General features: G+C 41.7%; 54 protein-coding genes and 1 riboswitch. Of the genes, 38 read left to right on the top strand and 16 right to left on the bottom strand.

Annotation, left to right across the window (positions count from 1 at the left end; genetic code table 11):
• Window positions 1-308 (top strand): hypothetical protein (locus ACFPRA_RS13695; RefSeq protein ID WP_381435664.1); only part of this gene is annotated, 308 nt, incomplete at its 5' end.
• A gap of 35 nt (window positions 309-343) precedes the next feature.
• On the opposite strand, the gene ACFPRA_RS13700 is transcribed toward ACFPRA_RS13695, so the two are convergent.
• The 7 genes from ACFPRA_RS13700 to dnaA form a co-directional block, all read right to left on the bottom strand.
• Entirely contained in the window at window positions 344-1,444 is a 1,101-nt protein-coding gene (locus ACFPRA_RS13700) for an HD-GYP domain-containing protein (protein WP_381435667.1), read from the bottom strand.
• A 166-nt stretch (window positions 1,445-1,610) separates the two neighbouring features.
• Window positions 1,611-4,115, bottom strand: a complete 2,505-nt coding sequence (gene gyrA, locus ACFPRA_RS13705) for a DNA gyrase subunit A (protein WP_381435669.1) — start codon at window positions 4,113-4,115, stop codon at window positions 1,611-1,613.
• Between the two features lie 113 nt (window positions 4,116-4,228).
• Window positions 4,229-6,151: a DNA topoisomerase (ATP-hydrolyzing) subunit B gene (gene gyrB, locus ACFPRA_RS13710; protein WP_381436426.1), complete on the bottom strand. Its 1,923-nt coding sequence runs from the start codon at window positions 6,149-6,151 to the stop codon at window positions 4,229-4,231.
• A gap of 94 nt (window positions 6,152-6,245) precedes the next feature.
• On the bottom strand, window positions 6,246-7,367 hold the full coding sequence (gene recF, locus ACFPRA_RS13715; RefSeq protein WP_239389980.1) for a DNA replication/repair protein RecF: 1,122 nt from the start codon (window positions 7,365-7,367) through the stop codon (window positions 6,246-6,248).
• A complete protein-coding gene (yaaA, locus tag ACFPRA_RS13720) occupies window positions 7,357-7,596 on the bottom strand; it encodes a S4 domain-containing protein YaaA (protein ID WP_239389981.1) in 240 nt (79 codons plus the stop codon). Before yaaA ends, recF begins: the two co-directional genes overlap by 11 nt.
• A 232-nt stretch (window positions 7,597-7,828) precedes the next feature.
• The gene (dnaN, locus tag ACFPRA_RS13725; protein ID WP_381435674.1) at window positions 7,829-8,965 is read right to left on the bottom strand and encodes a DNA polymerase III subunit beta; all 1,137 of its coding nucleotides are present in this window, start codon (window positions 8,963-8,965) and stop codon (window positions 7,829-7,831) included.
• Between the two features lie 168 nt (window positions 8,966-9,133).
• On the bottom strand, window positions 9,134-10,483 hold the full coding sequence (gene dnaA, locus ACFPRA_RS13730) for a chromosomal replication initiator protein DnaA (RefSeq protein WP_239389983.1): 1,350 nt from the start codon (window positions 10,481-10,483) through the stop codon (window positions 9,134-9,136).
• 563 nt (window positions 10,484-11,046) lie between these two features.
• Here dnaA and rpmH point away from each other — a divergent pair.
• The 11 genes from rpmH to ACFPRA_RS13785 all read left to right on the top strand — a co-directional run bounded on the left by rpmH (window position 11,047) and on the right by ACFPRA_RS13785 (window position 21,977).
• Entirely contained in the window at window positions 11,047-11,181 is a 135-nt protein-coding gene (rpmH, locus tag ACFPRA_RS13735; RefSeq protein ID WP_239389984.1) for a 50S ribosomal protein L34, read from the top strand.
• 146 nt (window positions 11,182-11,327) lie between these two features.
• The gene (gene rnpA, locus ACFPRA_RS13740) at window positions 11,328-11,669 is read left to right on the top strand and encodes a ribonuclease P protein component (RefSeq protein WP_381435678.1); all 342 of its coding nucleotides are present in this window, start codon (window positions 11,328-11,330) and stop codon (window positions 11,667-11,669) included.
• Window positions 11,670-11,844: 175 nt separating this feature from the next.
• The gene (yidC, locus tag ACFPRA_RS13745; protein WP_381435681.1) at window positions 11,845-12,609 is read left to right on the top strand and encodes a membrane protein insertase YidC; all 765 of its coding nucleotides are present in this window, start codon (window positions 11,845-11,847) and stop codon (window positions 12,607-12,609) included.
• The gene (gene jag, locus ACFPRA_RS13750; protein WP_381435684.1) at window positions 12,606-13,376 is read left to right on the top strand and encodes an RNA-binding cell elongation regulator Jag/EloR; all 771 of its coding nucleotides are present in this window, start codon (window positions 12,606-12,608) and stop codon (window positions 13,374-13,376) included. The genes yidC and jag overlap by 4 nt, the downstream gene beginning before the upstream one ends.
• A gap of 445 nt (window positions 13,377-13,821) precedes the next feature.
• The gene (gene mnmE, locus ACFPRA_RS13755) at window positions 13,822-15,207 is read left to right on the top strand and encodes a tRNA uridine-5-carboxymethylaminomethyl(34) synthesis GTPase MnmE (RefSeq protein ID WP_381435688.1); all 1,386 of its coding nucleotides are present in this window, start codon (window positions 13,822-13,824) and stop codon (window positions 15,205-15,207) included.
• A 45-nt stretch (window positions 15,208-15,252) separates the two neighbouring features.
• On the top strand, window positions 15,253-17,142 hold the full coding sequence (gene mnmG / locus ACFPRA_RS13760) for a tRNA uridine-5-carboxymethylaminomethyl(34) synthesis enzyme MnmG (protein ID WP_381435691.1): 1,890 nt from the start codon (window positions 15,253-15,255) through the stop codon (window positions 17,140-17,142).
• Between the two features lie 202 nt (window positions 17,143-17,344).
• Window positions 17,345-18,058: a 16S rRNA (guanine(527)-N(7))-methyltransferase RsmG gene (rsmG, locus tag ACFPRA_RS13765; protein ID WP_381435694.1), complete on the top strand. Its 714-nt coding sequence runs from the start codon at window positions 17,345-17,347 to the stop codon at window positions 18,056-18,058.
• Between the two features lie 191 nt (window positions 18,059-18,249).
• On the top strand, window positions 18,250-19,116 hold the full coding sequence (gene noc / locus ACFPRA_RS13770; RefSeq protein ID WP_381435697.1) for a nucleoid occlusion protein: 867 nt from the start codon (window positions 18,250-18,252) through the stop codon (window positions 19,114-19,116).
• A 497-nt stretch (window positions 19,117-19,613) separates the two neighbouring features.
• Window positions 19,614-20,372: a ParA family protein gene (locus tag ACFPRA_RS13775; protein WP_381435699.1), complete on the top strand. Its 759-nt coding sequence runs from the start codon at window positions 19,614-19,616 to the stop codon at window positions 20,370-20,372.
• Window positions 20,369-21,208, top strand: a complete 840-nt coding sequence (locus ACFPRA_RS13780) for a ParB/RepB/Spo0J family partition protein (RefSeq protein WP_381435702.1) — start codon at window positions 20,369-20,371, stop codon at window positions 21,206-21,208. Before ACFPRA_RS13775 ends, ACFPRA_RS13780 begins: the two co-directional genes overlap by 4 nt.
• Window positions 21,209-21,272: 64 nt before the next feature.
• The gene (locus ACFPRA_RS13785) at window positions 21,273-21,977 is read left to right on the top strand and encodes a DUF554 domain-containing protein (protein ID WP_381435704.1); all 705 of its coding nucleotides are present in this window, start codon (window positions 21,273-21,275) and stop codon (window positions 21,975-21,977) included.
• Here ACFPRA_RS13785 and yyaC read toward each other — a convergent pair.
• On the bottom strand, window positions 21,936-22,529 hold the full coding sequence (gene yyaC, locus ACFPRA_RS13790) for a spore protease YyaC (RefSeq protein WP_381435706.1): 594 nt from the start codon (window positions 22,527-22,529) through the stop codon (window positions 21,936-21,938). The genes ACFPRA_RS13785 and yyaC overlap by 42 nt on opposite strands.
• An 81-nt stretch (window positions 22,530-22,610) precedes the next feature.
• Here yyaC and ACFPRA_RS13795 point away from each other — a divergent pair, with 81 nt between their 5' ends.
• The 3 genes from ACFPRA_RS13795 (at window position 22,611) to ychF (ending at window position 24,918) form a co-directional block, all read left to right on the top strand.
• Window positions 22,611-23,495, top strand: coding sequence for a mechanosensitive ion channel family protein (locus ACFPRA_RS13795; protein WP_381435709.1), 885 nt, complete (start codon window positions 22,611-22,613; stop codon window positions 23,493-23,495).
• A 31-nt stretch (window positions 23,496-23,526) separates the two neighbouring features.
• Window positions 23,527-23,724, top strand: coding sequence for a DUF951 domain-containing protein (locus ACFPRA_RS13800; RefSeq protein WP_381435712.1), 198 nt, complete (start codon window positions 23,527-23,529; stop codon window positions 23,722-23,724).
• 93 nt (window positions 23,725-23,817) lie between these two features.
• Complete coding sequence (gene ychF / locus ACFPRA_RS13805) at window positions 23,818-24,918, top strand: redox-regulated ATPase YchF (RefSeq protein WP_381435714.1); 1,101 nt, start codon at window positions 23,818-23,820, stop codon at window positions 24,916-24,918.
• 49 nt (window positions 24,919-24,967) lie between these two features.
• Here ychF and ACFPRA_RS13810 read toward each other — a convergent pair whose 3' ends face one another.
• A complete protein-coding gene (locus tag ACFPRA_RS13810; protein ID WP_381435717.1) occupies window positions 24,968-25,528 on the bottom strand; it encodes a DUF3267 domain-containing protein in 561 nt (186 codons plus the stop codon).
• Between the two features lie 148 nt (window positions 25,529-25,676).
• Here ACFPRA_RS13810 and rpsF point away from each other — a divergent pair, with 148 nt between their 5' ends.
• The 16 genes from rpsF to rlmH all read left to right on the top strand — a co-directional run bounded on the left by rpsF (window position 25,677) and on the right by rlmH (window position 42,015).
• Window positions 25,677-25,964 carry a 30S ribosomal protein S6 gene (rpsF, locus tag ACFPRA_RS13815; RefSeq protein WP_239390000.1) on the top strand — a complete coding sequence of 96 codons (288 nt, stop codon included), beginning with the start codon at window positions 25,677-25,679 and terminating at the stop codon, window positions 25,962-25,964.
• A 64-nt stretch (window positions 25,965-26,028) separates the two neighbouring features.
• A complete protein-coding gene (ssb, locus tag ACFPRA_RS13820; RefSeq protein WP_381435719.1) occupies window positions 26,029-26,556 on the top strand; it encodes a single-stranded DNA-binding protein in 528 nt (175 codons plus the stop codon).
• Between the two features lie 94 nt (window positions 26,557-26,650).
• Window positions 26,651-26,887 carry a 30S ribosomal protein S18 gene (rpsR, locus tag ACFPRA_RS13825; protein ID WP_239390002.1) on the top strand — a complete coding sequence of 79 codons (237 nt, stop codon included), beginning with the start codon at window positions 26,651-26,653 and terminating at the stop codon, window positions 26,885-26,887.
• 380 nt (window positions 26,888-27,267) lie between these two features.
• Window positions 27,268-28,209 (top strand): YybS family protein, encoded by a 942-nt coding sequence (locus ACFPRA_RS13830; protein ID WP_381435722.1) that lies wholly within the window; start codon window positions 27,268-27,270, stop codon window positions 28,207-28,209.
• 12 nt (window positions 28,210-28,221) lie between these two features.
• Window positions 28,222-30,198, top strand: coding sequence for a DHH family phosphoesterase (locus ACFPRA_RS13835; RefSeq protein ID WP_381435725.1), 1,977 nt, complete (start codon window positions 28,222-28,224; stop codon window positions 30,196-30,198).
• Window positions 30,195-30,644, top strand: coding sequence for a 50S ribosomal protein L9 (rplI, locus tag ACFPRA_RS13840; RefSeq protein WP_381435728.1), 450 nt, complete (start codon window positions 30,195-30,197; stop codon window positions 30,642-30,644). The genes ACFPRA_RS13835 and rplI overlap by 4 nt, the downstream gene beginning before the upstream one ends.
• Before the next feature lie 12 nt (window positions 30,645-30,656).
• Window positions 30,657-32,012: a replicative DNA helicase gene (gene dnaB, locus ACFPRA_RS13845; RefSeq protein ID WP_381435730.1), complete on the top strand. Its 1,356-nt coding sequence runs from the start codon at window positions 30,657-30,659 to the stop codon at window positions 32,010-32,012.
• 277 nt (window positions 32,013-32,289) lie between these two features.
• Window positions 32,290-33,765, top strand: coding sequence for a peptidoglycan DD-metalloendopeptidase family protein (locus tag ACFPRA_RS13850; RefSeq protein WP_381435733.1), 1,476 nt, complete (start codon window positions 32,290-32,292; stop codon window positions 33,763-33,765).
• Window positions 33,766-34,013: 248 nt separating this feature from the next.
• Window positions 34,014-34,724 carry a response regulator YycF gene (gene yycF / locus ACFPRA_RS13855; protein ID WP_381435736.1) on the top strand — a complete coding sequence of 237 codons (711 nt, stop codon included), beginning with the start codon at window positions 34,014-34,016 and terminating at the stop codon, window positions 34,722-34,724.
• A gap of 5 nt (window positions 34,725-34,729) precedes the next feature.
• Window positions 34,730-36,547: a cell wall metabolism sensor histidine kinase WalK gene (gene walK, locus ACFPRA_RS13860; protein WP_381435738.1), complete on the top strand. Its 1,818-nt coding sequence runs from the start codon at window positions 34,730-34,732 to the stop codon at window positions 36,545-36,547.
• Window positions 36,538-37,872 carry a YycH family regulatory protein gene (locus ACFPRA_RS13865; RefSeq protein ID WP_381435741.1) on the top strand — a complete coding sequence of 445 codons (1,335 nt, stop codon included), beginning with the start codon at window positions 36,538-36,540 and terminating at the stop codon, window positions 37,870-37,872. The genes walK and ACFPRA_RS13865 overlap by 10 nt, the downstream gene beginning before the upstream one ends.
• Window positions 37,859-38,677 carry a two-component system regulatory protein YycI gene (locus ACFPRA_RS13870; protein WP_381435743.1) on the top strand — a complete coding sequence of 273 codons (819 nt, stop codon included), beginning with the start codon at window positions 37,859-37,861 and terminating at the stop codon, window positions 38,675-38,677. Before ACFPRA_RS13865 ends, ACFPRA_RS13870 begins: the two co-directional genes overlap by 14 nt.
• Before the next feature lie 12 nt (window positions 38,678-38,689).
• The gene (locus ACFPRA_RS13875) at window positions 38,690-39,478 is read left to right on the top strand and encodes an MBL fold metallo-hydrolase (RefSeq protein WP_381435746.1); all 789 of its coding nucleotides are present in this window, start codon (window positions 38,690-38,692) and stop codon (window positions 39,476-39,478) included.
• A gap of 354 nt (window positions 39,479-39,832) precedes the next feature.
• On the top strand, window positions 39,833-41,125 hold the full coding sequence (locus ACFPRA_RS13880; RefSeq protein WP_381435747.1) for a S1C family serine protease: 1,293 nt from the start codon (window positions 39,833-39,835) through the stop codon (window positions 41,123-41,125).
• Window positions 41,126-41,281: 156 nt separating this feature from the next.
• Window positions 41,282-41,446: a CxxH/CxxC protein gene (locus ACFPRA_RS13885; RefSeq protein ID WP_381435750.1), complete on the top strand. Its 165-nt coding sequence runs from the start codon at window positions 41,282-41,284 to the stop codon at window positions 41,444-41,446.
• An 89-nt stretch (window positions 41,447-41,535) separates the two neighbouring features.
• Window positions 41,536-42,015: a 23S rRNA (pseudouridine(1915)-N(3))-methyltransferase RlmH gene (gene rlmH / locus ACFPRA_RS13890; RefSeq protein ID WP_381435753.1), complete on the top strand. Its 480-nt coding sequence runs from the start codon at window positions 41,536-41,538 to the stop codon at window positions 42,013-42,015.
• A gap of 346 nt (window positions 42,016-42,361) precedes the next feature.
• Here rlmH and ACFPRA_RS13895 read toward each other — a convergent pair whose 3' ends face one another.
• Complete coding sequence (locus ACFPRA_RS13895) at window positions 42,362-42,562, bottom strand: NAD(P)-binding protein (RefSeq protein ID WP_381435755.1); 201 nt, start codon at window positions 42,560-42,562, stop codon at window positions 42,362-42,364.
• 1 nt (window position 42,563) lies between these two features.
• A complete protein-coding gene (locus ACFPRA_RS13900; protein WP_381435758.1) occupies window positions 42,564-43,007 on the bottom strand; it encodes a GNAT family N-acetyltransferase in 444 nt (147 codons plus the stop codon).
• 313 nt (window positions 43,008-43,320) lie between these two features.
• Window positions 43,321-43,431, top strand: a riboswitch (cyclic di-GMP riboswitch).
• Window positions 43,432-43,551: 120 nt separating this feature from the next.
• Between ACFPRA_RS13900 and ACFPRA_RS13905 the strand changes: the two genes are divergently transcribed.
• Complete coding sequence (locus ACFPRA_RS13905; protein WP_381435761.1) at window positions 43,552-45,603, top strand: methyl-accepting chemotaxis protein; 2,052 nt, start codon at window positions 43,552-43,554, stop codon at window positions 45,601-45,603.
• A gap of 187 nt (window positions 45,604-45,790) precedes the next feature.
• Window positions 45,791-47,971: an amidase family protein gene (locus tag ACFPRA_RS13910; protein ID WP_381435763.1), complete on the top strand. Its 2,181-nt coding sequence runs from the start codon at window positions 45,791-45,793 to the stop codon at window positions 47,969-47,971.
• A gap of 223 nt (window positions 47,972-48,194) precedes the next feature.
• Here the strand turns inward: ACFPRA_RS13910 and ACFPRA_RS13915 are convergent, their stop codons facing one another.
• On the bottom strand, window positions 48,195-48,950 hold the full coding sequence (locus ACFPRA_RS13915) for an SDR family NAD(P)-dependent oxidoreductase (RefSeq protein ID WP_381435766.1): 756 nt from the start codon (window positions 48,948-48,950) through the stop codon (window positions 48,195-48,197).
• Window positions 48,951-49,094: 144 nt separating this feature from the next.
• Window positions 49,095-49,829 carry a glucose 1-dehydrogenase gene (locus ACFPRA_RS13920; RefSeq protein ID WP_381435769.1) on the bottom strand — a complete coding sequence of 245 codons (735 nt, stop codon included), beginning with the start codon at window positions 49,827-49,829 and terminating at the stop codon, window positions 49,095-49,097.
• Between the two features lie 220 nt (window positions 49,830-50,049).
• On the opposite strand from ACFPRA_RS13920, the gene ACFPRA_RS13925 reads away from it, so the two are divergent.
• Genes ACFPRA_RS13925 through ACFPRA_RS13935 form a run of 3 tightly spaced genes read left to right on the top strand, consistent with a single transcriptional unit; the run spans window position 50,050 to window position 51,537 of the window.
• Window positions 50,050-50,568, top strand: a complete 519-nt coding sequence (locus ACFPRA_RS13925; protein WP_381435771.1) for a TetR/AcrR family transcriptional regulator — start codon at window positions 50,050-50,052, stop codon at window positions 50,566-50,568.
• Window positions 50,569-50,619: 51 nt separating this feature from the next.
• The gene (locus ACFPRA_RS13930) at window positions 50,620-51,102 is read left to right on the top strand and encodes a nucleoside deaminase (RefSeq protein ID WP_381435774.1); all 483 of its coding nucleotides are present in this window, start codon (window positions 50,620-50,622) and stop codon (window positions 51,100-51,102) included.
• Window positions 51,103-51,120: 18 nt separating this feature from the next.
• Window positions 51,121-51,537, top strand: coding sequence for a carboxymuconolactone decarboxylase family protein (locus tag ACFPRA_RS13935; protein ID WP_381435776.1), 417 nt, complete (start codon window positions 51,121-51,123; stop codon window positions 51,535-51,537).
• Between the two features lie 100 nt (window positions 51,538-51,637).
• Here ACFPRA_RS13935 and ACFPRA_RS13940 read toward each other — a convergent pair whose 3' ends face one another.
• The gene (locus ACFPRA_RS13940) at window positions 51,638-52,621 is read right to left on the bottom strand and encodes a lactate/malate family dehydrogenase (RefSeq protein WP_381435779.1); all 984 of its coding nucleotides are present in this window, start codon (window positions 52,619-52,621) and stop codon (window positions 51,638-51,640) included.
• A gap of 213 nt (window positions 52,622-52,834) precedes the next feature.
• On the opposite strand from ACFPRA_RS13940, the gene ACFPRA_RS13945 reads away from it, so the two are divergent.
• The gene (locus ACFPRA_RS13945; protein WP_381435781.1) at window positions 52,835-54,124 is read left to right on the top strand and encodes a 2-hydroxycarboxylate transporter family protein; all 1,290 of its coding nucleotides are present in this window, start codon (window positions 52,835-52,837) and stop codon (window positions 54,122-54,124) included.
• A 148-nt stretch (window positions 54,125-54,272) separates the two neighbouring features.
• Here ACFPRA_RS13945 and ACFPRA_RS13950 read toward each other — a convergent pair whose 3' ends face one another.
• Together ACFPRA_RS13950 and ACFPRA_RS13955 are read right to left on the bottom strand one after the other, a co-directional pair.
• Entirely contained in the window at window positions 54,273-55,235 is a 963-nt protein-coding gene (locus tag ACFPRA_RS13950; protein WP_381435784.1) for an aromatic acid exporter family protein, read from the bottom strand.
• A gap of 116 nt (window positions 55,236-55,351) precedes the next feature.
• Window positions 55,352-55,978, bottom strand: a complete 627-nt coding sequence (locus tag ACFPRA_RS13955) for a hypothetical protein (RefSeq protein ID WP_381436429.1) — start codon at window positions 55,976-55,978, stop codon at window positions 55,352-55,354.
• A 387-nt stretch (window positions 55,979-56,365) separates the two neighbouring features.
• On the opposite strand from ACFPRA_RS13955, the gene ACFPRA_RS13960 reads away from it, so the two are divergent.
• Complete coding sequence (locus tag ACFPRA_RS13960; RefSeq protein ID WP_381435786.1) at window positions 56,366-57,631, top strand: OFA family MFS transporter; 1,266 nt, start codon at window positions 56,366-56,368, stop codon at window positions 57,629-57,631.
• Window positions 57,632-57,671: the final 40 nt, after the last annotated feature.

The raw sequence follows: 57,671 nt of genomic DNA on the forward strand, positions 1-57,671 counted from the left end.
ATAGCTCATTTCTTGCTGACTTTGAATCCGAAGATTCGTTTGTGTTTGTGTCCTCGACAGAGTCGGTTCAACAAACTGTATTTGTTAACGTTTTGCTGTTCAGTTTTCAAGGTTCATATCGTTACTGCGTTTCAGCAGCAACTCTTATATCTTATCAAGTTACACTGTTTATGTCAACAAGTTTTTTTGACATTTTTCTCAGCAGCTTTTCGCTATCAGAAGTGCAACGTTTATTACTATACCAGCTGCTCTTTTTAAATGCAACACTTATTTTCATTTCCTTTTTAAAAATCGTGCGAAGCGTTTAGCGCACTCCGCACAGTACATTATGAAGCGAATGTAATTAGTCCAAAACTTTTTCCACGGCAATGCGACGATTTATTGTGAGATCTAGGATAGTTCCATCTTCTTTTTTTATCATCGGACGTAATCTTGCATCACGGTGGATAAAAACGATTTCGCCTGTTTCACCATTTGTCAAATGTACTTTCATTCCAATAGATAAGTTTCCGACTAAATCATGTAATGCTTGGACAACTTTTAAATCAAATTTGCCAAACTCCTCTTCCTTAATCATTTCAATTACTTTAAAAGGAGATTCCTTCGACCTGTATAACCGCTCGGAAGTCATTGCATGGAAGACGTCGGCCACCGCCAAGATCTGTGCAAAGACCGTAATCTGATCCATTCTGCTCCCTCTTGGATAACCGCTGCCGTCAAGACGTTCATGATGTTGAAAAATGGCCAATTTCATTTCCTGACGTAATAAAGGTGTATCTTGCACCATTTTAAAACTGTAAATGGTGTGCTTTTTCACTTCATTGAATTCTTCTTTTGTAAGAAATGCTGCTTTATCAGTAATCGTGGCATCAATTTTGGCCATCCCACAATCTGCAAGTACCCCGGCAAGCCCTAGTTGCAGTGATTGGCCTTTCGGATGCCCCATTTGCATACTGATCGCCGAAGCTAATACACCGACTGCAATTGAATGGTGATATAAATAATCTTTTGGATTTGCAATATTGTTTAATAAGTTTAACATTCTTTTTTGTTTGATGAAATTTTCCAATACAGGGAGAAGAATTACTCGGACTTTTGCAATATCCGGTTTCGTTCCTGCTTGCCATCCAATAAATTCCCTTTTGTACTTCTCGACAGCTTGCCTATACTCTGTTTTTAAATCGGTTTGCTTTAACGGTATGCTGGTGAGAACCTGGTCAGGATTAACCTCGCCGTCTTTCACCTCTAAATCTTCTTCCCTTTTTACGACACTTTGCTCTTCTATTTTCACTTCTCTTACACCGAAGGCATTCAATACTTCTAGATGCTCTGGTAAAAGGACCGTGTTTTTTCTAATGATTGCATGGTTCGTATTTACGAATACATTTTCACTAAGAACAATTCCCGGGCGTAGATCACTTGTTTTAATATAGACATCAGTCATCAAAGTCCCCCACTTTCACCTTCGTGTTCCTTCTATCATACTCTAAAACACCGTCCAATTGAGAACATTTAAAGAAAATAGATTGGATTCAAAAGTTCATTATTTCCCGAGGAATAAAAAAAGACTATTGAACGACAACTTGTCGTTCAATAGTCTTTTACATTTTTTAATCGTCTTCGGAAGTGATTTCTTCTCCATCGATAGATGGGTCGCCAATTTCATTTTCTTCGTCATCTTCCTCAACTTCTTTTTCCACTTTTGCCACTGTTGCCACCGTTTCGTCTTCTCCGAGTCGGATTAGACGGACACCTTGTGTGCTACGCCCGATGACCGAAATATCTTCGATTGCCATACGGATTAAGATGCCGTGGATCGTGATCAGCATTAGATCTTCAGTGCCGTCAACTGTCTTCATTGCCACGAGTAAACCGTTCCGGTCCGTTACATGCAATGTTTTCAAACCATAACCACCACGTGATTGAATACGGTATTCCTCTTCAGGGGTACGTTTACCAAACCCTTTTTCCGTAACGACGAGGATTTCGTCCCCTTCATTGACTGTATCCATCCCTACGGCAATGTCTCCTTCGCGGAGTCGGATACCTCTCACACCTCCGGCTATACGTCCCATGGAACGAATGTCGGTTTCGTTGAACTTGATCAACATACCATCTCTCGTACCGATAGCGATATTTTGGTCGCCAGTTGTCATTTTGACGCCAATAAGCTCATCATCGCCACGGAGTGTCAAAGCAATCAGTCCATTTGATCTGATATTCCCGAATTCGGCAACCGGTGTACGTTTGACGATTCCGTCGCGTGTTGCGAAGAATAAATATTTCTCTGCTTCAAACTCTCCAACTGGAATCATCGCGGTCACTTTTTCGTCTTTTTCGACGCCTAATAGGTTAACAATTGGTAAACCTTTGGCAGTCCGATTGAATTCAGGCACTTGATAGCCTTTTGTTTTAAATACTCTACCGCGGCTTGTAAAGAATAAAATCGTATCATGTGTCGACGTATTCAAGAGATGCTCGACGAAATCATCCTCATTCGTCCCCATTCCTTGTATCCCCCGACCGCCACGGCGTTGGCTACGATAGGTGCTTGCGGGCAAGCGTTTAATATAACCATTATGCGTAAGCGTCAATACCGAATTCTCGACCGGAATGAGGTCTTCATCTTCGATCATTTCCGCCCCACCCGTAGTGATCTCCGTTCTGCGATCGTCCGCGAAACGTTCTTTCACTTCTAGCAATTCTTCACGGATGATTTGGACCAATTTCTCTTCATCGGCAAGAATTGCACGCAGTTCTGCGATAATCGCTTGTAGCTCGTTATATTCTTCCTCGATTTTCTCTCGCTCTAATCCCGTCAAACGTTGTAAACGCATGTCAAGGATCGCCTGTGCTTGACGTTCGGATAAGTTAAAGCGGTCAATCAAGCCCGTTTTTGCTTCGTCCGTCGTTTTTGAAGCACGGATCAACGCAATAATTTCATCGATATGATCAAGTGCAATCCGAAGTCCTTCTAAAATATGTGCCCGGTCTTCGGCTTTTTTCAAATCATATTGTGTCCGTCTACGAATGACGACTTTTTGGTGTTCAAGATAATGATATAAAATCTCTTTCAATGCGAGAATCTTCGGTTGGCCGTCTACGAGTGCAAGCATATTGATACCGAAGCTCGATTGTAAGGCCGTTTGTTTATACAAATTATTTAAGAGGACATTGGCATTCGCATCGCGGCGTACTTCGATGACAATTCGCATTCCGTTACGATCCGATTCATCTGCTAAGTGCGTAATGCCTTCGATTTTCTTATCACGCACAAGCTCCGCAATTTTCTCGACCAAACGGGCTTTGTTCACTTGGTAAGGTAGTTCAGTGACAATAATCGTCTCTTTGCCGTTCGACTGTTGTTCAATTTCAACTTTACCACGAACGATGACAGAGCCACGGCCTGTCTCATACGCTCTTCGAATACCGCTTCGGCCAAGGATGATTCCACCAGTCGGGAAATCCGGCCCCGGAATGATCTCCATAAGCTCTTCTGTTGTAATGGCTGAATTATCGGCAAGTGCAAGGACAGCGTCTATTGTTTCACCAAGATGATGAGGGGGTATATTAGTAGCCATTCCGACTGCAATGCCGGATGTTCCGTTAACGAGCAAGTTTGGATAACGGCTTGGGAGAACGATTGGCTCTCTTTCTTGTCCGTCATAGTTATCTTGATAGTCGATTGTATCTTTGTTGATATCGCGTAAAAGTTCCATTGCAATCCGTGACATACGTGATTCCGTATAACGCATCGCAGCAGCGCCGTCACCGTCAACGGAACCGAAATTCCCATGACCGTCGACAAGCATGTAGCGGTAGTTAAAATCCTGTGCCATCCGTACCATCGTATCGTAAACAGCACTATCCCCATGCGGGTGATACTTACCAATTACGTCTCCGACAATACGTGCGGATTTTTTATGTGGTTTATCTGCGGTATTTCCGAGATCCTGCATTGCATACAGAATTCGGCGGTGTACCGGTTTCAAACCATCTCTTACATCGGGAAGAGCACGGGAAACGATGACACTCATCGCATAGTCGAGGAATGAAGTTCTCATTTCCGTACTAATGTTGATCCCTTGGACACCGCGTTTCGGCATATCAGCCATGTTGTTTACTCCTTTCAGCTTAACAATCATGAAGAAAGAAATTCAAAAAAGTCGCGAAAAACGTGGTCTTGCCAATCAGTCGGACCTTTATGAATTTCTAAAATGAATCTATATCAAGTATCTATATTTTTTACGTACATTGCGTTTTCTTCGATGAACTTTCGACGTGGTTCCACTTCGTCACCCATCAACTGTTCAAATGTAGCATCTGCGTCAAATGCATCTTCGAGATTGACTTGCAACAAAGTCCGCTGTTCCGGATCCATTGTCGTCTCCCAAAGTTGCTCGGCATTCATTTCCCCGAGCCCTTTATATCGGGTAATGACCGGTTTTGGTACAGCCGACATCCGATTCATAATTTCTTCTAGCTCTTCCTCTTTGTAGCAGTACTCTTCGCGTTTACCCTGTTTCACACGGTAAAGCGGCGGTTGAGCGATATATACATAACCCGCTTCAATGAGCGGTCTCATGAAACGGAAGAAAAACGTCAATAGTAGTGTTCGGATATGTGCTCCGTCGACATCGGCATCGGTCATAATAACCAGTTTATGATAACGTGCTTTTTCAAGCGTAAATTCTTCTCCGATACCTGTGCCAAGAGCGGTGATCATTGCACGGATCTCAGCGTTAGATAAAATCCGGTCAAGTCGTGCTTTTTCGACATTCAATATTTTCCCGCGAAGCGGAAGAATTGCTTGGAAATGACGATCCCGTCCGCTTTTTGCTGATCCGCCCGCCGAGTCACCTTCAACGATATACAATTCACTGATGGATGGATCCCGAGATGAGCAGTCCGCTAATTTACCAGGAAGGCTGGACACTTCGAGCGCGGATTTCCTACGCGTAAATTCCCGGGCATTTTTTGCCGCAAGTCGTGCACGTGCCGCCATCAAACTCTTATCGATTATCTGTTTTGCCGTCGTTGGATTTTCTAGCAAGAAACGTTGAAAGCCTTCGGAGAACAATGAATTCGTAATTGTACTCACTTCAGAGTTCCCGAGTTTCGTTTTCGTTTGTCCCTCAAACTGTGGATCTGGATGCTTGATCGAGATGATTGCTGTCAATCCTTCTCGGACGTCATCGCCAGTCAAATTAGGATCTGATTCTTTCAAAGTACCGTTTTTTCGCGCATAGTCGTTGATAACGCGTGTCAACGCGGTTTTAAAGCCGGATTCATGCGTTCCACCTTCATATGTGTTGATATTATTGGCAAATGAAAATAAGTTTTCCGCGTAGCCGCCATTATATTGCATCGCGATTTCAATTGAGATCCCGTCCTTTTCACCTTCGATGAAAATAGGTTCCTCGTGAATCGGTTCTTTGTTTTGATTCAAATGCTCGACATATGATTTAATGCCGCCTTCGTAATAAAAGGTATCCGTACGTTGTTCTTCGTCTCGCTCATCCTTGATGGAAATCCGGAGCCCCCGGTTCAAGTAAGCCAGTTCACGTAAACGATGTGCTAATATGTCATATTCGTAGACCGTCGTTTCCGTAAAAATTTCCGGATCCGCTTTAAAACGGATACTCGTTCCCGTTTCATCGGTTTCACCAATGACAGTCAGTTCTTTCACTACATCGCCCCGTTGGAACTCGATAAAGTGAATAGCACCATCCCGTTTAACGAATACTTCCGTCGCTTCAGATAATGCATTGACAACGGATGCACCTACTCCGTGTAAACCGCCCGATACTTTATAACCACCGCCGCCGAATTTCCCGCCGGCATGCAGGACGGTCATGATAACTTCAACGGCAGGGCGACCTGTCGCTTCTTGGATGCCGACAGGGATTCCCCGACCGTTATCATCGACACGGATCCAGTTATCTTTCTCAATGATCACTTCGATGTGATCGCAATGGCCAGCGAGCGCTTCGTCGATACTATTGTCGACGATTTCCCATACAAGATGGTGAAGCCCTCTTGAACTTGTCGTCCCGATATACATGCCGGGACGTTTGCGGACAGCCTCCAATCCTTCTAACACCTGGATCTGACTTGCATCATAGGCCGTCTGCATATCTTTCTCTTCCATTGCCAAACTGTTCACCTTTCCTTTCTGAACGTCCAACATCTAACTTCCACACTTCTGCCATTTTGCGAAGAAGGAATGTAATTTGACAACTTTCTCAAAGTTCTTTTTGAACTACTTTTCCTGCCGTCACTTCGTATATTGATGCCTGCCGGATTGTTTCATGGTCGATACCGGCAATATTCGTCGTCGTCACAAACGTCTGCACTTGGCCTTGGATTGTGTTTAGGAGATGGGATTGCCGGTAGTCGTCCAATTCGGATAAGACATCATCCAAAAGAAGAATAGGCGTCTCCCCGACTTCTTGCTTTACAAGTTCGATTTCAGCAAGTTTAAGGGACAGAGCCGTCGTCCGCTGCTGTCCCTGCGAACCGTAAGTCTGGATATCATAACCGTTCACAAAAAAGTGGAGGTCATCGCGATGCGGGCCGAGTAAAGTCATGCCACGTTCAAGTTCGCGGCGCCGCACTTCCCGTAATCGTTGACCGAGGATCGACTCCATCTGTTCCACAGTCTGCCCGGATTCCAGTTCTTTTAAAGTTCCATAAGATACTTTCAGCTCTTCAATTCCTCTGGAAATACCTTTATGGATCGGTTCTGCCCATTTTTGTAAAAGCTCCATGAAGTAGAAACGTTTACGAATAATTTGCACTGCCACTTGAATATACTGCTCTGTATATACGTCAAACATGACATCATTCAGATCTAATTTGCCACGATTATCTTTTAAAATTGCATTGCGCTGTTTTAATATCTTCTGAAATGTTAAAAGATCATGTAAATAAGTCGGCGAAATTTGACCGATTTCCATGTCTAAGAAACGTCTGCGTACTTGTGGACTTCCTTTTACAAGATTTAAATCTTCCGGAGCGAACATAACAACGTTTAATTGACCGATGTAAAGGCTTAAGCGGTTTTGCTCCAGATGATTGACACGCGCTTTTTTACCTTTTTTCGATATGACCAATTCTAACGGCAGCCGTCCGTATTTTCGTTGGATGTCCCCTTCTATTTTACCATAATCTTTTTCCCAGCGTATCAATTCACGATCATTTGATGTTCGATGCGATTTCGCCATGGAAAGGACATAGATCGATTCCATGACATTGGTCTTGCCTTGTGCATTTTCGCCAATGAACACGTTAATTTCAGGGGAAAATGTTAAATCCAGCGTTTCGTAATTACGGTAATCCGTTAATGCAAGCCGCTCAATATACATCCGATTGACCGTCTTGTATTGCGTTTATTTTAAACTCGCCAATATCTGGAATATGAATAATATCCCCGTGGCGAAGTTTTTTTCCTCGACGTTGTTCTGCTTCACCATTGACAGTGACGGTATGTTCTTCAAGGAACCACTTCGCCATGCCGCCGGAACTGATGACATTGGTCATTTTCAACAGTTGCCCAAGCGTAATGAATTCCGTGTCGATTGCCAGAGTTTCCATTTGTCTTCAACCCTTCACAAGTTAGTGTATCCCTCTATTTTAGCTGAATTTCGACAGTAAGTAAAAAGGATAGCCATTTAACATGACTAGCTTAGCCTGTAGACAAGCATTTTCAATCAGGCTGAGGGAATTCCTATTTTACAGCAGATACTTCAAAAAAGAGTGTAGACAAAGTAACAAAAATAACTTTGTCTACACTCTGAGTATAACCGTTTAACATGACAATCCTTATTCAATAGGTTCTGACGGGTAGGATCAGTTGTAAAATTGTGTCGTCTCCGACGGCTTGTAAAATGAATGGGCGCATGGCCCCTGTGAAGTGGATGGAGACGTCCTGTCCGTCGATTGCTTTCAATGCATCCATCATATACTTTGCACTGAAGGAGATTTTCAGGTCCTCACCTGATAGATCAGTGGCTTCTAACAGCTCTTCAACCTTACCCACTTCAGGGGAGTTGGAAGAGATTTCAATGACATTGCTGTCGTCTGCGGAAAAACGAACGATGTTGTTGCGCTCTTCACGTGCAAGAAGAGAAGCCCGATCGATCGCTTGCAATAAATGTTTCCCATTCACCACAATGGACGTTTTGTATTCGGATGGAATGAGGCGGGAAGTATCCGGGTAATTTCCCTCTAATAAGCGAGAATAGAACAGAACATTGCGTGTTTTGAATAGAACTTGCTGATCTGCAATGACAATATCCACAGATTCACTATTATCCGGCAAAATCTTATTTAGTTCTTGTAAGCTTTTTCCGGGAATGACGATGCTGAATGGCATATCGGGCATATCTTCAGGAACCGTCAATCTTCGCGCTAACCGGTGGCTATCTGTCGCGACACAAGAAAGGCCGCCATCTTTTGCTTCCCAATGGACACCTGTCAAAATCGGTCTTGTCTCTTGTTGGGAAACCGCAAAGACAGTTTCACGGATAATTGATTTCATCAGATCGGATGGCAATGAAAATAAATAATCATCTTTTACATCTGGGAGGACTGGGTAGTCTTCTGCATCGGAACCGATAAGATGGAATTCGGATTTTCCGGATTGGATATGGGTTTGTAACCCGTTCACGACTTCAATCGTCACTTCGTTCGTCGGCAATTTTCGAGCAATTTCGCTAAATACTTTTGCTTGTAGAACGATGTTTCCTTTTTCCGCTACTTTTATAATTTGTTCTCCATTGTCTTCCGCTGGGATGAATGTACAGATTGTTATATCCGAGTCACTTCCGGTCATCGTGAGTCCTTTTTCATTCACCTCAATTTTTATCCCTGTCAAAATGGGGATCGCCACTTTTTGACTAATTGCTTTCATCACGTCATTTATTCCGTCCAGCAATCTGTCTCTCATAATTTCAAATTTCATGCTATACCCTCGCTTATATATATATTAATGTTTTTAAAAATATAGTAGTAATAGTAATAGGGGCTGTGGAAAAGTGGATAACTAGATTTTTCTCAGGTTTTAGTAGATTCTCCACATGTGTATAACTTGTTTACGAGTGTGCACCACTTATTCTAAGTTATACACAGGTCATCCTCTGCCAAGTGCAGTTTTTATATCTTGCACATCTTGTTGAAGGGCTTGATCGTCTTTCAACATTTTTGTGATTTTTTCATGCGCATGGATAACGGTTGAGTGATCTCGACCGCCAAATTCCGATCCGATTTTAGGTAATGAGGAATCTGTCAGTTCTCTGGACAAGTACATGGCAATTTGGCGAGGAAATGCGATGGAACGTGTCCTTTTCTTCGCCGCAAAGTCTTCTAATCGAACATTGAAATGTTCACCAACCGCTTTTTGAATGTCTAAAATTGTTACAGTGCGCGGTCTGGAATTCGGGATGATATCTTTCAGTGCTTCAGCAGCCAGATCCGTATTGATGTCCATATTGACAAGTGAAGAATACGCAACGACACGGATCAATGCTCCCTCGAGTTCACGTATATTGGAGTCGATTTGGTTCGCAATGTATAGCATGACCTCGTTCGGGATATCAATAAGCCCATCTGCCTTTGCTTTTTTACGCAAAATGGCAATGCGTGTTTCCAAGTCGGGAGGGGCGATATCTGTAATAAGACCCCATTCGAAACGGGATCTGAGCCTGTCTTCAAGAGTAGGAATCTCTTTTGGCGGACGGTCACTTGAAATGACAATTTGCTTGGATTCCTCATGAAGCGTATTGAAAGTATGGAAAAATTCTTCTTGTGTTTGTTCTTTCCCAGCAAGGAATTGAATATCATCTATTAAGAGCACGTCTACGTTCCGATAGCGATTGCGGAACTCCACGGCTTTATTATCACGAATTGAGTTGATGAATTCGTTCGTAAATTTTTCCGACGAAAGATAGACGACTTTCGCTGTCGGATTCTGTTCAGTGACATAGTGGCCAATCGCATGCATCAAGTGGGTTTTTCCAAGCCCGACGCCTCCATAGATGAACAATGGATTATAGGCTTGAGCCGGTGCTTCAGCGACGGCAAGCGATGCAGCATGGGCAAATCGATTACCAGATCCGATGACAAATGTATCGAATGTATATTTAGGATTGAGCATTCCGGATGTTGATGTTGCAGGTGTGTTTTCTACAGGTTTGACTGCTGGTTTCGGCAACGTAAAATCATTCTCTTCCATATCCTTTGGGACGATGAATTGGATGATCCGATCTTCGCCGGTCAGTTCAGATAAAATGCCCGTAATGAGATGTACATAATGATTTTCAAGCCAATCTTTTGCAAATGAATTGGGCGCGGCGATCGTTACATTTTCATCGCCATAGGATATGAGCTTTGTCGATTTGAGCCAAGTTTCAAAGCTGGGTTTGGAAATCTTCTGTTCAACTTTCGACAATACTTCTCCCCATAATTCTTCTAAGTGTTCCAAACGTGTGCCTCCTTTTCCACCAAAATAAAAAGTCCGAGGATATGTATTATACACAGTTTCCACTCGTGTGGATAACAATTATACAAAAATGTTGAAAAAATTATCCACAACCTATCAACAATTGTGGATAACGGATTTAATATGAAATTGTGTGCACAAACAAAATCTAATCTATTGTATCAGGAAATGATATGGATTACAAGGCTTCTTGAAGTTTATCCACAGAGCCACAAACTGTGGATGAATGGCTTATCCACAGGCTTTGGTATGTGAAAAACATGTAGATAAGGGATGTGTATAATTTAAAATCCGAAATTGGACATGCACAGCAACCGTGGATGGAAAATGAAAAAAATGTGGATAACCGAAAAATAGAATTTGAAGGGGGGAATTGTCGAAGAATAGGGAACGGGTATCCATACGATCTAAACAGGAAAACAAAACTGCATTTCTCTCGACGACTAAATGAAGATAAAAGGGTTGACATTTACTAGGTAAGCCCGATATACTATTCAAGACTGTCATGTAGTAAACAGACAATCATGCAGGAGGTGTCTTCAACGATGAAACGTACATTCCAACCAAATAAACGTAAACGTAGTAAAGTTCACGGCTTCCGTGCAAGAATGAGCACGAAAAGCGGACGTAGAGTTCTTGCAGCTCGTCGACGCAAAGGAAGAAAAGTGCTTTCAGCATAAGGCCACTGACACCTCAGTGGTCTTTTTTTATTTTCATTCTATGAATAGTTGATGAATGAAAATAAAACCTACGGATGCCATTACGCTGAGATGTATTGGATGCTTGTAGATAGGTAAAAATCAAAGTGATGGAGCAGGTGCATGGAATGAATAAACGCCAGCGAATCAAGAAAAATGATGAATTCCAGTTGGTTTTTAAAAAGGGAAAATCGGTAGCAAATCGGCAATTCGTCGTGTATACCTATCGGAAAGAAGCGCAAACGGAATTCCGTATCGGCTTATCGGTCAGCAAGAAAATAGGGAATGCAGTCACCCGAAATCGCATTAAACGATACTTGCGGCAATCTTTCTTGGAAATGAAGGAAGAATTGCGCAATGATATGGATTATGTCATCATCGCCAGACATCAGGCGGCCAGTCTTGATTTTCATGAAACAAAAAAAAGCTTGCAACATGTCTTGCGCATCGCGCGGGTCATGAAGAAGTAGAAGGTTACAAAGTAAAATGATAAACTGTAACCACTGATAGAAAAAGTCCTTACTATAATATGGAGCGAAGCGATGGAAAAGCCGGGACAAATATCCAAGATTTTGAACCGGTGTTAGGTGTTCATTTTCGCTATCTATTATAGTAGGAAGAAGCTAATGATTTGGGGGAACCAATTTGAAAAAGAAATGGGCATTATTGCTGATGCTGACGGTAGTATCGGTCATTCTTGCTGGCTGCTCAGAATTTAATGAGCCGATCTATGAAACCAGTGAAGGATTTTGGAATCGTTTTATCGTCTGGCCATTAGTATCTTTAATCACAGCATTCAAAGATGTACTCGGCACGTATGGATGGGGGATTGTCGCGGTGACGATCATCATCCGACTTGTATTGCTTCCATTGATGATTCAACAAACGAAAAGTTCAAAGCGGATGCAGGAAATCCAACCTGAGCTCCAAGCATTGAAAGAGAAATATAAATCGAAAGACGCAGTGACGCAGCAAAAGTACCGTGAAGAAATGCAGAGAATCATGTCTGAGAGAAAGATCAACCCGGCGGCAGGTTGTTTACCTGTCTTAATCCAGATGCCGATCCTATTTGGTTTCTATCATGCCATCAGTCGGATGAATGTCACTTATGATATCGGTTCTTTCCTTTGGTTTGAACTTGCCGCGCCAAGTATTACACTTGCGGTACTTGCAGGTCTGATGCAATTCATCGTACTTCGGACAGGCCCGGCGATGGATAATCCACAAATGAAAGTCATGATGTATATCATGCCGTTTATGATTATGATCTTCGGTTCATTCTTACCGGCAGCACTTGCATTGTACTGGGTAATCGGAAATATCATTTCAATCATCCAAAATATCTTCATTTACAAACCATTCAAGAAAAAAGAAGAGGTACCTGTAAAAGTAGGAGGGAAAAGAAAATGACAAGGATGACGAGAAGGGGAGCCACAGTTGAACTGGCGATCGCATCAGCATTGGAAGCACTCGGCGTAACGCGTGAAGAAGTGGAAGTCGAAGTAATCGATCAAGGGAAAAAAGGATTTCTCGGTTTTGGTGCAAAAGAAGCTGAAGTGACCGTAACCGTCTTATCTGTGGAGCAACCTTCCGTCCCTGACTCGCTGAACGAAAAAATTGAAATTGGCGAGGAACCGGAATCGACGTTGAAAACCGAAATAGAAAACGTCCCGGAAGAGACAGTTGTGGAGCGAGAGGAACTTCAGGTGGAAGGTTTGTCTGATGAAGCAGCGATCCATGAAACAGCAAATTATTTACAAGCAATTGCAACCGAAATGGGAATTGACGATCTCCAACTCCAACATACAATGGATGGAAAATACGTTCATTTTCAATTGGAAAGTTCTAAAGCCGCATTGTTGATTGGGAAAAGAGGACAGACGTTGAACGCCCTTCAGCAGTTGGCACAGCTTATCGCCAACAAATCGACAGCGCAATTTAAAGTGGTACGGATTGATGTAGGAGATTATCGGGAAAGACGCGAACAATCGTTGGAACAACTAGCCGAACGGATGGCGGATAAAGCGGTCCGCACTGGCCGGAAAGTACAACTCGAACCGATGCCGGCCTATGAAAGAAAGGTTATTCACCATGCATTATCCAATCGCTTGGATATTGAAACGTATTCGGAAGGATCCGATCCATTTAGATATCTTATTATCGAAGCTATTCGGTAAGTGTAACTTGATTCAGCAGAAGTCCCCTACTTCCATAAGTGGCGGGATGAATACTAGAATGCATTTCAATCAGAGGGAGTCCAAACTCCCTGCTGATTCAAGTTAAGCCTCCGGCGGATGTCACAGATTTTGAAAGGAGTTAATTGCGCAAGCGCAATTCAAAATCTGGACGTAATTACGCCGAGGCGTAATTGATTCAAGTTAAAACCGCAAAGATGAAATCGTCTTTGCGGTTTTTTGTCGTTTCAGTTCCCACTTGAAAATTTCATGCTCCTCTATGGAGGCTTGTCTTCCATCTTCTCACAAAACAGTACAAAACTTATCCACAAATTCAAGATTCCGACACTAGGATGATTTGCCGTTTTGTGTTACTATATTATGTTAGATAGTCATGTCTGAAATGGGTTATCCACATGTGAGTAACTAAGTCAGGAAGGTGAAGAACGTGCATGTTGATACAATAGCTGCAATTTCTACTCCAATGGGAGAAGGTGCAATCGCTATCGTCAGGCTCAGCGGGGATGAAGCAATCCAAATTGCGGATCGCATTTTTCGTTCGCCGTCGGGAAAAAAGCTGGCTAAAGAACCATCGCATACGATCCATTACGGACATTTAGCAGATCCCGCCACTGGGGAAATCGTTGAAGAGGTCATGGTATCGCTGATGAAAGCGCCGAAGACATTCACGCGTGAAGATGTTGTCGAAGTGAATTGTCACGGAGGCCTTGTCGCTGTCAATCGTGTGCTCCAACTTGTATTGAAAGAAGGGGCCCGCCTCGCGGAACCGGGCGAATTTACCAAACGTGCCTTTTTGAATGGGCGGGTCGATTTATCGCAAGCAGAGGCAGTTATGGATCTGATACGTGCTAAAACGGACCGGGCGATGAATGTCGCACTGAACCAAATGGAAGGAAAGCTATCAAGGCTCATTGGAGAATTGAGACAGGCACTTCTTGAAACGTTGGCACAAGTCGAAGTAAACATCGATTACCCAGAATATGATGATGTCGAGGAAGTGACCATTCCACTCATGATCGAAAAAAGCACATGGGTACGGGATGAAATCGACAAGTTATTACAGACTTCCTCGCAAGGGAAAATATTGCGGGAAGGGCTATCTACCGTTATTATTGGAAGACCGAACGTAGGTAAATCTTCCTTATTGAATAGCCTCGTGCAGGAAAATAAAGCAATCGTTACAGACATTGCAGGGACGACACGTGATATTATTGAGGAGTACGTCAATGTACGTGGTGTACCACTTCGTCTTGTCGATACGGCTGGAATCCGGGAAACAGAGGACATCGTGGAACGAATAGGTGTCGAGAGGTCCAGACAAGTATTGAAGGAAGCTGATTTGATTTTACTCGTGCTTAATGGCTCCGAAGCACTTACAATAGAAGATGAAAGACTTTTTGAAGCGGTTTCGGGAATGGATACGATTATCGTGATCAATAAAACCGATCTTCCGCAAAAAATAGATATGCCAAAAGTGAAGGAACTTGCTGGAAACGGTAGGGTCGTCACGACATCTCTTTTGAAAGACGAAGGGGTGGATGAATTGGAAGAAGCGATCGCCGGACTCTTTTTCGAAGGAAATCTCGAAGCAGGCGATTTCACATATGTTTCAAACGCAAGACATATTGCCTTGTTGCATCATGCACGGGCAGCGATCGAAGACGCGATTGGCGCAGCCGAAACGGGCGTCCCGGTCGATATGATTCAGATCGATGTCACACGGACATGGGAAATCCTCGGTGAAATTATTGGGGATACTGTCCAAGAAAGCTTGATCAACCAGTTGTTCGCACAATTTTGCCTCGGAAAATAAATGATGTGCCTTGGAAAATTTATAATAGAAGGAAGGAAATAGAACATGCCCAAATATGAAGCAGGCACGTTCGATGTAATTGTCATTGGTGCCGGACATGCCGGCGTAGAGGCGGCTTTGGCGGCAGCCAAGATGGGAGCATCGACACTTGTCCTAACGATGAATCTTGACATGATTGCTTTCATGCCTTGTAATCCATCGCTCGGTGGCCCAGCCAAAGGAATTGTCGTGCGGGAAATTGACGCACTGGGCGGTGCGATGGGGAAAGTAATTGATAAAACACATATCCAAATGCGGATGTTGAATACAGGAAAAGGACCGGCAGTACGTGCGCTTCGTGCGCAAGCCGATAAAGTCCTTTATCAGCAAGAAATGAAACGGCTTCTGGAAGAGCAGGAAAACTTGACACTCCATCAAGGCGTCGTGGAAGAATTGATTGTTGAAAATGATGAAGTGACCGGATTGATTACTCAAGTAGGTGCCATATACCGTGCAAAAACAGTCATCGTGACGACAGGTACGTTCCTACGCGGTGAAATCATCATCGGTGATTTGAAATATTCTAGTGGACCGAATAACCAAATGCCGTCCATACGATTGGCGGATAGTATTCGTGAACTTGGTTTTGAAATGGTCCGTTTTAAAACGGGTACACCTCCACGTATTAATAGTAATACGATCGATTACAGCAAGACGGAAATCCAACCAGGAGATGATGTTCCACGGGCGTTCAGTTATGAAACAACGGAATTCATCATGGATCAATTGCCTTGTTGGTTAACTTATACTTCTCCGAAAACACATGAAATTATCAATGAAAACCTTCATTTGTCACCGATGTACTCCGGTATGATTAAAGGGAAAGGACCGCGTTATTGTCCGTCCATTGAAGATAAGATTGTTCGCTTTGCCGATAAATCACGCCATCAAATATTCCTGGAACCGGAAGGGCGAAATACGAAAGAAGTCTATGTCCAAGGGCTTTCGACAAGTTTGCCGGAATATGTACAGAAACAATTGATCGAAAGTGTACCGGGACTTGAAAAAGCGGAAATGATGCGTGCAGGTTATGCAATTGAGTATGATGCCATCGTTCCAACACAATTATGGCCAACACTTGAAACAAAAAAAATTCGCAATTTGTACACGGCAGGTCAACTGAACGGCACATCCGGTTACGAAGAGGCAGCGGCACAAGGCATTATGGCCGGTATTAACGCAGCATCACGTGTTCTCGGAAAAGAAGAATGCATTCTAGGACGTGCGGATGCCTATATTGGTGTCCTGATTGATGATCTTGTGACGAAAGGAACGAGTGAGCCATACAGATTGCTGACATCACGTGCGGAGTATCGTTTGTTATTGCGCCATGATAATGCAGATCTCCGTTTAACGGAAACCGGCCATGCACTTGGGCTCATCAACGAAGAACGTTATCAGGCTTATTTGGTCAAAAAACAGCAGATCGAAGAAGAAGTCGACAGATTGCGCCAAGTAACGATCAAGCCTAGCGAGCAAGTCCAAGAAATCATTCGTGAAACCGACGGTACGGAAATAAGAGAACCGATGAAAGCGGCTGATCTTCTCAAACGTCCGGAAATGAAATACGATCAAATTGAACGGATTGTCCCACCGGTGGAGAAACTATCCGCAGAAGTGGAAGAACAAGTAGAGATTTTCATCAAATATGAAGGTTATATCGAAAAATCCATGCAACAAGTCGAAAAGATGAAGAAGATGGAAAACAAAAAGATACCGGAAGACATTGATTATCATGCCATTTCAGGTATTGCAACAGAGGCGAAAATGATGCTGAGCGAAGTAAGACCATTGTCCATCGCACAGGCATCTCGTATATCAGGCGTTAATCCAGCTGATATTTCCATTCTCCTTGTTTATATCGAGCAAGGTAGAATTGCAAAAATATCAGGCTAAGGCGGTTTAAGCTGATGCGGATTTCGTGTCCGCATCAGTTTTTTAACTATACGCTTTTCTATTGTCTAGGCTTAAGTGGCCAGATGCTCGGGTCGTAAGCCATTCCGGCCATACGACAAAGAGCGCCGTATTTTCGGTCTGTCTTACGCCTATCGAATCTAACCGGCCACTTACGCTTTTCTAAATATGGAGGAGATATTGATTGAATGAGGAGCAGTTTATCCTAGGATTGAAAGAACATGGAATTGAATTGAGTGACAAACAACAAGAACAATTCAGACAGTATTTTGAACTTCTGGTAGAATGGAATGAAAAGATGAATCTGACGGCGATCACAGATGCACCGTCCGTCTATTTAAAACATTTCTACGATTCGATTACTGCTGCTTTTTACGTTGACTTAAACGGTCTCAAAACTATTTGTGATGTAGGGGCAGGAGCAGGGTTTCCAAGTATTCCATTGAAAATCTGTTTTCCAGAACTACACGTGACAATTGTAGACTCATTGAATAAACGAATCGGTTTTCTCGAACATCTTGCGTCTATGTTACAGTTGGAAAACGTGCATTTTGTCCATGCACGGGCTGAAGATTTCGGTCAAAATCCAAAGTATCGTGAAAAGTTCGATATTGTTACTGCACGAGCAGTGGCACGTCTTTCTGTGCTTGCAGAATTATGTGTTCCACTTGTCAAAAAAGGTGGAATTTTCATTTCTATGAAAGGAGCAGCTGCCGGAGACGAACTGGCAGATGCGAAAAAAGCGCTTTCCGTTCTCGGTGCCGTCATTAAAGAAGAGCATTCATTCACGCTACCGATTGAAAATAGTGAACGGAGTATCTTTGTTTTTGATAAGGAAAAAAATACACCTAAAAAGTATCCTAGAAAACCTGGTGTTCCGAATAAGTCACCAATTTAATTACTTATGCTCTAGCATAAGCGCGTCCAGATTTTGAATTGAACAATGCTCGCGTCTAATCCTCGGGCGACAGGCGCCCTGCGCTTTTGGGTAATTAACTCCTTTCAAAAACTGTTCCACGTGGAACAATGGATCTAGCGGATACATGATGAATGAAATTAGGAAGCAGTCTTGAAAAGGTGGTGCCGGGAATGAAAAGTCCTTTTTCACGTTTTTTTGGAGGTGGAGAGAAAGAAGTTGATCCACTAGCAAGTGAAGCTAATCATCACGAAAAAATTGTACAAGTTAAATTAGAACAAATTAGACCAAATAAATATCAACCGCGTACAGTATTCTCGGAAGAAAAAATTGAGGAACTTGCAAGGACCATTCATACACATGGTGTCATCCAACCAATCGTGATTCGGAGTGTTGACACGGATTCCTATGAAATCATCGCTGGGGAACGCCGATACCGTGCGATGAAAAAATTGGGTTGGTCAGAAGTGCCCGCAATTATTCGAGAACTTGATGATAAAGAAACCGCGTCCATTGCATTGATTGAAAACTTACAGCGAGAAGAGTTGACGGCGATAGAAGAAGCCTATGCTTATGAAAAATTGTTAGAGCTTCACGGATTGACACAAGAAGCATTGGCACAAAGGCTTGGAAAGGGTCAGTCGACTGTAGCAAATAAGCTGCGCTTACTCAAACTTCCTGAAACGATAAAAGATGCAATCTTACGCAAAGAAATTTCTGAAAGACATGCAAGAGCACTTATTCCTATTAAAGATGATGAATTGCAGCAAAAACTGCATCAGGAAATCATTGAGGAACAGTTAAATGTCAAGCAGCTTGAAGCAAGAATCGAACAATTACTGAATCCGGATGAAGAGGTCGTAAAAGAGAAAAAGAGGGCACCCAAAAGGAAGTCAGTCAGTAAAGATGTCCGTATTGCGCTCAATACGATCCGACAATCACTCGTTCTTGTCACTAAAAGCGGAATCGATGTAAAAACAGAAGAAGAAGACGCTGAAGATTTTTATACAATTACGGTTAAAATACCGAAAAAGAAATAAGATCAATTACGCCTCGGCGTAATTGCGTCCAGATTTTGAATTGCGAATCGAACAGCGAAGAGTTCGATTTGCCTTAATTTCTGGGCTTTTTGCAGAAATTAAGGCAATTTCAGGACGCGACGATCTTAGTCTGAGCTCCTCTAATCAGCAGGGAGTTTGAACTCCCTCTAATTGAGATGCATTCTGGTATTCATCCCACAACTTATGGAAGTAGGGGACTTCTGTAGCTGACGCTTTGCTTTCAGTGCAAAAAGATTTGCTGAATCAAATTAAAACTCTTGCCTTGGAGCAGGAGTTTTTTTGCATACGCATAAAAATAATGAATCTGTTGCGAGGAGATGGAAGAGTTGTTTCCTATACATATATCTCCACAATGTCCGTATTTTTTGATAAACTAGAAGTTGTCCGGTGAAGATCAATGGAAATTATGAATATCAGAATTTAACGATAGTTTATGATTTTATCTTTTTTAGAAGACGTGAAAGCGGGTGGAAGTTTTGAGTAGAATAATAGCGGTCGCTAACCAAAAGGGAGGCGTCGGTAAAACAACAACATCCGTCAATCTAAGTGCTTGCCTTGCCCATATAGGCAAAAAAGTCCTTTTAATTGATACAGATCCACAGGGGAATGCAACAAGTGGAGTCGGCGTGAACAAAGGTGATGTTCAAAAATGCATCTATGATATTTTGATTGATGACGCTGATGTCCATGAGGTGATCCGGAAGACGAAAATGGAGAACTTGGACATTATACCAGCCACGATTTCGTTAGCCGGTGCTGAAATTGAGCTTGTTTCAACGATTTCAAGAGAAGTAAGGATGAAACATGCTATCCAGGAAGTCAAGGATCGGTATGATTATATCATTATCGATTGTCCGCCATCGCTTGGCTTATTGACGATTAATGCATTGACGGCATCCGATTCGATTCTTATTCCAGTGCAGTGCGAATATTATGCGTTGGAAGGATTGAGTCAGTTGCTTAGTACGATTCGACTCGTACAAAAGCATTTAAATGAATCTTTGACGATTGATGGCGTTTTACTCACAATGTTCGATGCTAGGACGAATTTAGGAATTCAAGTAATTGATGAAGTGAAGAAATATTTTCAAGATAAAGTGTACAGAACGATTATTCCACGAAATGTACGGCTGAGTGAGGCTCCGAGTCATGGAGAACCGATCATTATATATGATGCAAGGTCTCGGGGGGCGGAAGTCTATTTAGAGTTGGCAAAGGAAGTGGTGCACAAATGAGTAGAGGTCTCGGAAAAGGTTTGAATGCCTTATTTCCTGGGGAGTCACTGTCCAAAGCAGAGTCTGTTGAAAAAATTCATGTGAAAAGTATTAAAGCAAATCCATACCAACCTCGAAAAATCTTTGATGAAATAGCCATTCAAGAATTGAGTGCTTCCATAAAAGAACATGGCATTTTGCAACCAATTATATTACGAAAGAAAGGTACGACTTACGAAATTGTCGTTGGCGAAAGACGTTTCAGGGCAGCACAACTGGCGGGCCTAGATGAAATTCCTGCAGTTGTGCGTAATTTGACGGATGAAGAGACAATGGAGCTAGCGATTCTTGAAAACTTACAGCGCGAAGATTTGACACCGATTGAAGAAGCGGAAGCGTATCATGGCTTGATGGAAAATTTGAAATTGACGCAAGAACAACTTGCCTTCAGGTTAGGAAAAAGCCGTCCACATATTGCAAATCATGTCCGTTTACTAACACTACCGGGTAAAGTTAGAGACTATATTTCCGAAGGTAAGCTGTCAATGGGACATGGCAGAACGTTGCTAGGATTGCGTAAAAAAGAAAAAATTGCTTTACTGGCAGAACAGGTTTTAAAGGATGGGTTAAATGTCCGTCAGCTTGAAAAATTAGTGCAAAAGCTGAATGAAGATGTTCCACGTGAAACAAAAAAAGAGAAGAAGCCCGATTTGTTTTTAGCAGAAAGGGAAGCGAGCTTGCGAGATTATTTTGGAACAAATGTGACAATTAAAAAAGCAAAGAATAAAGGGAAGATCGAAATCGAATTTTTCTCAGAGGATGATCTTGAACGTATTCTGGAGTTACTGAATGAATAAGTAAATACCTATTTTGCTGTAACAGCAAAATAGGTATTATTTTTAACTAAATCGAGGTGATGGCATGGTATTATTCGGAACGATTGTAAATGCCATCTTAATTATCATAGGGGCGTTTATTGGACGTTTTTTACATAATATACCTGAGCGGATGAAAGAAACGGTTATGTATGGAATCGGGCTTGCCGTGGCCGTTATTGGTATTCAAATGACATTCGAGAGTACGCAGGTGTTGATTGTCATTATTAGTATCGTGTTTGGTGCAATTATTGGCGAATGGATGGATTTGGATCAGAAAGTGAATGCTCTCGGACAATGGATTGAAAAGAAAATGCCGGTCAATCGGAAAGGGCCTGGTATTGCGCCAGGATTTGTAACGGCAACACTTATCTTCGTCGTCGGTTCAATGGCAATAATCGGAGCAATCGACAGTGGACTTAGAAATGATCATGACGTCCTTGTTATGAAAGGGATTATTGACGGATTTACAGCAATCATTTTAAGTTCGACACTTGGAATTGGCGTCGCTTTTGCGGCCCTACCTGTATTTTTATATCAAGGAATCATTACACTACTGTCTACACAAATCAGTAGCTTCGTTCCAGATGAATTATTGAATTTCTTCATCACAGAAATGACAGCGACTGGTGGATTGATGATATTAGCCATTGGACTGAATTTGATCGGGCTGACTAAAATACGGGTTGCCAATTTAATACCGGGCATTTTAGTTGTGGGACTTGTGGTGACGATCGTTCATCTTATTTGATTGAGTTCGACTGTAAGCAAGTTGCAGTGCACGGGCAACAATACGACTCATCTCAAATGGAAGATGCAGGCGCGTACTTTGAAGGACAGCATGTTCCATGAAGCCGGCAATATTGACAATTCCTTTAATGGACACATCACCAACAGGAGGCAATTTTTTGCCGACTGCTTTCCCGGGATGAATCGGTCCACTATGGAACAGCAATTGGCCCACAGAGCTCCCTTGCCCTAGGCATGCATCGATAGCTACGATGAAAGCCGTTGGGGAAGAAAGTCGTGTTTCTTCAATTTGTTGCTGTAAATTAAGGGCGTGTAATGGGTTTTCCAATGTCCCGAAAACGGGAAAAGGGAATAGAGGAGATTCGGTAAGGTGAGAGCCGGTTAAAGGCCCAAGTGCGTCTCCAGTAGAACGGTCGGTTCCTATGCAGTAAAAAATGAGTTCATGCGATGCAAATGGAATGTGTTGAAGGAATAGTGAACTTAATTTCCAAACGACACCGGTTTCTTTATAATGGATTCGGTAATCATAAGTGGTAGGAAGCGCAGCTCGCATGAGAAAAACTCCATTTCATTAGTATGATGTATTACTCAATATACGCATGAATCGTCGTAATTATACGAAAGGTGGACAAAAGTGGATTTAGCAAAAAATGAAGATACAAGTTTGAAAGAACAGGCTGAAAAGGTGGAGAAATTCTTATTCAGTCAAGAGACATGGGAAACTCTCGGAACAATAGCCATCCGAGTTCTAGTTATTGTAGTACTGGCAGCTATCGTTGTCAGAGTGGGCAAATTGGTCATCCGCCGTGTGTTTAAAGTGAAAATGAAAGTGCCATTGCGCCAGTCTGAACGTCGGGAACAAACGTTAATGAAGCTATTGGAGAATACATTGGCTTATGTCGTCTATTTTTCAGCGATCATGGCGGTTCTGGCTGAGTTTAAAATTGATGTAAGAGGATTGCTGGCTGGGGCGGGTGTGCTCGGCCTTGCAGTCGGTTTCGGTGCGCAAAGCCTTGTCAAGGATGTCATCACCGGTTTTTTCATTATCTTTGAAAATCAGTTTTCTGTCGGAGATTATGTGAAAATCGATACGGCGGAAGGAATCGTTGAAGAAATTGGTTTACGTACGACGAAAATTAAAAGTTTTACGGGCGAAGTTTCCATTCTGCCGAATGGCACCATTAGTCGAGTTGTCAATTATTCCAAGGAAAATTCGTTGGCGATTGTCGATGTCACGATTCCTTTTGAAGTAGGCGTGGAGAAGACAGAAAAGCTCATTGAAAACTATTTAATTTCATTAGGGAAGAAAAATGATGATTTTATCAATAACCCGAAGTTAATCGGAGCTCAGAATTTTACGGAAACGGAAGCTGTTGTACGCATAATTGCTGAAACGAAACCGATGCGTCATTTTGATAGTGCAAGGACAATTGGTATCGGTTTGAAAAAGTATTTGGAACAGGAAGGTATCGAGATTCCATACCCGACCTTGGTCACGAAATCGTTCAGCAATGTCTAAATAGAATAGATAAGAAAGGATGTGCGTGAAAATGGAAGGAAAAGTGTTTGGATTGAATGACGTTGTCGAGATGAAAAAGCAGCATCCATGTGGAACAAATGCTTGGAAAATCATTCGCATGGGGGCGGATATCCGCATTAAATGTGAAGGATGCGGACATAGTGTCATGATCCCGCGCAACGAATTTACGAAAAAGATGAAGAAAGTGATCGTCAAAGCGGAATCTTGAGCACGAATGGACATCTGGGACTGATGTCCTTATAATGGAAGAGTTGTATACGGAATAAATGAGTGGACATATAAATGAGAGGTTGTGGAATGAATGGCGTTAACAGCTGGAATTGTCGGTCTTCCGAACGTAGGGAAATCGACGCTATTCAATGCAATTACCAAAGCGGGGGCCGAGGCAGCGAACTATCCGTTCTGTACGATTGATCCGAATGTCGGCATCGTAGAAGTACCGGATGAAAGACTTGAAAAATTGACGGAACTTGTAACACCGAAGAAAACGGTGCCCACTGCATTTGAATTTACAGACATTGCAGGGATCGTTGAAGGGGCAAGCAAAGGGGAAGGGCTCGGGAATAAATTCTTATCACATATTCGTGAAGTGGATGCTATCTGTCAAGTAGTTCGTTGTTTTGCCGATGAAAATATTACGCACGTTTCCGGGAAAGTGAATCCGATTGATGATATTGAAGTCATCAATCTTGAACTGATCCTTGCCGACATGGAAAGCGTGGAAAAACGGTTGACGCGCGTTTCCAAAATGGCTAAACAGAAAGACAAGGATGCAATGGCGGAAGAACCAATACTCCTGAAACTGAAAGAAGCATTTGAAAACGAACAACCAGCACGTTCTATCGAGTTTGCGGAAGAAGAATACAACCTCATTAAAGGGATGCATCTTTTGACGATTAAACCGATGCTCTATGTAGCGAATGTTTCAGAAGATGAAATTGCGGATGCGGACAACAATGAGTATGTCCAAGCTGTCCGTGAATTCGCGGAAAAAGATAATGCGCAAGTCATCGTCGTTTGTGCCAAAATCGAAGAAGAGATGGCTGAGCTTGAAGACGAGGAAAAAGCGATGTTCCTCGAAGAGCTTGGCATCCAAGAATCAGGTCTTGACCAACTGATCAAGGCGGCTTATAACTTGCTTGGACTTGCTACCTACTTCACGGCAGGCGTGCAGGAAGTAAGAGCTTGGACATTCCGGAAAGGGATGAAAGCACCGCAATGTGCAGGTATCATCCATACCGATTTCGAGCGTGGGTTCATCCGTGCAGAAACCGTCGCGTATGATGCACTTGTTGAATCGGGCTCAATGGCCGCAGCAAAAGAGGCGGGGAAAGTCCGTTTGGAAGGTAAAGAATATGTCGTAAAAGACGGAGACGTCATGCTGTTCCGTTTTAACGTTTGATCAACGAAAGCGTCGCATCGGTTTTTAAGTACCGGTACGACGCTTTTTATTAATGTTTTAACTTTTGTGGTGCATAGACATAAAGCTTAGGCAACTCGGGGTCATCTTTGACAAGCCAGTCATCGGGCAATTTACGCAATTCCTTGTACATCGCAAAGTCGCCGGCGGCACCGCCAATTAACAATGCAGCCAAACTGATGAGCAAACCACTTCCGATGTACAATCCGATCAAGGCAGGGACGATTCCTGTCGTCCAAAAAGGGAGAAGCAATGCTTTCCGGATGGCACGATTCGTCATCAGCTGATCAGTTGTCGCATAAGCAATACCCATTTTCAAATTGACACCGACAACCATCCGTTTCCAAGGAACTCCACCGAAGATGCGAAAGCCAATCAAATGAAAAAACTCATGTAAAATAATAAGAACAACATATCCGACAATGGAAAAGACGACTGTCCATAACGAAAATGTGAACATGACAGCTTTTTCAATGACCACCTTCAAGATCAATAAAAGAAGGCCGGATAGGATAGTCAAGATGAGACTTCTCTTTGCTACTGCGGGCAAATCGATTTCAATCACTTTGTCGGGCTCAGGAAATTCATTCAACAAAATCACCTCTATCCATATAGTATACAAGAAAATGGTTGAAAGTTTAATGCAGATATGCTAATATTTACTGATGTGAGTAATACAATTACTTACTCCTTGCCCGCTGCAATCAGCAGGGCCAAAGTCCATAAGGAGGTGACTGAAGATGAGAAAGTACGAAATCATGTACATCATCCGCCCAACGGTAGAAGATGAAGCTAAAAAAGCGTTGATCCAACGTTTTGATGAGGTCCTTACTTCTAAAGGTGCGGAAATCATCGAGTCGAAAGAGTGGGGCAAGCGCCGTCTTGCTTACGAAATCGACGACTTGCGTGAAGGTTTCTACCAGCTTGTAAAAGTGAACGCTGGTGCTGAAGCGATCGATGAATTTACACGTCTTGCGAACATCAACGAAGATATCCTTCGTCATATGGCTGTTCGTCTTGATGCTTAATCTTAATGCATATAAATATGTCAACAGATGACACTTACAAAATGATGAGGGAGGTTGAATTCTGATGATTAACCGAGTTGTTTTAGTAGGGCGATTGACAAAAGATCCAGAGCTGAAATATACACAAACCGGGATTGCTGTCACACGTTTCACGTTAGCGGTGAACCGGGCTTTCCAAAGCGCATCAGGCGAAAGGGAAGCTGATTTCATCAGTTGTGTAGCTTGGAGAAAACAGGCTGAAAATATCGCGAACTTCTTGAGAAAAGGAAGTCTTGTCGGAGTGGATGGCCGTATCCAGACGGGCAGCTTCGAAGGACAAGACGGAAAGCGCGTCTATACAACTGAAGTTGTAGCGGATAGCACACAGTTTCTCGAGCCGCGTAATGCGAATGCCGACAATAGGTCCGGATCTTCTTACGGTGCGCCGTCGTACGGTGCTCAGCAAGGGGGACAACCAGGCTATCAGAATCAGCAGCCTAGTCAACAACAATATCAACAACCGAATCAGCAAAACTATACACGTACTGACGATGATCCATTTTCGATGGGCGGAGGTCCGATTGAAGTATCGGACGACGACCTGCCGTTCTAAGATCTCGTGTGTATAGTCGATCAAAGAAAATAAGGGTTTTTGATAGGCGAGCAATGCGCCGCTTATCGGAAGCCGAGAGAAGGAGGAGAATAGTATGGCACCACGTCGTGGAGGTAAAAGACGTCGTAAAGTTTGTTATTTCACATCCAACAACATTACGCATATCGATTATAAAGATACAGACCTACTTAAGAAATTTATTTCTGAGCGCGGAAAAATCTTGCCTCGCCGTGTAACGGGCACAAGCGCGAAGTATCAGCGTAAACTGACACTTGCGATCAAACGCTCACGCATCATGGCACTTCTTCCGTTCAGCGCGGAAGAAAGATAATTTGATTGACAGATCGCCTTCTTGTATTGGGACAACCCGTACAAGGAGGCGATTTTTTTGTTGGTAAAATTAGTTGGTGAGAGGAATAATTGATGTATGATCAATTGCAAGCTTTAGGTGATGTTAAGCGCTCAAGAGTGTTTTGTAGTGATCAAAGCAAGTACCAGGCGCTCAAAACCCCATCAAAAATTCCCTAATTCAATCATAAAAAGGTTAAAAAGGAAACTGACTTCTATAACCTCCGACCATAACAGTACATGCGTTCTTTTTTGTTAAATACATAAATCGTGATACAATTATAGAAGCGCTCTCTTTTGAATCGTTAGTTGTGAAATCGATGGATACATCAAATTGTCCAGCGAAAGACCGGAGGAATCTAGATGATGAAAGACGATCCGAGAAAAATTACTTATGGGGCAATGATGATTGCATTATTCGCTATTTTGCTGGCGATTATTTTGTATGTGCCGCCTATAGGTTCGATTACGATGTTCCTTATTCCATTGCCTATCATATTATATGGATTAAGGTATGATCGTGCGTCGACCATTCTTGTGACAGGGGCAGGTATTGTTGTGTCTCTTTTAATTGGGGGCATCGCTCTTCTTCCTTTTGCCTTTGTATTTGGATTGGCAGGATGGATGATTGGGGAGATGATCAAAGCAGGGAAGTCGAAATTGTATCTGTTCATGGGGCTGTCCCTCATGTATATCATGACTTCTATTATTGTGTATGTAGGGGCAGTCTTATTATTCAACATCAATTTTGTGGATCAACTGTTCACGATGATGCGGGAATCGCAACAACAATTCGCCTCTTTCATGGGGACGTATGGGACGCTTCCAGCGAATTATAATGAGATGACGGAAGCGATGTTCACGTTTTATGAACATACGATTCCGGCTGCTTTTATCTTGACTTGTTTTTTATTTGCTTTTATTACGTTAATCCCGAATTTGTTTCTTGCTAAACGGTTGGGGCATCAAGTGCCAAAGTTTCCGCCGTTTAGAAATATGAAGTTGCCTGTCATTACTGTTTTTGCATATGGAGTGGTCCTTCTCCTGAATATGACAGTTGCAATGGAGCCGGGAACCGATTTGTATCTGATCTGTGTAAATGCATTGATTATTTTAAGGACGCTCTTCCTGTTGCAAGGGATTGCACTGATTCATTTCTATTTGCATAAAACGAAGTTACCGAAAGCAGTCACGATTGTTGGAACATTGTTTGCATTATTTCTCCATCCAGTGACGACATTACTTGGGGTATTGGACGCAGGTGTTAATATCCGTTCCTGGATTCGCAAAGACAAGAGCAGGTAGGAGGGTGGAACAATGACATCATTTTTTCGGAAAAGGACAATTCGTTATCCATTACTTCTATTGTCGCTCTTAGGTCTAGTAGCGTCAGCACTCCTTCTCATGTCCTTTTTTTGGATTGGGCTTGTTTTTACAATTGTATTTGTAGTGACGGTAGGAATTGCGTGGAAGATGGAAGAGCGTACGTATGTCGAAACGGAAAATCATATTGAAACACTTGCATTTCGGGTGAAAAAAGTCGGGGAAGAGGCTTTTCATGAATTACCAATCGCCATCCTTCTCGTGAATGAAAAGAATATGGTTGAATGGGCGAACCCGTTTGCCATGAAAGTGTTTGACTCGGATTCGCTTATTGGCGATGAATTATTCAATCTCTCCGGACAATTCCGTGCAATTTTGAAGGGGAGCAAAACTGCTGATCCATTCATTACAGTTGGAGAGCGGACGTATAAAGTCATTTATAAAGCGGAAGAGAAGCTGATTTACTTATTTGACGTGACGGAGCAAGTGGAGATTGAGTCGCTGTATTATGCAGACCGCACAGTTTTGGGTATCATGCTTGTCGATAATTATGACGATCTTTCTCAAGCGATGGATGACCAGACAAGAAGTCAGCTGAATTCTTTGGTGACGTCTCTTGTCAATCGTTGGGGAACGGAAAATGGCATCTTCGTTAAAAGGATCGCTTCTGACCGTTTCCTCGTTGTATTCAATGAAGCAACTTTGGCTGAATTGGAGAAGACGAAATTCTCAATTTTGGATGATATCCGGGAAAAGACAGCCGAGCAAAGCACCGCGTTGACTTTGAGTATCGGTGTAGGTACAGGTTCCACTTCGTTGACGGAACTGGGAGAACTGGCGCAATCCAGCTTGGATCTTGTTCTCGGGCGTGGTGGCGATCAGGTGGCCATTAAACGACATGATGGTAAATTGAAATTTTATGGTGGCAAGACAAATCCTGTTGAAAAAAGGACACGGGTTCGAGCAAGGGTTATCTCTCATGCACTGCGTGATCTGATTCAAAGCAGTGATAAAGTTTTTGTCATGGGACATAAAATGCCGGACATGGATGCAATTGGTGCTGCCATCGGTGTTCGGAAAATGGCCCGCATGAACAATATTGAAGGCTATATTGTCGTCAATTTCAATGAATTGGATGGCAGTGTAACGCGGTTAATGGATGAAATTGATCGTGATGTTTCGCTTGCCAGTCAATTTATCCAACCGGAGGACGCACTACCCCTGATGACAGAACGTTCACTTGTCATTATTGTGGATACGCATAAACCGAGTATGGTCATTGATGAACGTGTGCTTGAGAAGGCCGAAAAAGTGGTTGTCATCGATCACCATAGACGGGGCGAAGAATTTATCAATAATACGATGCTCGTCTATATGGAACCGTATGCGTCCTCTACTGCGGAGCTCGTGACGGAATTACTTGAGTACCAGCCGAAGAACGAGAAGCTGACGATGCTTGAATCGACTGCGCTACTAGCTGGTATTATTGTCGATACGAAAAGCTTCACTTTACGGACGGGGGCGCGAACATTTGAAGCAGCATCGTATTTACGGACGTTCGGAGCAGATACCGTCCTTGTCCAGCGATTGTTAAAAGAAGATATTGAGACGTATATCGCCCGTTCGAAGCTGATTGAAACCGTTGAGTTATTGGAAGGTGGGATTGCCATCGCCAAAGGGAAGGATCAAATCGCATATGGTCCGGTTCTCATTGCGCAGACGGCAGATATTTTACTAACGATGCAAGGTATTGGAGCATCTTTTGTGATTGCACCTCGGGAGGACGGTAAAATCGGGATCAGTGCCCGTTCCCTTGGTGATTTGAATGTCCAGCTTGTCATGGAAGAACTCGGCGGGGGAGGACATTTGACAAATGCAGCCTGCCAGTTAGAGGCTGAGACGGTTCAAGAAGCCGTGGACATGTTAAAATCAGTATTAGAGACGAGAATGGAAAGGGGAAGTTCATCATGAAAGTAATCTTTTTGCAAGACGTAAAAGGTAAAGGGAAAAAAGGGGAAGTAAAAGAAGTATCTGTTGGTTATGCGCAAAACTTCTTACTCAAAAACAATTTGGCGGTGGAAGCAACGGCCGGGAATATGAGTAAATTGGAAGGCCAAAAGAAACGCGCTGAAAAAGACGCAGCGGAGGAATTGGCAGAAGCGAAAAAGCTGAAAGTAGAGCTCGACGAAATTACAGTTGAAATGACTGCAAAATCTGGCGAAGGCGGGCGCTTATTCGGTTCGATCACAACGAAACAAATTGCAGAAGCATTGCACAAAACGAAAGGCATTAAAGTGGATCGTCGAAAAATGGAACTTGCGGATGCTATCCGGACACTAGGCTATACAAATGTTCCAATCAAAATCCACCCTGAAGTAACGGCTACGTTGAAAGTGCATGTAACAGAAGAAAGATAAGGAGATAGAAAGATGGACCAGATGTTCGATCGCGTCCCCCCACATAATAACGAAGCTGAACAGTCGGTCATCGGGGCAATTTTCCTTGAGCCGCAGGCGTTGATTACGGCGGCGGAGCTTCTCGTTCCGGAAGATTTCTACAGGATTGCGCATCAGAAAATCTTCGATACGATGATCAGTCTAAGTGACAAAGGGCAGGCTATTGACGTTGTCACCGTTACAGAAGAACTTTCGGCTAAAAAAGAGTTGGAAGATGTCGGAGGCATTTCATATTTGACGGAAATTGCCAACGCTGTCCCAACAGCCGCTAATATCGCGTTTTACGCACGGATTGTAGAAGAGAAGGCGCTATTACGCCGTCTGATCCGTGTGGCGACGTCGATCGTGGAAGACGGCTATGCCCGGGAAGACGAAGTGGAAGCCTTATTATCTGAAGCAGAAAAGAAGATGATGGAAGTTTCCAATCGGAAAAATGCCGGTGACTTCCGTCATATTAAGGACGTCCTTGTCGAAACCTATGACAATATCGAGCTTCTTCATACACGGAAAGGCGATATTACAGGCATTCCAACAGGGTTTCGTGATTTGGACAAAATGACGGCTGGGTTTCAGCGTAACGACTTAATCATTCTTGCTGCCCGTCCTTCTGTCGGTAAGACGGCGTTCGCATTGAATGTGGCACAAAACGTGGCCACGAAAACCGATGAGAATGTAGCCATCTTCAGTTTGGAGATGGGGGCGGACCAGCTCGTCATGCGGATGCTATGTGCGGAAGGGAATATTGATGCACAAGTGCTACGGACCGGTGCACTTGAAGCGGAAGATTGGCGCAAACTGACAATGGCGATGGGTAGTTTATCGAATGCTGGGATTTTCATCGACGATTCATCCGGTATCCGGGTCAATGAAATCCGCTCCAAATGCCGTCGTCTTCAACAAGAGCATGGACTGGGCATGATCATCATCGACTATTTACAGCTGATTTCAGGGAGTGGACGTGCTGGGGAAAATAGGCAGCAGGAAGTATCGGAAATTTCTCGTTCATTGAAAGGGCTGGCAAGGGAATTAAAAGTGCCAGTCATCGCACTTTCCCAGCTTTCCCGTGGCGTCGAGCAACGTCAAGATAAGCGTCCGATGATGTCCGACCTTCGGGAATCTGGAAGTATTGAGCAAGACGCGGATATTGTTTCGTTCCTTTATCGGGAAGATTATTATGATAAAGAGACCGAAAATCAGAATATCATTGAAATTATTATCGCAAAACAACGGAACGGTCCGACGGGTACTGTTTCGCTCGCATTTGCGAAAGAATACAATAAATTCGTCAATATCGACTGGAGTCAGCACCAACCACCAGCCGGAGCTTAGACATAAAGAAAAGTGTTAGGAAAGTCCTCTTATCAAACGGGAATTTCGTTTGATAAGAGGACTTTTCGCGTTTTATTCAAAAGGGTATATTGTTGTGATGGTTACCCAGTAAATGGTATTAAATAAGAATAATTGGATGCAATTATACATTTGTATTACAAAGGACTCTAAGTATACAAGAGTTGAAAAAAATATGTTAAATTAGAGTGGTGTGAAAAATAGAGCATATCTTGACTAACTACTGGTTTTCCGGTCGAAATACGGAAGGAGTACAAACATGTTTTTCAAAAGCATGAATAATAGAGGGAAAGAGGATACTTCCCCTATGTTCATAAAACCTTTTTCAAAGGTTAACGTCATTCTGATCAGTACTTTGTTGTTAATAGTCATCGGCATACAAACAGGGTTTGCAAATACATTACAAGGCTCAGGCCTTTCTACTGTTTATCATATCTATTCAGAAGGAGAATATGTAGGAGTCATTTCCGACAAGGAAAAAATAGAGGAATTGCAAGAACAAGAGCTGCAACAGGCGGCCTCCGAATATGGAAATCTCTCCTTATCAATTGGCACGGATTTGTCCGTCATTCCGGAATTGGTTTTCGCGGCTGAAACGGAAGATGAACCCGTACTTGAAAAACTCCATGAACTACTATCTGTGGAGGCAGAAGCAACCGGCGTTGTCATTGATGACAAACTGGCATTCTACGTCAAAGATCAAGACGATTATGATGAAGTGATTCGCCAATTGAAACTGCAAAATGTAACGGAACAAGAGCTTAACGAATTCGAAGATCGCATGTCCTCTACAACTACAATCCCCCCTTTAAAGGAGGATGAAACCCGTATCCTTGATATTCTGTTTAGCGGCGAGATGAAAGCAGAAACAGGGAGCACATCTCCAGAAGAAGTGAGAACGGTAAAAGAAGCTTTAGTCCTATTAAACAAAGGCACGTTGGAAGAAAAGGAATATGTCATTCAATCCGGGGATGTGTTAGGCGGAATTGCCTCTGCACATCAGATGACGACGGCCAAATTACTTGAGCTCAATCCGGGTTATACGGTCAATACACTTCTCCAACTTGGAGAAGAATTGAATGTGACTGTCACCGAACCTTATGTTGAAGTGGAAGTCCATTACGAAGCGAAAAACAAACAAACGATTAAACATAAAGAGATTACAGAAAAAGATAGCTCGATGTTTAAAGGTGAAAAGAAAGTGACCCAAAAAGGATCGGATGGCGAAAAGATCGTTACAAAATACATCCGAAAACGCAATGGTCAAACAGTAGGTAGCGATGTTATCGACGAAAAGATCCTTGTGGAACCGACTGACAAAGTGCTGGTCGTAGGAACAAAGGTGATGCCTTCCAGGGGCACAGGCACATTTGTATGGCCTACAGCCGGCGGATATGTATCGAGTCAGATGGGAGTCAGATGGGGAAGAGTGCATCAAGGGATAGACATTGCCCGTCCATCATCACGTACCATTTTAGCGGCTGACAATGGAGTGGTCACAAAAGTAAGTCGACATAGTACTTACGGGAACCACATTGTCATTAAACATAACAACGGTTATGAAACGTTATACGCCCATCTCGCTTCGACAAATGTTAAAGTAGGACAAACTGTCCCGCAAGGAGCAAAAATAGGGGTTATGGGTTCAACAGGCCGTTCGACTGGCGTTCATCTCCATTTTGAAGTGATCAAAAATGGAGAAAATATTAATCCATTGACTGTAGTAAGAAAATAAATGCATGGGGGACGGTACACTGTTGTATCGTCCTTTTTGTTCTTGTATTGCCAATGTTTGGGTCAAAAGGGTTAAGTGAACCTTTGTATGAAAAGCGGTTATGCATGCGTATATGCCCATGTTTCGACAAGATTCGGAAAGTTATTTCCCGGGAAATGGCTTACCGCAGTTTTGCGAATCGCTTGGAAGCGTGATAGAGTAAAAGAAAATGTATTGTGGCGCTATAAAGGCGGGAAAGGATAGAGAATATGCAAAGTAAAACAATCCTTGTAGTAGATGATGAAAAACCGATTGCAGATATATTGGAATTCAATTTGAAAAAAGAAGGCTTTCAAGTATTTTGTGCTTACGACGGAGAAGAGGCACTTGAAAAAGTGGAAGAAGTCAAGCCAGACATTATGTTGTTGGATATTATGCTTCCAAAACGTGATGGTATGGAAGTCTGTCGAGAAGTTCGTAAAAAGTATGACTTTCCAATTATCATGCTGACAGCGAAAGACTCAGAAATTGATAAAGTATTAGGGTTGGAATTGGGCGCGGATGACTATGTTACCAAACCGTTTGGTACTCGCGAGCTGATTGCCCGTGTGAAAGCCAATTTACGCAGACATATGAAAACGATCTCCGACGAGCAGGAAGCGACAACGAATGATATCGAAGTAGGTAGTCTGATCATACAACCGGATGCCTATCTCGTATTGAAACGAGATGAAACGATCGAATTGACGCATCGTGAGTTTGAATTGCTTCATTATCTTGCGAAGCATATCGGGCAAGTGATGACACGTGAACATCTGTTACAGACCGTTTGGGGCTATGATTATTTTGGAGATGTACGGACGGTAGATGTCACCATCAGACGGTTGCGCGAAAAGATTGAAGATACACCGAGCCATCCAGCATGGATCGTCACACGCCGCGGTGTTGGCTATTATTTGCGGGATCCAGAACAGGAGTAATCATCATGCAAAAAGTCGGTCTTTTCCGGTCGATCCATCTTAAATTTGTACTTATCAACGTGATGCTTATCCTCATTGCCATGCAAATTATCGGGTTCTATTTTGCCCAAAGGCTTGAAGATACATTGAAAGAAAACTTCACGACATCGATTCTAGATCGGATGAATTTGGCTGAGTTTAGCGTGCGGGAAGAGATGTTAAAGGACGTGGATGAGCCCTCACTTGCAACGAGGCTCCGTACAGTTCTTTCCAATTCCACGTCGGATGATATTAGCGAAATACGTGTAATCGATGCTAAATATACAATCCTAGCAACATCCGTCATGGAAAACGGGTCGATGGTTGGGCAGCGTTCTACGGATGATATTGTCCGGAAATCGATTATGTCGGAATTGCCGGAAGAAACGATTTACCTTGATGAGAGTACGATGAGGCGGATATGGGTTCTCGTCACACCAATCATCTCGGATAAAAAAATCATTGGAGCCATCTATGTCCGATCCAATATTGAAAAAGTGTATGAGCAGATTGAAGAGATCAATCAAATTCTGGCAGGCGGCGTAGCCGTTTCATTGTCGATCACGATCATCATTGGCATCTTTATTGCTCAGACGATGACAAGGCCGATTTCGGATATGCGACGTCAAGCCCAAACGATGGCAAAAGGGGATTTTTCCCGTAAAGTACGTGTTTACGGAAATGATGAAATTGGCCAGTTGGCGATCGCCTTCAACCATTTAACGAACCAATTGCAGGAATCCCAGTCGACGACAGAAAGCGAAAGGCGCAAACTGGCTTCTGTTTTGGAGAATATGACAGACGGCGTCATTGCGACCGATCGAAAAGGTCGCGTTAGCCTCATCAATGATTCTGCTCTTGCCATGTTGAGATTGACAAGGGATCTCGTATTGAATCGACCGATTACAAGTATTCTTGGCGTGGAACAGGAGTATGCTTTTGAAGACTTGATCCAACTGAAAGAGTCGATCGCCTTGGATTTCAGTACCGAAGAGCAGCCCGCAATTTTGCGCGCCAATTTCTCGATCACGCAACGGGAAACGGGCTTTGTCAATGGCCTCATCGTTGTTTTACATGACAATACAGAACAGGAAAAAATCGATATGGAGAGACGGGAGTTCGTCTCCAACGTTTCACATGAACTGCGTACGCCTTTGACGACAATGCGCAGCTATTTGGAGGCCCTTGCCGATGGAGCTTGGCAGGATAAGGAGATTGCACCATCCTTCCTGCATGTGACACAAACGGAGACGGAGCGGATGATCCGCCTCGTCAATGATCTATTGAAATTATCGCGAATGGATAGCGAGGATTACGATCTTAACTTGGAATGGGTAGAATTCAACGACTTCTTCGAATCGATTATCGACCGCTTTGAGTTCTCGAAATCACAGGACGTCAAATTCAATCGTCTGCTTTCCAATGAAGACTTTTTTGTGGAAATCGATACGGACAAGATGACACAGGTAATTGATAATATCATATCGAATGCCATGAAGTATTCACCGGATGGCGGGGAAATCTGCTTTAGTGTCACGCAGTCCGACGATCATATTCAAGTGATGATCTCCGATGAGGGGATGGGGATACCGAAAGCCAATGTCAAGCGTATATTTGAACGGTTTTACCGGGCCGATCGAGCTCGCTCACGTGCTTTGGGCGGTACGGGCCTTGGTCTTGCGATTGCCCGTGAAATGATCATGGCGCATGGCGGCGAAATATGGGCAGAGAGCGAAGAAGGTAAAGGGACGACGATCTACTTTACATTACCGATTGAACATCAAGAGGAAGGTGAGTGGGATTGAAACATATTGAAACGGTCAAATCCATCATACTTCTCCTACTTATAGCCTTAAGTATCACGTTCACATTTTCCATCTGGACGTATTCTCCGCGTTATGAAACGATGGATCAATCACCGACAACTGATAATATTGCCATTGCCAATAAGGAATCGATTGATCAGATCATCAAACCATATAAGACCGTTTTCAATTTTAACGACAGTCTGAGAGGTACAGTGAATGCAAAAGAGATCGATATGATTATCGATGAGATTTCCGATTGGAAAATTACAGACATCTCACTTGTCAATCAGAATTTCGGCGCAGAAGAATGGGGAGCTTTGTTAAGGAAACCGAACCGGTTTACATTGTATTACCATGGAGAAGTGCCATTGACGCTATATGATACGGTACTTTATATGGATGAAAAGATGTTGAATGTCCCTGAAATTTCTTTTGATCGGCTTGTTATTGATTGGAATGCTTCCCATACGTATTTGGATATTCTATTTATAAGTAAAATGAACAAAACGATGTATAGTGCAAAAGCACAAGTAAGGGATTATAAGGAATTCGAACGTACTATCTTGACGATGGGACAGGAATTCGAAGAGTACGGGGAAGTGAATCCAGGGGGCTCTCCTTATATCGTCGTACCAACTGGAACTGTGGAAGCAAGAAAGAATACGTATTTCCAAGAAGAAGTCAGACCCAGCCAATTTCGTAATGCGTTGTTCAGCGATCCGAGTGCAGTTCGGCGCAGTCAACTGTCTTCCTACGTAGAGGACTATGGGGACAATCAAGCGTTAATGAAAGTGTATACGGATAAAAAGAAACTGGAGTTTATGTATCTTTTCGAGGAACCCAATGAATTAGCGATACCATCGGAGTTGTTAGAGAAAGCAATCTATTATGTGAATGAACATAGCGGATGGACGGATGAATACCGTTACACTTATATGGACCCGGCATCTAGCACGGTAAGATTTCGGTTATTTTTACATGGCTTACCGGTTTACACGGATTCCTCACTCACAACGGAAATCGTACAAAAATGGGGTAAAAACGGGATTACCGACTATTCAAGGCCTTATTATACACGTGGGACAACGCTTGAATCGAAAGTGCAACAGTTGCCGTCCGGTATGGAAGTTGCCGAAAGACTGAAGGAATCAGATATGATTGACCTTGATAAGGTCGAAGAACTGACAGTGGGCTATTTTATGAAATATGACATGAAGCAAGGTTTACTCATTATGGAACCCGCTTGGTTTTACTTATCGAAGGGAAATTGGAACCGTTTCTTGCCTGAAACATCGGGAGGTGAGCTGATTGGATTGGAATAAAACGAAAACGATATTTATCATCGTATTTTCCATTTTGAATGTTTTCCTTTATTCATTCTATTTCAATCGGCTCATGGACGAACAAAATGTACAGGTGATGGGGAAAACCTCAACAGAAGACTTGTTGAAGATGGACAATATCACTTACAGTGAATTGCCACCTTATATTAATGACCCATCTTACTTATCAGCCAAGTCCAAGAAGTTCACAAAGGAGCAACTGGACGCTCTTGACGATCAAGCACCAATCCTAGAGGACGGAACATACCTTAAATCCATCTTGAAAGAGCCCGTCAGTGTGATGAATGAAAAAGGGGACTATGATTTTACAGAGTTCCTATCCAAGCATGTGCTGTTCGGTTCAGATTACGTATTATGGGATGTAGATGAAGAAGAACGACAGGCGCTATTTTTCCAAAAAGTGAAGGATAACCCGATTTACTTTAGTCGTAAAGCGATGCTGACCGTCTTTATGAACCGTGATGGAGAAGTGACGCATTACGAACAGAGCATGTTTGATGAATTTGATAGTTTTAACCGGAAGAAAGACTTAATTTCACCGATCGAAGCGATTGGAAATCTGTATTCACGAGGCTATTTACCGCAAGATTCCAGCCTTCAACAGATGACACTTGGCTACTCGACGTTTGTCCAGGTGACGGAAACGCAAGTGTTTGCCCCGACATGGCATGTTCGTGTAAAATTGAAGGATGGCAAGGTAGAAGATTATTTTATCAATGCGATTGAAGGTAAAATGATAGAGTTTCAGACGGAGTCATCGGATGAGGATGAGGACAATGAATGAGAGGTTTTAACAATGCGTTTTAGCGTACTCGCAAGCGGCAGTACCGGCAATGCGATTTATATAGAAAATGACGAGCATTCTTTTCTCGTCGACGCTGGATTCAGTGCTAAGAAGATGGAAAGTTTGATGGCCGGTATCAATCGGTCCATGAAAGAGCTCGATGGGATTTTTGTAACGCATGAACATAGCGACCACATAAAAGGAATTGGCGTTGTTGCCCGGAAGTATGGACTGCCGATTTATGCAAATGAGAAGACATGGCAAGCGATGGACGGGCTTGTCGGGAATATTCCGCTCGATCAGCGGTTTCAGTTTGATATGGAAACGGTGAAATCATTCGGTTCACTCGACGTCCAGTCATTTGCCGTTTCACATGATGCGGCGGACCCGATGTTTTATGCTTTCCATGAAAATGGGCGGAAGCTTGTCATCATTACGGATACAGGTTATGTCAGCGATCGGATGAAAGGGCATATCCGCGGTGCCGATTCGTTTGTATTCGAAAGCAATCATGATGTCAGCATGTTGCAAATGGGCCGTTATCCATGGTCTGTCAAGCGGAGAATCCTTAGCGATGTGGGGCATGTGTCGAATGAGGATGCTGCAGTGGCAATGAGTGAAGTTGTTGAACAGAAGGAAACGCATATTTATTTATCGCATTTGAGCAAAGATAATAATATGAAAGATCTCGCAAGGATGAGCGTTACACAAACATTGCAAACGTGTGGCATCATGACGGGCGAATATGTCCATTTACATGACACTGACGCCGAACAGCCGACGGAACTTGTCACAGTTTGAAAGAGAGGATAACCCCTTGCTAAGCGGCAAGGGGTTTAACTTGATTCAGCAAATCTTTTTGTACTGAAAGCGAAGCGTCAGCTACAGAAGTTCCCACTTCCAAAAGTAGTTGGATGAATGCCAGAATGCATTTTAATCAGAGGGAGTCCAAACTCCCTGCTGAATAGATGAACTCAGGCTAAGGTCGCCGCGTCCTGAATGAAAGTGCCTTAATTCCTGCAAAAAACGCAGAAATTAAGGCAAATCGGCCCCTTCGTTGGTCGATTCGCAATTCAAAATCTGGACGCAATTACGCCGAGGCGTAATTGACTTTTTTCTTTAACATTGTGCAGTTGAAATTGTGGAATATGGGTAATGTTAAGTAGAGCATCGATGGAAAGGGAGAGGTTTATGGATGAATTCAATCGACCTGAAGATCAGGAACAAAAGCCACTGATACAGGAAAATGAAATGTCAACCAACACACGGACGGAGTACAAGCCACCAAGTCCGAAACGAAAAAGCGGTTTTTTACCGAGTCTTCTCGGCGCGATCGTCGGAGGGCTAGTCGTTTGGTTACTGATGTCGAGCATAACAGGATCACCCGGCAAGCAAATCGGAGGTGGAAATTCAAATGAGGATCGGCATTTTCAAAGCGAACAGATTTCATTTGATATCACGACGGATATTACCGAAACGGTGGAAAAAGTGGCTGATGCAGTTGTCGGTGTGACAAATTTACAGACAGTCCGTGATTTTTGGTCCACTTCTGAAACGACGAGGGAAACGGGTACAGGTTCCGGAGTCATCTACAAAAAAGAAGGCGACAAAGCATTTATCGTCACCAATTACCACGTCGTTGAAGGGGCTCAGGAATTGGAGATAACATTTGACGATGGCACGAAAACGAAAGGGACACTTGTCGGAAGTGATATGTGGACAGACCTAGCCGTCATTGAAATTGATTCTGCCAATGTGACGTCCGTTGCTGAATTTGGCGATTCGGATGCCTTAAAACGAGGGGAAACCGTGATTGCCATCGGAAATCCACTTGGACTTGGCTTCTCTGGTTCGGTGACCGTAGGCGTTGTATCAGGAAAAGATCGCTCGATCCCAATCGATTTTGACAATAACGGGACGATCGACTGGCAGGCAGACGTGTTACAAACCGACGCAGCCATTAACCCAGGGAACTCGGGCGGAGCCCTTATTAACCTTTCAGGACAGCTAATTGGTATCAATTCCATGAAAATTTCAGAAGCGATCGTCGAAGGGATTGGCCTTGCCATTCCGATGAACTTGGCAAAACCAATCATTGAACATCTCGAGACAACGGGCACAGTCAATCGTCCGACGATGGGGGTCACGTTGCTCGATCTGAGAAGCATCCCATCCCACCAGCAACAGCAAGTGTTGAAAATACCAGCTGACGTGAAAGACGGAGTTGTCATCACAGAAGTGATGCGCAATTCAGCGGCTGAACTTGCAGGTGTTAAAAAGTACGACGTCATTGTTGAAATGGATGGAGAAAAGATCGAGGACATGGTCACATTACGCAAACACCTGTACAATGAAAAAGAAGTGGGCGATATGATGCAAATGAAAGTATACCGGGATGGAAAACTGCTTGAAATCGAAATGGAATTAAGGGATGGAAACTCATTCTAATCGTACAATGTTTACACATTGTTCACACAAAACTTATCCACAGCAGGTAGAATAGCAAATTTAAGCTATTCTACCTGCTTTTCATGTATTTTCACGCTTTGTGGATAAATCTAAAAATTTGTGAATAACTTTGTGTAAAAGAAAAAGGAGAATAAAATGAAAATTTATAGTTGTGAAACCCATGTAAATCAAGCACTTGACGTGTTTGTTGCTGAGGAAAAGAAATTCCCAATCATGAAAGAGATCACGGAAGAAGAAAAGTTATCCACAAGATATACCTATTGTGAGGATCTAGCATTATATATTGTGGCAAATGAATAACTCGACACAATATATAGAAAATTATGTGGATATGTGCATAACTTATGTGGACAACTTGTTTGTAAATAAGAAGTAAAGGTGGACAACATGTGAATATTACAATTGTGACAGTCGGTAAACTAAAAGAAAAGTACTTGAAAATGGGGATTGAAGAATTCGTCAAGCGCCTCGGCCCATACGCCAAAGTCAATCTCGTCGAAGTAGCAGACGAAAAAGCCCCCGAATCATTAAGCGAAGCAGATATGGATATAGTAAAGAAAAAAGAAGCGGAACGGATTTTAGCGAAAATCGGAGCGGATGTTTATGTTATTGCACTCGCCATTGAAGGGAAGATGAAGACATCGGAAGAATTAGCCGAGGATTTGGAGTCATTGATGACATACGGGCGCAGCAAAGTGGCATTCGTCATTGGCGGATCACTCGGTCTGCATGACAGTGTGATGAAACGGGCGGACGAATACTTATCCTTTTCGAAAATGACCTTTCCGCACCAGATGATGAAGCTGATTTTGTTGGAGCAGATCTATCGGGCTTTCAGGATTATGAAGGGGGAACCGTACCATAAGTAAATGAGGTTTTTTAGAGGAGTTTGATTTATTAAGTAATTGTTCTTTTCAAACTATGCTTCAAAGAGAATGGAAAAGCTTACGCCACAGTGCCAATTTTGCATCAGCACAAGGCTTAAAAATATGGGGAAATATGATTGTCACATCCGAACGTATGACAAGCTCATAGTCCCTACACACAACCCTAATTCTAAATAGAAATAGAATCAAAAGGAACACGTAATGGTTTCAAAAAACAGGTGCGCGTTCCTTTTAATGTAGGGATAAACTTATTTTTTTAATTTTAACTCGTCCACAGCAGTGTATCCTGCTTGATTAGCACCCTCCATAAAGTTAGGGAATTTGAGCGCTAATTCACTACTAGCAAAAACGACATTTTCATGCGGCCTAACTCAAAATAATGTCCATTTTCATGTATGATGGAATCTATCTTACCCCCAATGCGTTCAGTCGCCTCTAATAATACAAATGGAGTGTTTTGTTCTTTCAATTTCTTAGCAGCACTTAGGCCTGCTAAACCAGCACCGATAATAATGACTTGTTTGTGCATCTTACAAACCACCGTTTGGATAAATCATAATTTTTTCGCCGTTTTCATCTACTTCTTCTGTAAAGGAGAAACCAAATTTTTGATACAGTTGGATCGCCACTTTATTTTGCTCAAATACGCTCAAATATACAGGTTGGTTAGGGTAGAGTTCGAGTAAATCTTCTAGAAGTGCGCGGAAAAAGTAGCGTCCGAGTCCCTTCCCCTGAAAGCGCTCGTCAATTAAATAGCGGTCGAGCCAAATTTGTTCATCAAATTTTCCATACATCGAAAAACCAATAATTTCTCCATTTTCATATAAAGCTAAGGGAATATAACGTGTGTCTTTTTCAGCATCTGCTAAACAATGGCTGACAGGCTCGATAAATCCCTGCTGTTGCTCTGCAATTTTTAATTCTAAAACCTCTTTTTTGTTCGAGTCTGTAATAGCTCGAATCCCAGTAAACATAATGTCAAAACCTTTCTTTCTTTTGTATATATAACTTAAGCTATATAGTTACTATATAATCAAGAGAGGAGACTTCGCATGTCTGAAAAATATTTGATCCCCAACATCAATTAAATACTAATTTGAAGTTATATTTTTGACCTCATTTATCTGAAACTTTATACACGGTAAACAAAAAGCTACTTTTTCACTGGTTTTGAACCATTGTTATGATCCGTTATTCATAGGTTAACAGTCGGGACTGGTTAAAAAGCCTTGAAGTTTGTAGAGCTACATGAGATTATAAGTGAGTGCAATTTAATACTAAAACTATAGAAGTTAAAGGCAAACTGTTCTGAAAGGGCAGGACGCAAAGCTTAGGGTCTAAAGTTTAGGGATTAATCCAAGGTCTTAAAATCTAAACAATGATCGCCTGGTTACCAAATTTATGTATTAATATATATAAATCCTTTGGCTATTCTATTTAAATAGAATAGCTTTTTGAGTGTTTAAAACGGTCTGGAATGAATTTGGCGAAAAGACATAGTTAGAAAGGAATGTAAAAATGAAGATAAAAAGGATTTCTTTCAAAGCAAAGTTATTAGTTTTCTCTTTACTACTATCACTAGTACCAATTGTTTTTATTGGAGTCTTAGTTAATAAAACAGTTAGCCAAAAAACTAAGGATGATTATATCAGTTTCAGCGAGAAAGAAATTAAACAGGTGGACAATGGAATTTCTCTATACTTTGAAACGATTAGGGAAAATGTCAATTTATTAGCTAATGATCCTTCCGTTTTAAATGCCGATTCAAGTATTACGTCTTATAAAGATATAGCGGGAGAAGGCTCAATTGATATGACCCCTTCAAAAAATGGGGATAAGGAGAAAGCCATTTTTAATGTGTTTTCTCAATTTAGTAATAGTCATCCTAAAGCCTCCTATGTTTATATGGGTACATCGGATGGAGGTTATGTCCAATATCCCGAGGGACCCGTACCAGCTGGTTTCGATCCTAGTGACCGTCCTTGGTATACCACAGCTATTGAATATCCAGGAGAGGTAAAATTAACGAGCGCTTATGAGGCAACTGGCATAGAAGGAATTATAGTAAGTAATGTAGTATCGATTGAAAAAGATGGAAAACAAACAGGCGTGCTAGGCTTAGATGTTAGTCTGGAAGGCTTAACAGATATTATCAAGGAAATCAGTATAGGTAAAAATGGTTATGTAATTCTCGCACAAGAAGATGGAACAATTCTTGCGCATCCAAAAGATCCTAAATTGAACTTCCAACCAATTTCTAATCTAAACATCCCCTCATTAAAAGATTTAAGCAAAGATGGCACATTTGAAACCGAATTAGATGGAGAAGATTATGTATTAAACACAATCACATCAGATATCGATGGCTGGAAGTATATTGCTGTCATAAAGAAAGACGAAATATTAAGTACGGCGATTTTCATACGTTCAATGATATTCATTATAGGTGGGATTTTTGCGGTTCTAGCCGTAATTGCTTCTATTCTTATGAGTCTACGTATAACGAAGAGAATTAATAAGATTAGTGATCTGTCTTTAGCGATGTCAAATGGTGATTTGACTCAACAAATCACGGTTAAGGTGAATGATGAAATCGGGGATATGGCTGAGAATTTCAATACGATGTCTAACAGTTTAAAAGAAACAATCAAAAAAATCTCTCAGGAATCTCAACAATTATCTGCGACATCTGAGGAGCTGGCAGCATCTTCGATTGAGAATCAAACAGTCTCCAATGAAATATCCGAATCGATCCAACTTGTTGCAACTGGAACGGATGAACAGGATGCCGCTATGAAAAATGCGGTAGGTATTATCAACGAAGTGTTTAAGCATGTTGATGACGTGACAGTGAGCATGAACAATGTAAGTAATTCTATCCATTATTCAACGGAAACTGCTAAACAGGGCAGTGATGTCGTTGAACAAACTGTGAATCAGATGGTTGAAATTGATAAAAATGTAAGTTCTTCTGCTAATAAAATTAGCATGTTAAATGAAAAATCAAATGAAATTAGACAGATCAGCTTAATCATACAGTCCATTTCGGAACAAACGAATTTATTAGCTTTGAATGCTGCAATTGAAGCTGCAAGAGCTGGCGAACATGGAAAGGGATTTGCTGTAGTGGCGGATGAAGTTCGAAAACTCGCAGAGCAATCCAGCAACTCGGCATTGCAGATCAATGAAATTATTCAAGATATTGAAGAGGGCATTGAAGATTCGATGGGTCTTGTAAATCTAGGGGTAAGCTCGGCTAAAGAAGGAATGAAGCTTGTGAATGAAAGCGGGAAGGCGTTTGGAGAAATTAAGGATTCCATTCTCGCAGGCACAACAAAAATAGCCGAGGTCGGCAAAGCAATGGAAAACATGAAGAATCATATAGCTGAAGTCGTAGTTCACATAGAAGAAGTTTCAAAAACGAGTATCGAAGTAAATAATTATTCCCAAAACGTCGCGGCATCCTCCGAAGAAATGAGTGCCTCAATGGAAGAGGTTTCATCGGTTTCCCAAGAGTTAGCTAGGATGTCAAATGAATTGGAAGTAGCCATCCAGCAATTTAAACTGTAAAAGTATGATTTCTATTAAACCAATAACAAATAGGAGTATTTTGGATTTCCATTCATATTCCTACATAACTTATAACCTTGTTTTTCATGTACGTTCATATTGTATAAACTATCCTTGAATGTTTTTATATATTTTCCAGAAGAAAAATTTTTATGTTTTATGTAATTTAGATTAGGGAGGAAACAACATGTTTAAAGTAGTAAGTCGTGTTATAACCTTGGTAGCCCTTATGGCAGTAATGGCCGTGCTTCCATTGGCAAGTGTTTCTGCAGAAGAAACCAAATTTGATCCATTTGAAAAGAGTATTAGAGAAATTTCGGATGCTTTGGAAAACAATCAAATTACCTCAGAGCAGTTGGTTACGTATTATCTAGAACGTATAAAAGCCTATGACAAGCAAGGCCCTACGATTAATTCGTTTACTAACATTAATGAAGAAGCGATAGAGATTGCAAAGCAATTGGACGCAGAGAGACAAAGTAAAGGTGCGAGAAGTGTACTACATGGTATTCCAATCGTTGTTAAAGATAATTTTGACGTAAAAGGAATGCCTACAACAGCAGGTTCTGTTGCATTAAAGGAAGCTTATCCTGTAAAAGATGCTTTTACCATTCAGAAACTGAAGGATGCAGGAGCCATTATCATTGGAAAAACAAATATGTCAGAGTTCGCAGCATCATATGGAAGATTAGGCTATAGCTCTTTGGGCGGTTTAACTTTGAATCCTTACAACCTTCAACGTGATGCTTCCGGTTCCAGCAGTGGAACTGCTGCGGCAGTCACAGCAAACTTCGGTGTATTTGGATTAGGGACGGATACATCTGGATCTGTTAGAGGACCATCTCATGTTACGGGGTTAGTTGGGATCAGACCAACGCTCGGTTTAATAAGTCGTGATGGAGTCGTTCCGTCCTCGTTAAATTTTGATACGCCTGGTCCAATGGCTAGGTCTGTAGAAGATGTAGCCATTGCTTTGAGTTTCATGGCTGGAGTCGATGAGAAGGATGATCAAACATTAGCAGCAAAGGAACATATCGTTGAAGATTATAGTAAGTCTTTAGACAATACGGCCCTGAAAAATGCAAGAGTTGGGGTAGCTGTTGACTTTTTTGGAGATAACGCTGAAGTGGATTCGATTACGAATGAAGCCTTGAAGAAAATGGAGGAAATGGGGACAGAAATTATCCCGGTATCTTTCTCAGAGATGACACAGTATCTGTGGACACCTATTATTGGACCGATTAACGAAGCAAATTTTAAGGTTCAATTGGAGAAGTATTTAACACAGTTCCCAGACAGTCTGCCAAAAACGCTAGAAGAAATCATCAAAATCAGTGAATCGCCAGAAGTTTTGAATTCAGCAACACCAGTCAATCCAGCAGGTCTGGAAGGGCTAAAAACGAATTTGAAACAAGCTCCATTTAAAGACACGCCAGAATACAATCAGTTAGTAACGCAAGCTATTCCTAATGCTCGTGATGAAGTGCAATCCATAATGGAAAAGGAAAACTTGGATGCAATTGTTTTTCCAACAATGTCATGTCCTGCATCTCCAAGATTCGATCAGGAAGATCCGACATATGTATGTGAAGCCTATGATACGTATGCCGCGGGTTATATAGCGTCAGCTACAGGGTTCCCTGAAATTACGGTTCCTGCCGGTGCCACGAAGGAAGAACTACCTGTTGGGATCTCTTTCTTGGGATTAGCATACAGTGAACAGTCTCTATTGGATATCGCCTATTCATTTGAACAAGCAACCAATGCTAGAACGCTACCTAAAACAACGCCTAATTTCGAAATGAATGTAGAGGAAAAGCCAACGTTTAAAGATGTAAGTTCATATGTCGATGAAATTATGTATTTGACAGACAAAGGAATTATTAAAGGCTATCCAGATGGAACATTTAAACCGAATAATCCAATTACACGCTTACAAGCGATACAAATGATTTTTAAAGAAAAGGGGATTGTCGACTTTTCCGATGTCACCGACCCAGGGTTTGTTGATGTTTCACCTGGTGATCATGGATATGAGGAGATTGCCAAGGCTGCCGAATTAGGTATCATCAACGGTAAAACGAATGCGCAAGGCAAGAGATATTTTGACCCTAACGGAAACTTAACCCGTGCACACGCGGCTGCAATCTTAGTGTCAGCTTATGACTTAAAAGGAACCCATCCAAACGACTTTAAGGACGTTCCAAAGGACAATTGGGCTCATGACTATGTTTCTACATTGGTAGCAAATAATATTACTACTGGTTATACCAATGATGAATTTAAGCCAAATAGTACTATCTCACGTCAACATTTTGCTGTATTTATGGCCCGATCTCTAGAGGATCATTTTAAGCCCATGAAGTAAAAATCGATAGAGCACTTTCTTCAGGAAAGATGAAGATTACAATAAAATTATAGAAAAGATTTAGGCTTCTCTTAAGCAGTCCGAGCTTATGAGAAGCCTTTTGTACGTAAAGAGACTTCAGCAGTTATATACTCATTAGACGATTAAAAACTTCGAGTATGTTAATACAGCATCTCATCTTTGTGTTAAAAATTCTTCTTTACTAGAAAAGTATCCCACAATATTAGTGAAGCATTATCGAACCGCCATCAACCATGATTGTTTGACCAGTAATATATTGAGAATCCTCAGAAGCTAAGAATACGGCAACACGTCCGATATCATTTTCAACATCACCAAAACGGCCCATTGGAATTTTGCTTTTAACGCTTTCGTAGTATTCAGGCTGTGCTTTAGCCCATGCCTGTACACCTAGAGAGTTAGCGAGTGGACTGATTATGTTTACATTAATACCGAATCTGCCCCATTCGTTTGCTGCTACACGTGATAACCCACGAATCGCTTCTTTAGCAGCTGCATAAGCTGCTTGTGTTTCATGTCCCTCAAGACCCGCGCCAGATGCGAAGTTAATGATATTTCCTTTGGATTCCTTCAAGTATGGTAGTGCAGCTTGCATTAAATAAAATGTCGGATAAAATCCAGTACCAAATGATAGATCTAAATCTGCTTGTGTTGTTTCTTCTATTGTTATTTGTTTCGAAGCATGAGCATTATTTACTAAAACATCTAAACTACCGTATTTATCGACAACTGTTTTAATAATTTGACCAAGATTTTCTCGATCCATTAAATCAGCTTGAAGGAACATTGATTGTGGAGAAAAGGCTTGCAATTCTTTTTCCATTTCTTTACCGGCTACTTCATTTAGGTCTACGATAGTTACGATTGCGCCTTCTTTTACCATCGCTTTCGCCATCCCACTGCCGATACCACCAGCGCCACCAGTAATAATAACTACTTTATCTTGTAATTTCGCCATTCTAAACATCCTCCTAAGTTAAAAATAAATATAGTTTAGAGCTAAACTAAAATGATTATTCACTAAGGCTGTCTTCGTCAGAAGCTAAATAAAGAACTCCCTTTCAGTTTGAAACAGCAGGGAGTTCCTTAAGTTATGCTTGCATTACATAGCTGTTAAGCCGCCATCAATAATGAATTCAGCTCCTGTTGAATAGCTTGAATCATCTGAGGCTAAGTAAACCACTAAGCTTGAAACTTCTTCTGGTTGTGCAACGCGTTTTAAAGGAATATGTTTAGAGAATTCTTCTACTGCAGCTTTTGTATCTTCTTGAACAACCATTGGGGTTGCAATAACTCCCGGGTGAACAGAGTTTACGCGAATTCCGTAATGAGCACCTTCGATTGCAGCTGCTTTTGTCATACCACGAACGGCGAATTTTGTATCTGTATAACCGATAGCACCAGCAACAATTCCATTCATTGATGAAATATTGACGATGGAACCGCCGCTGGCTTTTTGCATGGATGGGATAACGGATTTCATTCCTAAAAATACGGAAACTTGATTAATTTCGACGATGCGGCGGTATTCTTCTTCTGTTACCTCTAATATTGATTTTGCCATAGTAATCCCAGCGTTGTTGACTAAAACATTTACTGGACCAAAGGTTTTTTCTGTTTCGGCTACGACCGTTGCCCAATCATCAGCACTTGCGACATTGTGTTTGACGAACAAAGCGTTTTCACCAAGTTCTGCTGCGAGGGCATTTCCTTTTTCATCATTTAAGTCTGTTAAAACGACTTTCGCGCCCTCTTCGATAAATTTCCGTGCATGTGATGCACCCATTCCTTGAGCAGCACCAGTGATAATTGCAATTTTACCGTCTAAACGAGCCATGTTTTATTCCTCCTATAAATACTATGGTTGTATAATAAAAATAAACTACATCTGTAAATTAACAGATAACACAGGAGTTGTCCAATAAAAAGATTGATGTCATAATTAATATGTCTATTTTTTTAATAAATAATAGGGGGGATAACCATTACCTATGACAAAAAACGAAGACCGACGGACCATGAGGACGCAAAAAAAGTTAAAGCATGCGTTATTGGAATTGTTGAAAGAAAAGGAGTTAAACGAGGTCTCCATTACGGAGGTAGCGCAATATGCTCAATGTAATCGCGTCACCTTTTATTCGCATTATAGGGATTTACACGCTTTATTAGCTGCGATATTTGATGATTATTTAAATGATTTAATTACTTACTTTCGAAAAGGCTACCAAAATTTAGAGCGCTTTTCGTCAGATGATGAGCATCGACATCTCCCTCTTTTTGAATTTATCTACCAAAACAAATTTGTTTTTTCACTCATTCTAAAAGGAGAAGTTGTCCCAGGATCGCAAAATCAATTTTGTGAATGCCTAGTACAAGTATCTAGCACCGAGCTAAGACTAGGTGAGGCAACTGAAATTGAAATTCCTGCATTAAACCATTTCTTGACATATGGAACCCTCGGCTTCTTTATGTATTGGATTCAGCAGGATTTCAAGGATTCCCCTAAAGTGATGGCGAAAAAATTATCGTATCTACAAAGCAAGATGTTTAAAGAGGCGATTGTTCTTGAAGAATGAAATAGGTGCTTGTGCGTCTCAAATTTTAGTACAAACAAGGAGGATTCAAATATGATAAATGATACAGATTTGAAGCACTTGCGACGTAGTGTTGAATTAGCAAAAACTGCTCTGGAGAAAGGCGACGAGCCATTTGGTTCTGTACTGGTTTCAGCCAATGGAGAGGTGCTCTTTGAAGATCATAACCATGTGGCAGGTGGTGATCATACCCAACACCCGGAATTTGCGATAGCACGATGGGCAGCGACTAACATGGAGCCTGAAGAAAGAAGCAAGGCAACTGTATATACCTCTGGGGAACATTGCCCTATGTGCGCTGCGGCTCACGGTTGGGCGGGATTAGGTCGGATCGTTTATGCAAGTTCGTCCGAACAGTTAGTGCAATGGTTGAGTGAAATGGGAGTTGCTCCATCGCGCGTTCGGAACCTTCCCATTCAAGATGTTATTCGTGATACCATAATAGATGGCCCCGTTCCTGAGCTGGCGGAGCATGTATATCAACTTCATCGACAATTTCATACAAGGGGACGTTAAAACAAGGAGGATTTTAAAATGGCAAAAGATCGTTATCAACAAGGTTTAGAGAAGATAAAGGAACTTACATCATCTAGTGATGAAAATCCGACTGGCTTCATGGACATTGGAGAAGGATTGAAAGATATTGCGCCTGATCTAAGCAAATATGTTGTTGAATTTGCTTTTGGCGACATTTATTCACGTCCGGGATTGGATAACAAGCAAAAAGTTCTTACAACCATTACAGCCCTTGTCGCCCAAGGAAAACCGCAGATTGAGATGCATATCAAGACTGGGCTTAGTGTTGGATTAAAACCAGAAGAGATTGTAGGTTGCATCATGCACCTCATCCCGTATACAGGATTCCCAAGTGTTCTAAATGCCTTAAAAGCTGCTCAAAAAGTATTTGCAGAACAAGGTGTAAAAGTGACAACACCTGATGAGAAAATGTAGATCTGATGAAGTTTTTTGCAGTGGACATAGGGAAAGGTTCATCGCGTGAATGGACCTTTCCCTATGTTCTTTCTTCTTCAACTTAGAATTCGGCAGGCTATTATTCCACTCTTTTATCTTTTCCAGTTCCCGCTATTCTCATTGTTTCTTGTATATATTGAGCAGATTTGTGTAATAGCTCTATTTCTTCTTCATCTAACTCAATTTCTAGTTGCTGTTCTACACCATTTTTACCAATAATGCATGGCATGCTTAATGCAACATCTCCTTCATAGCCGTACTGACCATTTAGTGTAGTACAGACTGGATAAACACTTCGTTCATCCAATAGAACCGCCTTCGCTAACGTAATTGCAGCTTGGGCAATGGCTGCATTGGTCCATCCTTTACTTGTAATCACATCATAAGCAGTATCTACAACTTTTTGTCCAAATACCTCTCGATTGAGTGCCTCTTTCCCCTGAAAATGGATGTCCAATTCTTTTTCCCCGAAGCCTTGAACGTTTAAACGGCTGAAGACCGGGAATGCAGTCATTCCATGTTCTCCCATCATATAACCTGTGACACTTTTGGGATCGATATTATAATTAGATGCTACCGCATGGCGTAAACGGGCGGAATCAAGCATTGTCCCCGTTCCGAATAGACGCCCCTTTGGATACCCAAATTCATTTTCAGCAATATAAACAATCGTATCCAATGGATTTGTGATTAAAATGATAATGGCATCTTTCGTGTATGTTGTAATACCCTCCATGACTTCACGTATGACTTCCGCATTTACTTCTGCAAGTAACGCCCTGTCCGGTTTTGCATTTTTATCAGTGATGATGACACTTGGTCCCGCTGCAATAATAATGATATCTGCGTCTTTTACATCCTGATAATCACCAGCATACACATTCGTGTTAGACATATAGGTCAGGGCTGTTGCATGGGCCTGATCAAGGGCTTCTCCAAAAGCTACATCTTTATCTTTATCAATTACAACAATCTCAGAAAAAAGCTCCGTTTTCATAGCGTCGGCGAGTACATAAGAACCAACATGTCCGACGCCAATAATTGCAAGTTTATTATTCTTCATTTTTTCCTCCTCGTCATCCAATACTATCTACGTTCACCATAAAATGTTTCTTAAGATAATTTTAACGGTTTAAAATTAAATGTCTATGATCCGCGAAGGAAACAAATAATATGCAATAATTTAAATATTCCTTTAAATTGACCCTATTATTATACTATATTAAAATTATGAATTATATGAGTTTAGCGTAGCCTAGAAGAGAAGAGGAGAAAAATGTCACATCGAGAAGAGTTAGAAAAAATGAACAACACGAAATTAACGATTTTTAATATTCCAATCGGATGGTTTTTGCTGATTGTTGTCATTACACTATTTGCCATGTACACAGGAAATTTACCAGCGGGAATAGTTGGGGCTCTCCTGATAATGATGGTTCTTGGGGAATTTTTTGGCTGGATTGGCGATCGAACGCCGATTTTACGAAGTTACCTTGGCGGGGGAGCAATTGTAGCTATTTTTGGCTCTGCTTTCTTGAAGCATATGAACTGGATGCCCGAGGAAACGACGTCCATGATTGCCGATTTCATGCAAGTGGGCGGTTTTTTAAATTTATATATTGCTGGATTAATAACGGGTAGTATTCTTAGCATAGATTCAAAAGTTTTGATGAAAGCAGGAACCCGCTTTGCGATTCCTTTGCTTGCGGGGGTAGCAACTGCAATCGTCATCGGGGGAACCATGGGCTTATTAATTGGGGACGGCTTTATCCAAACGGTTCTCATTATTGTGCTCCCGCTAATGGGTGGCGGTATGGGGTTGGGCGGAGTACCGATGTCTCAATTATATTCCGATGTTTTAGGCAATGATCCAAGTTATTATATTTCGCTTCTCGTTCCAGCAATTGCTTTAGGTAATTTATTTGCGATTGTACTTGCGAGTGTATTAAACGGCCTTGGAAACAAATTTCCGAAGTTAACGGGTAACGGGGTAATGATCCCGGGGTTTCAATACGAAAAACAGAAAGAAACGGATTACAGTATCAGCCAGTTAGGAATCGGCTTGATTGCTGGATTACTGTTTTTAACCATCGCTACCTTGTTAGGAAAACTTATTCCACTTCATCCTTTTGCATTGATGATCCTTATGCTTGCGATTTTTAAAATAACAAACATTCTTCCTAAATTTTTGGTAGATGCAGCAATTTCATGGTTTCACTTCGTCTTGAAAAACTGGACATATGCATTATTAGTTGGGATTGGAATTACATTTACTGATCTTAATGTGATCATTGAGGCGTTTACCTTTGAATTCGTTCTTATTGTTGGAATTACCGTCATTGGCGTGATGTTGATGACCGGTTTTATTGGCAAGTTAGTGGGTATTTATCCGATTGAAGCTTCAATTACAGCAGGATTAGGCATGATTAGTATGGGAGGCACTGGTGATGTTTCCGTTCTGGCCGCGGCTAGAAGAATGGAATTAATGGCATTTTGTCAAATTGCCTCCACGTTAGGAGCATCGCTGATTTTACTCTTGGCAGACTTTTTTGCGAACTTGCTTTAAATGAGGGTATTCTCACTTTAAAATAACAACGAACTTGAAGTAATAAGTTCGTTGTTATTTTTTGTGTTTTGCCTCTTAAATAACCACGGGGACAGATTTCCTAGCTTATTAAGCCGAGAAACCTGTTCCAGTTGACCAACCTCTGGACCTACCGTTTACTTCTTTTAAAAATATTCTTCTTAATAATTAAGTAGTTCTTAATCTCGAAATTTAAATAATAGAGATTGGCTCTAATTTCAAATTCTTCCCTTGTCTTCGGTAATTCTGTTTCACGTATGGACTCTTCGTACTCCTCTAATTGCTGCAATGCAATGGTAGTATCTCCTGAATCCACATGTTGACTGATATCCAGAAAGATATTAGCGAGCATTCCTTTTTGTTTGACATCTAACGCTGACGAAGAAATAATGCTGAGGATGACTGCCATCTGTTTTAGGATTTTCAGTTGATCCTCTCGCATTTCGAGATAATAATAATCTTTATTTTCCTTTCGTAACAGATGATTTTCCACATCTTGTATCGCAATATTTTTAGCCTGATTCAGGATATTTTCTACTTCGACTAACTCTTTTCCGTCCCACTGTTGCTCATTATCCTTAAGGAATGTAGAGAATTGGTGTAGGATAACGCTAAATTTATGTTCAATTTCTATTTTGTACTTTTCAATTTCTTTCTTAAAGCTCGGCATAATGCTGTTTACGAGTAAGGCGATTCCGATTCCAATGAAAATGATATAGAGTTCATTCAATAAGTTTGCTAAGTTGGCTTCCTTCACTGCGTAAATATGCAAAATGACAACGATACTTGTCACAAGACCTTCCTGAATACGTAATTTTACAAGGGCTGGGACAAGCAATAGGATGAAGAGCGTTAAGATAATGGGATGATAGCCTAATACTTCAAAACAGACGGAGCCAAGTAGTAAAGATAATAGAGAGGCAAAAAATTTCTTCTGGATGGAGAGTAAGGTCTTTTTCTTTGTCTTCTCAATACACATAATGACGATGATGGCTGCAAATGATCCAAACTCCATGTCAAATAAACTCGTAATCCAAATTGCCAACCCTGCCCCGATTGCAGTCTTAATTGTCCGATATCCCATTCCAACCATAAGTATCACCCTGTTATTTTTTATACTTTCATTATAACCAAGTTCCTATGGAAAATCAGGGGAACGTGAAAGCCGCGGGCAGGTTCCTTGGCTTCGTATGCCGAAGTGCTGGTTTATCAGTCACATCTATACTTGAAAGTAGGCTCAGTCTGAATATAAAAGGCATTTCTTACTTGTGCACACCAATTGGCAAAGGCGGATCTCCATTCAGGCGTTTTAAAAAATTGATCGACCGTTTGCGTATCGGAATGCCAAACGATAAAGAGGTTGAGTGGAGCAATGCCGCCTGCCCAAATGCCATTATTTGCGTCAGTATCTTCTTCCCTTACTAATAATAAGGGGAGGCCGAATTGATAAGCCATTGAAGGTTCCACTTGTGAATAAACGGACCCTTGCCAGACGGGAGTTGTTGGTAAAGGTGTTGGCGGGGTAGTTTGTTCATTAAGCTCAACGGTCTGAACTTTAAAACGGCGAAGGTTTACGGCCAACATCCCATAGCTTGAAGAAACTAAGCGACGAATATCCGTTAAAATAGCTTCGGGATAACTTTCACTTAAAGGCAATGTACGCGGAAAAAGCAATGCATTCTCAATTTCTAAAATGAGCCGGTTGAGAAACCTTCGTTGCTTATCATTTAAATGCGTTGTCGTACTTAAAAATATAGGAACACGATAAGCACGGTCTATACATTCTTGGTGTGCTGATCCTATTTTTGTTTCATCCCTGCGTGAAGAGTTATACATATCATTATTCACTTTCTCACCTCCTTTTTTTAGTATATGGAAAAGGAATAAGTGAGATTGGACATAGCCGTTAGGTATCGTAAGTTAGTGAACAACTTTCAGTTTTGTATGATAGTGATTATATGCGAAAAGTACAGGTCAAAAACCCTCTCGTTAATCAAAGAGAGGGTTTTTGGCCTTTATCATATATTTATCATTCAATATTCCTATGCTTTTATGTGCAAGGATGATATAGTGTGATTTTATTAATTTTCGTGAATGGGATGATTAATTTAAAAAATGACTAGAATTATGTTCTTGTTTGATTTAAAATCGAACTATATATTAATTATTTATTTTAACGTTCGTATTTCTAATTCGGATTGAATATGAAAAAGGAGTTATCACGTGAGAAAATTAGAGAATAAGTGGATACGTGCTGTCATTCCGGCGTTATTCATTCACTGTAGTATTGGTACAGTTTATTGTTGGTCATTGTTCAAGAACGATATTGCCTCTTACATCGGAAAACCAATTGGTGAAGTAGAGTGGGCATTTAGTTTAGCTATTTTTGTCCTTGGTATGTCTGCGGCTTTTGGCGGAAGATTTGTTGAGAAAGATATTCAGAAGTCCTCCCAGCTGGCGGCTTTATTTTTTGTCGTTGGGATGGCAGGAACGGGCTTCTTTATTTATCAAAAGTCATTGATCGGTATTTATATTTCCTATGGGATTGTGATGGGGATTGGACTGGGGATCGGTTATTTAACACCGGTTAAAACATTGATGCTTTGGTTTGGGAAGCAAAAAGGGTTGGCAACCGGCTTTGCTGTTGCGGGTTTCGGCTTAGCGAAGGTAATTGCCAGTCCCTTAATGGAATCCCTACTTGGAGCAAGAAATAATGATGGAAATTTAGTAAACGCAACAAATATCTATACCATGTTTTATCTGTTAGCAGGTATCTATTTGGTGATGATGTTGATTGGGCATTTGTTATTAAAGAAGCCAGCCGGGTATGAAGAAGAAAGTGTACAAAGCACGAGCTTCAGTTATAGAAAGGTGTTAACTAATAAAACATTTATCGGCATTTGGCTGATGTTTTATATTAATATTACATGCGGATTGGCTTTAATATCCCAAGAAAAAGGTATTTTAGCGTTCATTGGGTTTGGGGCGATCGGTTTAGTCAGTTCGTTGACCGCTGTTTTTAATGCCGGCGGCCGCATCCTTTTCTCTTCATGGGGCGACCGATTACAAGACCGTAATTCCATCTATAAAATCATTTTCATCTCATCGATTACAGCTCTTCTATTAACCGTTGTGCTTGATGGAATTAATAACTCCAGCGCGATTCTGATTATCCTTTTACTTTGCGTCGTCAATGCAGGGTACGGTGGAGGTTTTTCTTCTTTACCGCCATTATTGGCTGACCGCTTCAGTTTAAATAGTATTTCGACTGTACATGGGTTAGCTTTGTCTGCTTGGGCATTCGCAGGACTGACAGGCAACCAGCTTAGTGCGTTTATTCTCGAAAAGACACAATCGTATGACATGATGTTATATGTCATTATGGCTTTCTTCATGATTGCTAGTTTAATTAGTCAGTTCGTTGTTAAACCTGATCCAGTAAACTTGGAAAGTGAAGAAATGGTAGCGAATGAAGTCATTGTAAAATAAAAGTAGAAATCCCACTCTTATTTAGATGCAATCTGTAGGT

It is taken from the genome of Sporosarcina soli (assembly GCF_042655805.1).
In the GTDB taxonomy this organism is placed as follows: domain Bacteria; phylum Bacillota; class Bacilli; order Bacillales_A; family Planococcaceae; genus Sporosarcina; species Sporosarcina soli.

Bases quoted from the DNA above. Each gene is read 5' to 3' on its own strand.
- mnmG (WP_381435691.1), top strand. From the start codon at position 15,253: ATGCCCAAATATGAAGCAGGCACGTTCGATGTAATTGTCATTGGTGCC.
- ACFPRA_RS13895 (WP_381435755.1), bottom strand. From the start codon at position 42,562: ATGCACAAACAAGTCATTATTATCGGTGCTGGTTTAGCAGGCCTAAGT.
- yycF (WP_381435736.1), top strand. From the start codon at position 34,014: ATGCAAAGTAAAACAATCCTTGTAGTAGATGATGAAAAACCGATTGCA.
- ACFPRA_RS13935 (WP_381435776.1), top strand. From the start codon at position 51,121: ATGGCAAAAGATCGTTATCAACAAGGTTTAGAGAAGATAAAGGAACTT.
- noc (WP_381435697.1), top strand. From the start codon at position 18,250: ATGAAAAGTCCTTTTTCACGTTTTTTTGGAGGTGGAGAGAAAGAAGTT.
- ACFPRA_RS13885 (WP_381435750.1), top strand. From the start codon at position 41,282: ATGAAAATTTATAGTTGTGAAACCCATGTAAATCAAGCACTTGACGTG.
- ACFPRA_RS13955 (WP_381436429.1), bottom strand. From the start codon at position 55,978: ATGTATAACTCTTCACGCAGGGATGAAACAAAAATAGGATCAGCACAC.
- rpsR (WP_239390002.1), top strand. From the start codon at position 26,651: ATGGCACCACGTCGTGGAGGTAAAAGACGTCGTAAAGTTTGTTATTTC.
- yyaC (WP_381435706.1), bottom strand. From the start codon at position 22,529: ATGCGAGCTGCGCTTCCTACCACTTATGATTACCGAATCCATTATAAA.
- dnaN (WP_381435674.1), bottom strand. From the start codon at position 8,965: ATGAAATTTGAAATTATGAGAGACAGATTGCTGGACGGAATAAATGAC.
- ssb (WP_381435719.1), top strand. From the start codon at position 26,029: ATGATTAACCGAGTTGTTTTAGTAGGGCGATTGACAAAAGATCCAGAG.
- ACFPRA_RS13915 (WP_381435766.1), bottom strand. From the start codon at position 48,950: ATGGCGAAATTACAAGATAAAGTAGTTATTATTACTGGTGGCGCTGGT.
- rpmH (WP_239389984.1), top strand. From the start codon at position 11,047: ATGAAACGTACATTCCAACCAAATAAACGTAAACGTAGTAAAGTTCAC.
- gyrB (WP_381436426.1), bottom strand. From the start codon at position 6,151: ATGGAAGAGAAAGATATGCAGACGGCCTATGATGCAAGTCAGATCCAG.
- ACFPRA_RS13875 (WP_381435746.1), top strand. From the start codon at position 38,690: ATGCGTTTTAGCGTACTCGCAAGCGGCAGTACCGGCAATGCGATTTAT.
- ACFPRA_RS13830 (WP_381435722.1), top strand. From the start codon at position 27,268: ATGATGAAAGACGATCCGAGAAAAATTACTTATGGGGCAATGATGATT.
- ACFPRA_RS13930 (WP_381435774.1), top strand. From the start codon at position 50,620: ATGATAAATGATACAGATTTGAAGCACTTGCGACGTAGTGTTGAATTA.
- ACFPRA_RS13785 (WP_381435704.1), top strand. From the start codon at position 21,273: ATGGTATTATTCGGAACGATTGTAAATGCCATCTTAATTATCATAGGG.
- rpsF (WP_239390000.1), top strand. From the start codon at position 25,677: ATGAGAAAGTACGAAATCATGTACATCATCCGCCCAACGGTAGAAGAT.
- walK (WP_381435738.1), top strand. From the start codon at position 34,730: ATGCAAAAAGTCGGTCTTTTCCGGTCGATCCATCTTAAATTTGTACTT.
- ACFPRA_RS13880 (WP_381435747.1), top strand. From the start codon at position 39,833: ATGTTAAGTAGAGCATCGATGGAAAGGGAGAGGTTTATGGATGAATTC.
- ACFPRA_RS13910 (WP_381435763.1), top strand. From the start codon at position 45,791: ATGTTTAAAGTAGTAAGTCGTGTTATAACCTTGGTAGCCCTTATGGCA.
- ACFPRA_RS13950 (WP_381435784.1), bottom strand. From the start codon at position 55,235: ATGGTTGGAATGGGATATCGGACAATTAAGACTGCAATCGGGGCAGGG.
- dnaB (WP_381435730.1), top strand. From the start codon at position 30,657: ATGGACCAGATGTTCGATCGCGTCCCCCCACATAATAACGAAGCTGAA.
- ACFPRA_RS13780 (WP_381435702.1), top strand. From the start codon at position 20,369: ATGAGTAGAGGTCTCGGAAAAGGTTTGAATGCCTTATTTCCTGGGGAG.
- ACFPRA_RS13920 (WP_381435769.1), bottom strand. From the start codon at position 49,829: ATGGCTCGTTTAGACGGTAAAATTGCAATTATCACTGGTGCTGCTCAA.
- jag (WP_381435684.1), top strand. From the start codon at position 12,606: ATGACAAGGATGACGAGAAGGGGAGCCACAGTTGAACTGGCGATCGCA.
- yaaA (WP_239389981.1), bottom strand. From the start codon at position 7,596: ATGGAAACTCTGGCAATCGACACGGAATTCATTACGCTTGGGCAACTG.
- gyrA (WP_381435669.1), bottom strand. From the start codon at position 4,115: ATGGCTGATATGCCGAAACGCGGTGTCCAAGGGATCAACATTAGTACG.
- ychF (WP_381435714.1), top strand. From the start codon at position 23,818: ATGGCGTTAACAGCTGGAATTGTCGGTCTTCCGAACGTAGGGAAATCG.
- ACFPRA_RS13850 (WP_381435733.1), top strand. From the start codon at position 32,290: ATGTTTTTCAAAAGCATGAATAATAGAGGGAAAGAGGATACTTCCCCT.
- ACFPRA_RS13905 (WP_381435761.1), top strand. From the start codon at position 43,552: ATGAAGATAAAAAGGATTTCTTTCAAAGCAAAGTTATTAGTTTTCTCT.
- ACFPRA_RS13835 (WP_381435725.1), top strand. From the start codon at position 28,222: ATGACATCATTTTTTCGGAAAAGGACAATTCGTTATCCATTACTTCTA.
- ACFPRA_RS13945 (WP_381435781.1), top strand. From the start codon at position 52,835: ATGTCACATCGAGAAGAGTTAGAAAAAATGAACAACACGAAATTAACG.
- recF (WP_239389980.1), bottom strand. From the start codon at position 7,367: ATGTATATTGAGCGGCTTGCATTAACGGATTACCGTAATTACGAAACG.
- ACFPRA_RS13940 (WP_381435779.1), bottom strand. From the start codon at position 52,621: ATGAAGAATAATAAACTTGCAATTATTGGCGTCGGACATGTTGGTTCT.
- ACFPRA_RS13800 (WP_381435712.1), top strand. From the start codon at position 23,527: ATGGAAGGAAAAGTGTTTGGATTGAATGACGTTGTCGAGATGAAAAAG.
- rplI (WP_381435728.1), top strand. From the start codon at position 30,195: ATGAAAGTAATCTTTTTGCAAGACGTAAAAGGTAAAGGGAAAAAAGGG.
- rnpA (WP_381435678.1), top strand. From the start codon at position 11,328: ATGAATAAACGCCAGCGAATCAAGAAAAATGATGAATTCCAGTTGGTT.
- ACFPRA_RS13900 (WP_381435758.1), bottom strand. From the start codon at position 43,007: ATGTTTACTGGGATTCGAGCTATTACAGACTCGAACAAAAAAGAGGTT.
- ACFPRA_RS13700 (WP_381435667.1), bottom strand. From the start codon at position 1,444: ATGACTGATGTCTATATTAAAACAAGTGATCTACGCCCGGGAATTGTT.